We start from the raw sequence: 56,362 nt of genomic DNA, 5'->3' as shown, positions 1-56,362 counted from the left end.
ACAGCGAAGTGGATGAAGACTCCCCAAGAGAATAAAGGGATTTCAAGACGTATGTAGAAGAGGTACAAATAGAATAAACATTACTTCATAAGAGGCTATCAACTAAAAGGAGTGAATTGAAGTGGGCTACATTTTCTTAGCAATTTTAATCGGTGTCATCATTTGGACACTTTGGAGACTAGGGACGAAACGTAGATTGCCCCTAAATCATTACCAACCGTTTGACGACGCAATGGAAGGAACTAAAGATGATATGAAATCGTCACCACTTCATGATACAAAACATGAAACAGAGTATGAAGAAACAACCTCGAAAAAAGAGAATCAATAGTTGACTCTTGTCTAGATTTTTCATTTCAAAAGAATATCCACTCAAATGAAAGAAGGTATAGCATGCTGTTCAGAAGAAAAATGTACACCATCAAACCAGAAATGCTTGAGACGTTCAATCACTTTTTCCACACCTACTTATTGCCGAATCAATTAACGCATGGTGCACGTTTAATCGGTCGTTGGGTAAACACGGATAAAACGGAAATTATGGCAATGTGGGGTTATCAAGACATGGAAGACTTTGAGCGTGTGGATCAAGCGATTCGCGCTTCTGAACTTCATGTAACGGCACAAACTTTCCGAAAAACCTTACCACCATTGTTTGAGACAAGCTCAGAAGATTTTATGGAATGGACAGGTGACTATTCAATTTCGCGATATGTTGTAGCTGTCTCTGGATTTATTCAAAATGAAGCGGGAGAAGTACTATTGGTTCGAAATGAACACAGATCCGATACATATGAAATGCCAGGTGGACGTGTAGAACCGGGTGAGAGTTTGCAACAAGCGGTGGCACGGGAAGTGTTTGAAGAAACGGGAATTCGTGCGGAAATAGGAAACATAATAGGTGTTTATCAAAATGTCACAAGCGGAGTCTTTTGTATCGTTTATGGAGGAAAGGCGATAGAAGGAAAACCTACACCTCAACCCGGTGAAACGCTAGACGTACAGTTTGTTGAATTGAATGAAACGAATGTCAGCGAATGGGTGACAAGAGAGCAATTTGCTACACGTGTCCATAATGCTATGAAACCTGGAAATCTCGCCTACGAATCGTTCGAAACAAAACCATATCGATTGCTCGAAAGAGTGGAAATTTAACGGATGAAAATAAATCATCTTCTGTTTTCCGTGACTGACTTGGAAAGTTCCATCAGCTTTTATAAGAAAGTGTTCGGAGCCAAGTTATTATTAAAAGGCCGAAAGACAGCCTACTTCGACTTGGATGGATTGTGGTTAGCTCTAAATGAGGAAACCGACATTCCACGAAATGAAATAAAGGAATCCTACACACATATGGCTTTCACAATTGCCGAAGATGAATATGAAGCAACGTTGGTCAGGCTAAACCAATTGAACGTTCCGATCTTGCCTGGCAGGGAACGGAATGAGCGAGATAAAAAGTCCATTTACTTTGAAGACTTGGATGGCCATAAATTTGAATTTCACACCGGCACGATGCAGGATAGACTGGAATATTACAAAGATGAGAAAGAACATGTAGAGTTTTTTGGCTAAGTAAATAAAATAAAAAACAGACGTACTTCTTAATAAAGAAGACGTCTGTTTTTGCTTATGATTCAAGAGGATTTCACTCCATTAACGGAATTAATTCTCTTGATAGTACGGAGGCAAGTTGCCTTCTTCACTATACGCAGACAAACTCCCTCGTTCAACTGTATAGGAAATAGAATAAATACCTTCTCCAATGCTTTGATTCCAACTCCAACGTTCAGTAAAGGTAACCAGGTAAATTTCCTTTCCGATTTCCTTGGCATTACTTTCTCGGGTCACTTGATAACCATTAATCTTACCTTCCCACTGCCCAATGTCTCTAGGAAAATGATCGATAACCGTTCCTTCTCCAGAAGTTGCAAATTCTATGGCATCTTCTTTTGTAAAAGGGGGCATAGGTGGAGAAACAACATGAAAATATCCCCAGAATATCAGAAGAGAAGTAATGGGAATGAAGAAAAAGAGTTTAAGGCTTTTACTTTCTGTCATTCTTCTATAGAGCATTTTGTCTATCATCCCATATAACAAAGCAGCTAGCACGCCGACGATAGCCATCTGAAAGTCTGGGAAAATTATTTGGTTAGCTAAACCGAAAAAACCGAGAATCACCACATAAAGCCAATCGTGTCGCTTAAACCATTTTCGTTGTAAATACTCGATACCGACAGAAACCAAATTCCCGTATATGAGAATGATGGCCCCTATATACATAAAGAAAATAAGAAACCACCCAATGAATTGTTCTCCTTGGTTATAAGTGATTTCTTCTCTTCCTATTAGGTTAAGAAAAGAGAGCAATAAAGAGAAAATAGTCGTTGTGACAAACGTCGTAACCAACTTTCTATAAATAAGGCTTATTATTTCATGTTGCATTGGTTCCTCCTAACCGTCATTTCAAATTTATTGCCCATATAAATAACTAATAACAGCAGCCACACGCTTTCGGAAAAAGGAATAGCTGTGCTCTCCATCTTCAAGAATCTCAAATCTAATATCCGGAATCTTTTCTTTTAAAATTTCATAAACACGTTGATTGGATTCCAAGAAACCGTTGCTAATTCGTTCATCTCCAGGCACTTCTTTCGTTCCGGCATCCATGTAAAACTTCTCTATGGAAGACAGATCCGCATGGTTCAATAACTTTTCTATTTCCTCCTGGTTGCGCCAAAAAGCAGAAGAAATGCTCGCTACTTTTGTGAATACTTGAGGATAACGAGCAGCGGAGTACGTGGAAATCAAGCCTCCGAGCGATATCCCGGCAATACTTGTCGAGTCTTCTAAAGTTCGATACGTACGGTCAATATAAGGCTTAAGTTCATGCACAATAAAGTCAACATAAGCGGCACCTTTGCCTCCAGTTGTACTGACCTGGCCACTTAACTTCATGCTATATTCACCATCTACCCAAGGACAATACTCGTTTTTGCGTTCGTCCCCAACAATATTGGTATCTATTCCAACCACGATGATTTCAAATTTACGTTCATCCAAATAGTTTTTCAACTCTAATGAAATACCTTTAATCGCCTCTTCATCCTGAAAGACATTTTGTCCATCATGCATATAAAGGACGGGGTAACGCTTATTTTCTTCACCGTAATTAAAAGGCGTGTAGACGCGAATCGTCCGATCATGGTTGAATGCGGAAATAGGGAAGTTGAAGTTTTCTAACATGATTATTCTCTACCTTTCTTTTTAAAGCTTCTTAATTAGTTCATTTAAATTCATGTGACAACGCTCTACTCAGAATGTCTGTATAAACTTCATGCCAATCTTCACAATGCAGAGGTACTTCAAAAGGCTGGATAAAAATCCTTTGAGCAGATTCGAAAATGGCATCAAACGGGAGTATACGAGTAATATCCATTCGATACATGGCTTGATATCCGATTAATGGATAGGGACTATCGCTATTCCAAGCTTGGTTTTCACTGTGGTTGACTTCGACATATCCAAGGTACGTGCAATCTCCCTCAACACACGCTTCCTCCATGACTTCACGTTTCACACATTCAAGTGGAGATTCATTTTGTTCAATATGTCCACCGGGAAAATTCCATCCGCGGTTTTTTATATCCACTAACAGCAATTTTTCTTGATGAAAGCAAAAAGCATGAACGCTTGTTATTAATTCAGGTTGAGGCAGTATGTAAGATGATGTCCAGGTTAATTTTATTCGAGACTTCCCCCAGTTAACATAGGTTGTTGTCATGTGAAAATCCGCCTTTACTAGAGAATGTATAAAAACATTTAATCATTATGTTATTCGCCATTTTAAAACCAAATGCCTTCTTTTTCCATATTAAAGGGAATTAAGATCTTAAAAGAGAATAGTATGAGTGGTCATGAAAATTACTAACAATTGTGAAGGAGGAAGGTTATTATGGGTTCAAGAATTATGCATAGTATTATAGCCTATAAAATTGCTGAATCTGTTTCAATATCAGATAAGACGTCATTTTTATTAGGAGGGATAGCACCAGATGCAGTGTCTCCTAAAGATGTATCACATTTCTTTACGGGCGACGTCGATGATTATTCAAGAGAAGTGGATTATGAAAATTTTATTGAAAAATATAGTTCTGTTAAAAACAGTTCATTTATTTTAGGTTATTATTCACATCTAATCGCAGATGACTTGTGGTTAAAGGGCTTTTATTTACCGTGGTTAAAAAACAGACTGGAAAACGATCAGAAAATCCTCAATTTATATCATGGCGACTTTCAAATGTTAAATGGGTTGTTATTAGATTACTATGGAGTCACAGATGAACTGAAAGAGACTTTAGAAAGTACTGGCTCAGTTATTGAGATTGATGAAGTACCCTCAGAAGACATTTATGACTTTGTTCCATATGTTTTAGATGATATGAAATATGATATTGCACATAGCAAACAACAATTAAACGTTTTTACTTTTGAACAAATCATTGGATACATAGAAACATCCGTCCAAAAAGGAATCATGCATATCAAACCAATATTAAGTTAACGCAAAAACCCCACGAATCTGGACAATATCCAGGTTCGTGGGGTTTCGCAATATCATTTTATATGCTGAGCGATCGCTCAGTTGTAATAATTGACCTTCACGTAGGAAAAAACGTAGGTGACGTAGGAATTATCACTGTCCACGTAGGAAAAATCGGCATCCACGTAGGAATTACATTAAAATTCACTTCGCATAATACTCTCTGCGTGTTTGATTCATGACGGCGAGAGTGACGATTTCCGAAACATCTTGCAGTTTTTCTTTACTGATTTTGTCGATTGAATCTTCAGGCTTGTGATACCAAGGCTCCGCTGGGTTATGGATGAATAATGCAGCTGGAATTCCAGCTTTTGCAAAGGGAACATGGTCGCTATTTTCACCTTGATTATAGGGTGTTGGTTCTCCGTTAAGATCTGTACTGGCTTCCTGTGCAAGTTCAGTCACAAGGTTCGGTTTATTATCAACCGTTTGCAAAATCAAATCCCCGGCATCTTTACTTCCGACCATATCCAGATTGAAGTTGGCCACAATTCTGCTGATTTCACCTTTCGATAACTGTTCGACATAGTGAGTGGAACCCAGCAATCCCAGTTCTTCTGCACCAAACGTGATAAACCGGATTTCTGTGTGTGTTGGAATGGCTTTCATGACCCGTGCAAGTTCAAGTGTCATGGCAGTCCCGGATGCATCGTCATTAGCACCAGGCGCTCCTGCAACAGAATCGTGATGCGCACTGATGACCACAATGTCATGAGTTTCTTTTGCTTTTTGAGAAACGTTGGGCTTTTTGGTCGCAATGACATTGTGCGATGTATTTTTTTCTGACTTAGCCCCTTCAATTTTTAAAGATGCAACAGCTCGAGGATACTTCTTAATATGACTGATCATCGTTTCACCTTCTGTTTGGGTCAACAGCACGGATGGAACAAATCCTTCATGAGGTTCACCTAAGCTTCCCATAATGTTTCCAGGTTCATTGTTGAAAAAGATGACTCCTATAGCACCTTTCGCAGCCACATTTAACATTTTCTCTTTGAAGCTAATGACGCCACGTTGCAGAAGTGCAATTTTTCCGGTCAAGTCCATTTGTTCCAAGTCTTTTTTCTGACCAAGTCCAGCATCGATGACTTCCCCGGTAACTTTTCCACTAACCGAATATTCCAAAGCCTGCGGATCCAGTTTTACTGAAAAACGCTCGACCTCTAAACCAATGGTGTGAGGTGCAGTATAGTCATTAAAAGTGAAAGCCTGTACCTTGGCCTTATAACCGTAGGAATCAAATTGTTTTTTAATGAAAGCAACCGCTGCATCTTCTTGTTGTGTCCCCGCCACTCGAGGTGTTTTGGCTAGAGATTTAATATTGTTATACATACTATCAGCATTTAGTGACTGCAGTATTTTGGTTTCAATCTTAGCTTCTACTTCTTCTTGTTTAGAAGTGTAATGGGTCGCGAAAGTGGCAATCGGAGCAATAACACTCAGCCCAAGGATTGCTGCAATCGCAAATTTAATTATCGTATTTTTCATATTGTTCCTCCATCATGTTGATTCCATTAGGATGAACAAAAATGAGAATTTTACTAATAAAATTTATTAATCTTCTTCAACTGGATTTTCTTTTAACCATTTCGCGCCAAAATCGACCAGTGGTTTCATCTGAATGATGCGGCAATCTGCTTGGCCTAATTTTCCTACATGAAATGCTTCGGGATGTACTTTTTCAAATGCTTCTCCGAGGTCAGGGAATCGATCTGAATCCACATCAACAGTTTGGTACTCAATCCATTGACGTTGGCCGTCAACAAGCATCGCTGCTCCTTGATTTGTGTAAGTCTTCTTTTCTAGTAAGTTCTCTGAAAGATGCAAAGCTGTGCAGGAATCATAACCCACGCCAATTAAAACGATTTTAACGTTTTCATTCAAAAAAGCACCGAGTGGGGAAGTCATCCCAAAAGAATCTTCAAGTGGATGTTCCATCATCCATTGTTCAGCATGCTTGCCCCAGGCCATGAAGCTGTGAACAGGGTGATAGCTACGAATGGTTTTCGGATGACGATGAAAGCATTCTGCAATTTTACCCATTCCTCGCAATGGGGTCAGATGTGGGTCGTAAGCAGGTGTATGTTCGCGAATTGCAGCATGCCATTCTTTCGGAACAGGCGGTAGCATCCAATAAGAAGGCTCCGAGTTTTCTGCAGATTGGGCAGGCATGATAATGGTGCCTTCTTCCGTAATGATTTCCATCAATGCATCGATAACTGCTTTAGCTCCGCCGGCAATCCAACCCATTGATTTGATGGATGAATGAACCATAATAGCATCTCCAGCTTGAATGCCAAGCGTCTGCAATTGTTGTTTTAACGTTTCAACTGACTGAAACGAGGTAGTTTCTTGTACAAGATCAAATTCACTCATGTAGGTGGCCTCCGAAATCTTTAATAGTTCAATTGTAAAGGAGAAAGGATGCCTTTAACACGCATTGTTTTATAAAAAAGCCGTTCTGGTTTTACTCCAGAACGACCCTTACTTTCATTATTCAATATCCGCTACTTTCACAATCGCCTTTCCAAGGTTTGCACCGTTGAAAAGATCGAGAAATGCATCGATGGTATGATCGAACCCTTCCGTAATCGTTTCCTCATATTTCAGTTTGCCTTCTTTTAACCAAGTGGCCAATTCTTTTGCGCCTTCTCCAAAACGAGCCGAGTAATTGCCAACAGTAAAGCCTTGCATCAATGAACTAGTCTTGATTAAATACCCTTGCACACGAGGTCCAACGTCTGCTTGTTCGTTATTATAAGAAGAAATCGCTCCACATACGGGAATACGTGCAAAATTATTTAAAAGAGGGAAGATGGCATCTGAGATTTCTCCGCCAACGTTTTCAAAATATACATCGATTCCGTTTGGACAGGCTTCACGCAACGCTTGAGCAACATTCTGCGTTTTATAATTAATTGCCGCATCAAAGCGCAGTTCGTCGATCAGGTACTTCACTTTCTCCTCAGAACCAGCAATTCCGACTACATGTGCGCCTTTTAGTTTTGCAATTTGACCTACGATAGACCCTACAGCTCCTGCCGCTCCTGAAACAACAACGGTTTCACCTTCTTTTGGTTTCCCAATATCCAGTAACCCAAAATAAGCTGTCAAACCGGTCATACCCAGAACGCTCAAATAAGCTGATGCGGGTGCCATTTGATGATCAATTTTTCGAACCGCGTTTTCTTTTACTACACTATATTCCTGCCAAGGAAGAGCTCCTAACACAACATCGCCTTTATCGAAAAGAGATGAATTCGATTGAATAACTTGTCCTATGACTCCGCTTGTTATCATTTCATTCAATGCAAACGGAGGAATATACGATTTTGTATCGTTCATCCGACCACGTAAATAAGGATCTACTGATATGTAAACTGTTTTTACTACAACCTCACCATCAGACGCACTTTCGATTGGTCCACTGATCATTTTGAAATCATCTTTCGTGGGTGTACCTTTAGGTCGGTTAATCAATTTAATTTGTTTCTGCATAATCCTCATCCCTCCGTAAAATAATTAACTATATGAAGTAATGTACCTTAACTTAAGGGTTTTTACATGAAAAGAGTCCTCAACAATATGCCAAGGACGCTCCATTTGCTATTTAACTACTTCGATTTCTTTTTTCTCATCATTCAACCAAATTATTTCTATTTCGATTTTTTTGTACGTATCTTCAATCCCAAATGCTTTCAATACCCGTTCGGTAATTACTTCATCCGACATTTCTGGTTCAAACTTCAATTTATGAAGAAGGGGTTCTAACTGAGCCATTGCCTCATCACCTGTAAGATTTAGGTTTTCGGGAGTATTGGTATATTCAGCATCAGTGGAATCTTTTTCTTCCTCGTAGTTGACCGTAATGGCATCTTCTTGTTCGGGTGTATCGACTTCTAATTCAAACTTCCTAAAACCGAATGAATCACCGGTGTCAGCTGGATTTTCTCCTGGAGCAGTATCTTCAATATCATTTGAAGTATTATTATTGGTCACATCTTTCGTAATCTCGTCCTTATCTCCACATGCTCCAAGTACTATTGCAGATGAAAGCATTAAACTCGCAACAATCAACTTCTTTTTCGATTTCATTTGAATCATCCTTTCGATATCATTCTTTGTAGTTGGTATATCCAAAAATTCTCTAAATATCCGTTATAAAAAATATCTAAGAAGGGGAAGTAAACGTGATTAATTGTGAAAAAATATTATCCAGCTTAGCGAAATTGACCAATAAGGAAATTACAAACGTAAAACGTTTATCAGGCGGATTCCAGAACTTTGTAGTTCAATTTCAAATGAACAGCATTCTTTATGTTGCTCGTTTGACTCCTATACATAAAAGATCGAAAGCGTTAATTGAAGGTGAACTAAAATTTATAGACACAATAAAAATAAATCAAATTCAGACACCGGAAGTCATCTCTATAAATGACAAAAACATTTCTCTAGTAACAATCGATAATAAAAGCTATTGGCTGACTGTATTTCAATATATGGAAGACAAACAAATAGATGTTTCGGACCTCTCTCAATGGAACGTTGCGTTTTTTTATGAATGGGGAAAATCCATTGGCGAGTTGCATCGTATCAGTGAAAACATAGGAGAAAAAATTAATCGTCCAATTTGGTTGGAAGATGAAGAAGTAAACTCAATTTCATCTTTGTTGATGGAGAGTGAACCATGGCTAAGTGAAATTTACGATGAATACAAATCAATTTTAGATACTTATCCAAAAACCAAACAACGCTTTGGTCTGATTCACAACGATTTGCATCAAGGGAATTTTTTCGTGAAAGCACAACAACTCATTATTTTTGATTTCGATGATTGTGCTTACAATTGGTTTGTCCAAGATTTGTCAACTTCCATCTATCATGCCATGTGGACTGGAAGTGCATACCATCCCGAATGGATCACTTTCCAACAAGAATTCTTGAATCATTTTCTCGATGGATATCTTCAAATTCGGTCACTCAATGAAACCGACTTAATCCAACTCCAGTTGTTTCTCCAGGTGAGGGAATTGTTTTTGTACCTGCTATTTCAGAAAACATGGAACAAAAATACATTGGAACAATGGCAGTCGGATAAGTTGAAGGAACTTGAAGTGAACTTACGGGATAGAAAAAAGCCGTATGAAAAAGAATTCACCACGTGGACGAACGAAACTTTTAATCGCCACTTTTCGTAAATACATAAAAAGGAGTGGGTGATATGAAAATGGTTCAGGTGAAAGAAGATTTGTTAGCAACATTTGAACAAGTGAAAAATGCAGTTGGTTGGACTGTTGATAAACGAATTGCGTTATCGATAGCAAGTTACTATGTCACGACAGGTAAAACATTCGATGGCAAGCGTTTCTTGGCAACTTCAGATGTGATCAAGCAAAAATCTAGCTGGACATCACCACTTCGATCACATATTCACTATATGATGGCGGCATTCTTGACGAAGGAAGATGAAGATCCGTCCGTTTCAATTGATAACTTACGAGCGAAAAAGGAATCATTAAAATCTGCAGGCTTTAAAACAAATGTCTACAGTTACTTAGCTGCTATTTTAATGAGTGACGAAAAGTCTTTACAAGATGTCGAAGCGACGCAAGCTAAACTCTTATATGATGCGATGAAAGCACATCATCCATTCCTAACACAACCGGATGATGTGCCGTATGCAGTCATGCTTGGCAGACTGCCAGGTGAAGCGAAAGAACGAGCGGCAACAATGAATCGATATTACACGGAACTTCGACCACAAGGTTTTTATATGGGGAATGAACTTCAATGGATGTCGCAAATTCTTACCTATACAAGCCCGAGTTATCAAGCCAATATAGTTGGTCAGGCTGTGCATATACGGGACCAACTGAAAAGTGCGGGTATAAAAATAAAATCCATGCATTATGTCATGGTAGGTTTTTTGGCAGCCTTAGAAATAAAAGATGAGGAATTGCAACATGTCATTGAGACGTACCGTCAATTGGAAACAATGAAGTTTTTCACTTGGTATAAAGATATGATTTTACCTATCGCGGTCCAACTCGAAACGAAACACATTATCGATAATGAAGAAACAGCTTCTGTAAGCTTCGCCACTACGATTGAAATGATGATGCAAGCACAACAAGCCGCCATCATTGCGTCGATGGCAGCAACAAATGCGGCAGTCGCGTCAAGTGGTGGAGGAGAATGATAGAATAGAGACGAATGTATAGATAACGACTTCAGGAGGTGTTTCTTTTGAAAGAAACCGGACTTTGGATTAATGGAGATTGGCGTGAAGCAAGTGGAACGTATGAATTGAAAGCTCCTTATGATGGAAAACTGCTTGCTAAAGTGGCAAAAGGATCACCGGAAGATGTGAAAGTAGCGATTGCTGGCGCGGAACAAGCTTTTCATTCCTTCAAAAAATGGACGGCATATGACCGGGCAGAAATTTTATATAAAGTGGTCAACATTATGCGGGAACGTAAAGAAGAGCTCGCCATGACATTGGCGCAAGAAGCGGGTAAACCGTTGAAAACGTCCCGTAGTGAAGTGGATCGCACGATTGCGACGTATCAATTTGCTGCAGAGGAAGCGAAGCAGTACCGAGGTGAAACCATTCCGATGGACGCTGCCCCAGGCGGTGCGAACCGAATTGGCTGGACAAAAAAAGAAGCGATCGGCGTTGTGGCGGCCATAACGCCGTTCAATTTCCCGTTCAATTTAGTGGCGCATAAACTGGGACCTGCTTTCGCAGTAGGGAATACAGTTGTTTTGAAGCCGGCAACACAAACACCGTTGAGTGCACTGGTCATGGCCGATATTTTCAAGGAAGCTGGTTTACCGGATGGTGCACTTCAAATTGTAACAGGAAGCGGGAGTGAGTTAAGTGACGCTCTCATTACACATCCAGCCGTTAAAAAAGTGACGTTTACTGGCAGTGTTCCTGTCGGATTGAAAATTAAAGAAAAAGTGGGTCTACGCAAAATTACGCTTGAACTAGGATCAAACGCAGCCTTGATTGTGGAGCCAAGTGTGCCTATTGAAAAAATCGTCAAACGTTGTGCAGAAGGGGCATTCAGCTTTTCGGGACAAGTATGTATTTCACTGCAACGCATCTACGTAAACCGCAAAGTATATGATGAATTCGTGCAAGGATTTGTGGAAGAAACGAAAAAATTAATAGTTGGCGATCCACTAGATGAACAAACCGATGTCGGTTCAATGATCCATCCAGACGAAGTCGAACGCATTGTCAGTTGGATTGAAGAAGCGAAATCGCAAGGGGCAAAAGTTGCGACAGGAGGCGAATTTACAGAACGCCAGTTACATCCTACTGTACTGATAGGTGCTAAAGAAGACATGAAAGTCGTCTGCGAAGAAGTCTTTGCGCCAATCGTATCTGTCATTCCTTATGACACATTAGATGAAGCGATCGAGTCGGTAAATGCTTCTCAGTTTGGATTGAATGCAGCCATTTACACGAATGTCTTAACGGATGCAATGAAAGCGGCCGATGAGATTGAAGCGGGAGCTGTCATCATCAATGACATTCCAACTTTTCGTGTCGACAACATGCCTTACGGGGGCGTGAAAATGAGTGGCTATGGCCGCGAAGGCGTCAAATTTGCCGTCGATGAAATGACCGAGTTGAAGTTTATTACGATGAAAACTGTGTTTTAAAAATGAAGAAGCATCGCAATTGATAAATTCAATTGCGGTGCTTCTTTTTGTCCGTTCAAGTTGGTTTTATGACCACTCAGACACAGTTTTCGTCCATTCGCTGGGGAAAGAACATGATTCTTCTTCAGAAAGATTCTAGAAAAGGAGAAGGAGTAACGGGAATAAAAGAGAATTAGTTAAATAAACTTGAATGATTGGTTGTTGTTATTTATGGGCGTGAGGATTACTAATTAGAGCGAGGTGGAAGAAAGATGAAAAATCTAATAGCGACACTATTTTTATTATTCGGTTGTCTCATATTGACGTTGACGTATTTTAATACATTTACGGAACCAGATGGTATTCGATGGTTGGCTGGAGGACTAATTACCATAGGACTTTCAATATTTACAAATGAGTTACTCAAAATAAGCAAAGAACAAGATGCACAAATAACAGCTGAAAAGTAGGCAATTAACAATTGTCGTAACACGACATTGGATGGAAAAGTTGTTTTTTCCTTCAAAAAAACCTCAGACGTCTTCGCGTCTGAGGTCCATATTAGTCTTTATAGTGTTAACCGATCTCCACTGCTTTCGAAGCAGCAATCAACTCTCTGATACAATCAAGATTCCCGTCATGCAATGCATCAACTATACTGCTTCCCACAATAACCCCGTCCGCAAGTTTGCCCATTTCGCGTACCTGTTCAGGCGTGGAGATCCCGAAGCCTGCCATCACTGGTACCAGGCTCACTTTTTTCAGCTTCGCCAAATGTTCGCCAACATTCGCCGCAAACTCTGCGCGCGCACCCGTTATGCCAGTCACCGTAACAGCATACAGAAATCCTTCTGAAGCTTTCGCAATCCGCTCGATTCGTTCTTGAGGGCTAGTCAGACTGACCAATTGAACGAGAGCCAAATCGTGTTTGGAGAACTCATCCTTCACCATCGCACTTTCTTCTAACGGTAAATCAGGAACAATTAAGCCGCTGACTCCAGCCTCAGCACAGTCTTGTGCAATCTTTTCGATTCCATAGCGGAACACAGGATTCAGATACGTCATTAAAACAATTGGAATTGTAATTTCATGACGAATACGTCCGATTTCTTCCAAAACGCCACGCAATGTTACGCCCGAAGTTAAGGCACGTTTCCCGGCTTCTTGGATGGTTGGTCCATCTGCAACAGGATCAGAGAAAGGGATGCCGAGTTCGACTGCAGTGGCACCGGATTCTTGAAGAAACAGTAATTGTTCCCGGAGGTTCTGTAACCCGCCGTCTCCGGCCATGATATAAGGGATGAACGCTTTTCCACCTGTGGCGACTTGTTGTTCAATGACCGTTTGTAATTTCATTTTAGTCATTTGTTCCACCTCCAAGTGCATCCCGAACAGTGACCACATCTTTGTCTCCGCGTCCCGATAAACAAATCACAACAATCTCTTCTTTACTCATCCGAGCTGCCAGTTCACCGGCAAAATGAATGGCATGAGCAGACTCCAATGCGGGGAGGATGCCTTCCGTTCGAGCTAACAATTGAACACCCGTCAATGCCTGCTCATCCGTTACGGACGTATATTCAACACGGCCATTTTCGTGTAAGAAGCTATGTTCAGGGCCGATTCCTGGATAATCGAGTCCAGCTGAAATGGAGTGTGCTTCCTGAATTTGACCTGCATCATCTTGCAGTAAATACATAAGCGCACCGTGCAAAACGCCTACAGAACCTTTCGTCAATGTAGCTGCGTGTTGATTGGTATCCAGACCAGCACCAGCTGCTTCCACGCCGAATAGTTTCACTTCTTTATCTTCAATAAAAGGATAGAACATTCCCATGGCATTACTGCCGCCACCAATGCAGGCAACGATTGCATCCGGCAGGCGACCTTCTTTTTCAACGATTTGTTTTCGTGTTTCGTCACCAATGACGCGTTGGAAATCACGAACAATTTTAGGGAAGGGGTGTGGTCCTAAAACAGAGCCCATAATGTAGTGAGTGTCGCCAACATTCGTCACCCAGTAACGCAGCGCTTCGTTCACTGCGTCTTTCAACGTTCGACTGCCCTGTGTGACGGAAACGACTTTTGCACCCAGCAACTCCATACGGAATACATTCAGTTGCTGACGACGGACGTCTTCTTCGCCCATGAAAATCACACATTCCAAGTCTAGCAACGCACAAACCGTCGCAGTTGCAACACCATGCTGACCAGCACCGGTTTCTGCAACAACTTTACGTTTGCCCATACGTACAGCAAGAAGTGCCTGACCTATCGTGTTATTAATTTTATGTGCGCCTGTATGATTAAGATCTTCACGTTTCAAGTAAATCTTGGCGCCACCCATTTTCTTCGTTAAGCGTTCAGCATAGTAAAGGGGATTTTCACGACCAACATAATCCTTTAAGTAGTAGCGGAATTCCTCAAGAAACGCTTCGTCTTGAATGGCTAAATCGTAAGCTTCCTCTAATTCAATCACAGCTTGCATCAATGTCTCAGGAACAAATCTTCCGCCGAATCTGCCATAATGTCCGGTTGCGTTTGGTTGGTTGTAGGTAGTTTGCATGCTCATCTCTCCTCATCTCGAACTGCACGTATAAACGTGCGGATTTTTTCTGCATCTTTCTTTTGCTCTGTCTCAACTCCGCTGGATACATCCACCATGAAAGGGTGGACGGTGTTTATGGCTTCTCTTACATTACTTTCATTCAGGCCGCCAGCTAGTATGACTTTCTCAAGCGGAATATTGGCTTTTGCAAGAAGTGTCCAGTCAAATGACTGACCCGAACCTCCACGAAATTCTACGCCTGGCGCATCAAATAAGAAATAATCAACTTCATATTGAGTAGCCTTTTGCACATCTTCGAGATTGTTTATCGATAACGCTTTAATGGTTGGAAGGTTGACTTGTCTAACGTATTCCGGAGTTTCATCTCCATGAAGCTGAACGACATCCAGTGGCACTTCTTTTGCAATTCGTTCCACTTCTTCTAATGCTTCATTGACGAATACACCAATTTTCATTACTTCACTCGGAACTGCACAGGCGAGTTCTTTCGCTATTTCAACAGTTAGTTGCCGGCGACTCGGCGCGAACACAAATCCAACCGCATCAGCTCCTGAGTTAACTGCTGTTTGCACATCTTCCGGTTCCATCAATCCACAAATTTTGACTTTAGTCATCTACATTCACCACGTTTCACGTGAAACGTATGCAATATTTCGTCAATATTTTCAGTACGCATTAACGTTTCTCCAACGAGAACTGCATGTGCTCCGACTTGGGCAACTGAAATGGCGTCAGAAACTTCTGCAATTCCACTTTCACTGATTAGCACGCGTTGTTCATGAAAAGGAAAATGTGCTGCGATTTGTGCAGTGTTCGCTAAATCCACTTCGAACGTTTTGAGATTGCGATTATTTACACCGATCATTTTGGCATTTATCACCAAAGCTCTTTGCAATTCTTCTACGTCATGAACTTCAACTAAAACTTCCAGATTCAACTTGCTTGCATAGTCAAATAGCTCTTGTAGAAGCGGTTGTTCAAGTGCCGCAACAATCAATAGAATGACGGATGCGCCAGCACGTTTTGCCTGATCAATCTGCAATGGGTGGATAATGAAGTCCTTGCAGAGAACGGGTAGGTTGACTGCAGAAGAAACAGCTTGTAAATCATCCATCGATCCCTTGAAAAATTGTTGATCAGTCAATACAGAAATCGCTACTGCGCCAGCCTTTTCATAAGCGAGTGCCTGTTGAACGGGATTAACATGGCCATTAATCAAACCTTTTGAAGGGGAAGCGCGTTTAATTTCTGAGATGACCTGTAAATGCTGCGTGTTATATAAAGTCTCAAATAGTGAAGGTGGCTCAGAAGGTGTTTTTGTAAATTTGGAAAGGGCTTCTTGCTTCAATAAATCTGCTACTTCTAATTTCTTCACTTCTAAAATCTGCTCTAAAATTGTCATGCGTTCACCTCCAAATAATTTCGGTTCTGGCTGTAGGCGATCACTGATTTCATGACACTAAATGCCCGACCGTTTGAAATGGTCTTCCGTGCTTTATGAACGCCTTCCTGAATGGTTGAAACGGTGCCAGCTGCGAACAAACCAATGCCTGCATTTAACAACACAGTATCTAAATAAGGAGAGGCTTCTCCGCGCAACACGCTTGTTAAAATAGCTGCGTTTTCTTTCGCGTCTCCACCACGAATCGCTTCGAGTGAAGCATATGGCAACCCAACTTCCTGGGCATTCAAAGTAAACGGGATACAATCGCCGTCTTTCATGAGCACGAGATGGTTATCTCCCGCCAAAGATGCTTCATCCATTCCGCCAGCACCACTCAAGACAATGGCGCTTTTTCGGCCAAGTCGATGAAGGGCAGCGGCAATATCCATCAATTTATCCGGGCGGTATACACCAACCAATTGGGAAGTCAATTCCACTGGATTGGTTAAGGGACCAATCATATTGAAAATTGTTGGTTTTCCGATAGATTTTCGGATGGATTGAATTCGTTTCATTTTTGGATGAACATGTGGAGCGAATAAAAAGGCGATGTTCGTTTGATTCAATAATTCATCCACTTCGCGTGGTAGAAAATCCAAAGCAATGCCGAGTTCTTCAAGTACATCGGCGCTACCGGTTCTGCTCGAAATACTGCGGTTTCCGTGCTTGGCGATTTTCAGTCCTGCCCCTGCTAAAACGAATGAAGAAGTGGTACTGATATTAAAGCTTTGGGAACCATCGCCTCCCGTTCCACAGTTATCAAACACAAAGGGGGAGGTCACAGGAATCTGTGTCGCATTTTCCCGTAACACTTCAACAAGTGCTGCAATTTCTTCGGTAGTTTCACTTTTTATGGATAGGGCATTTAAAAAATTCGCGATATCCACGCCAGCTGTTTCTTCTGAAAACATGGCGTTCGTAGCTTCTCTCATCTCACTGTACGTCAGTGAATTCCCACCACGTACACTCTCTGTAAATCTTCTCATCTCAATCTCTCCTCTGGCTAAATCTCTTCTGGCTAAATCTCAACTGGTTGAGCAATATCCGTTAAAAAGGCTTGAAGAATCTTCTCTCCATCACGCGTCCCAATGGATTCAGGATGGAACTGCAAGCCGTAAAGGGGGTATTCCACATGTTGTATGGCCATGATACTTTGATCATCCATCGAAATGGCGGTTGTTTTGAAACAAGGAGGCAACCCCTCGAGGACGAGCGAATGGTAGCGCATGACCGATAATGGTTGCGGCAAATAAGCAAACATACCTGAATGTGAATGCCGAATGGCAGATGTTTTTCCATGCATGACCTGCGTTGCCCGTTTAACTGTCCCGCCAAACGCCACTCCAAGAAGTTGATGACCCAAGCACACCCCGAGCATCGGAATGGTTTGGTGAAACTCCTGGATAATCGCTAAAGAATGCAACTTATCATTTGGTGAACCTGGACCGGGTGACAGTACAATCGCTTTTGGGTTCATGTGACGAATTTCATTAATCGAAATCTCATCATAGCGGGCAACTGTTACTTCTTCGCCGAGCATCGATAGGCTTTGATACAAGTTGTACGTAAACGAATCGTAGTGATCGAGTAGCAGAATCATGCCAGCACCTCCAGTAACGACTTCGCTTTGTGCAACGTTTCTTCAAATTCCTCTTGGGGATCGGAATCATATACAATGCCAGCACCCGCTTGGACATAGGCGGTTTGGTCTTTGATAACCAGTGTTCGAATCGCTAACGCTATATCAATATTTCCATTAAATCCAATGTAGCCGACTGCGCCTGCATACACGCCTCGTTTCACGTTTTCCATGTCTTGAATGATTTGCATGGCACGAATTTTAGGTGCTCCCGTTACAGTTCCTGCAGGTAAACAGGCGACTAGTGCATCAAGAGGATGCTGGTCATTTCGCAAAGTGCCAGCCACTTCGGAAACGATGTGCATGACATGTTGGTATTTTTCAATGTTCATATATTTCGTTAAATGGATGCTGCCTACTTCGCTGATTCGTCCCAGATCATTTCTTCCCAAGTCCACGAGCATCCGGTGTTCAGCAAGTTCTTTTGGGTCGGCGAGCAATTCTTTTGCAAGTTGTGCATCTTCTTCTGGTGTTTGACCTCGTCTTCTCGTTCCTGCAATCGGATTCGTCGTCACGCGGTTTCCTTGAATACTCAGCAAACTTTCAGGAGAAGCACCCAGTACTACGTGTTCGTCAAAATCGACGTAAAACATGTAGGGCGAAGGATTGTCTTTTCTTAGTTTCCGGTACAGCGTTAAAGGGTCTCCAGTGTACGTTGCTTGCAATCGTTGAGATAGAACGATTTGAAACACTTCCCCGGCGCGAATACATTCTTTTGCGCGTTCAATCTGATCGATAAACGATTGTTTAGTGACATTCGATGTGAAGGGAAGACAAGATTGTTCACTTTCTTCTACTTCAAGTTCCTTCATGGTCAATTGACGTTCGATTTCTTCGATAGGAGAAGGGGTTGCGCCATTATGCAAAATGGTGACATCTTGTTTTTGATGGTCATAGACAACGACCGTTTCATAAATGAGCAGATGAATATCAGGCATGTCACGTTCGTCAGGAAGTGCCGGACCAATGTCTTCATAGTGTGCAATGACGTCGTAGCCGATATAACCAACTGCTCCTCCTGTGAAAGGAAACTCCAGATTATCGTCATCAAAAGGAAGCAATGTTTTCAAAGATTCAATAGGCTTTCCGCTATGCACGGTGATTTCCCCCGTCAGCAGTGAACGTTCTATTAATTCGTTGGCGGAACCACGTAATTCTCGCACTGGATCTGCACCAATGAAGGAATAACGACCTGATGCCTCATGTTTCAAAGAACTTTCAAGCAGGAATTTCCGAGTTCCCTGTAACCTTTTGAAAATCGCGATGGGCGATAATGTGTCTCCGTTGATCGTGAGACGCGTTGTTTTTACTGCATGTGTTTGCATGCTAATCTCTCCTCTGCTCAGCTCGTTTGCACTCCGGAAAACAAAAAAGTCCCCTGTACATGAACAGAAAAGTTCACGTACAGAGGACGGAATGACCGTGGTGCCACCTCAAATTAAAAGCCACTAAAACTGGCTTTCACTCTAGAATCTGTAACGTAGATTACACGTTTTCCCATACTAATATTCTGGGAAACTCTCCAAAGACCATTCACACGAAGTTGCCTATCAGCTTCCACCAGCCGCTGACTCTCTATGAAGACGCACTTGCGCTACTATTCTTTGTCATCGATTTTTCTCAACTCAACTCATCTCAACTTGGTGTTCTCACCGGCGATGTCGCTCCCGACACCTTCTGCCTAAATCCCGAACAAAAAAGTTGTTCCTATCGTAGTACGCATGAAAGCGGATGTCAACTGAAATCCTTTTAAAGGAATAAGTTGGCGGGAAATGCATATTCGTAGTAAATGGCACTTTATTTGGTGTTGGGCAGTGTTTAATTGGGGTACTGCCACGTTTAATTGGGGTAACGACCCTGTTATTTGGTGTACGAACCCTTTTAAATGGTGTACGGCCCTTTATGATTGTCCCAGAACGATTCTATAGGGGGGGTTCCCATAAACTCGGTGCCACAACCTTCCTAAAATCCTCATGAATTCATTTCGTAAGACGAAAAAAAACCTTAAATTATATTGAAATATTCTAATAATTTTGGTACCTTTTAATAATAACAATCAGCAAAAATTCATAAAAATAAAAATATGTATCAATGGTATGAGGGGGACATCACGAATATGAAATTTTTTATCTCGATCGATATGGAAGGGATTACAGGTTTACCTGATCACACTTTCGTAGATTCGAAGAAACACAACTATGAACGCGCCCGTCGTATCATGACAAACGAAGCAAATGCCATTATTGAAGGCTTACTGAAAAAAGGGGCTACTGATATTTTAGTAAACGACAGCCATTCACAAATGAACAACTTACTCGTCGAAGATTTGCATCCGGAAGCGATGTTGATTACAGGTGGAGTGAAACCTTATTCCATGGTGCAAGCACTCGATGAAACCTATGATGGAGCGATTTTTGCCGGTTACCACTCGCGTGCAGGGCAACCCGGTGTCATGAGTCACTCTATGATTTTTGGTGTGCGGAATATGTACATCAATGATGTGGAAATTGGGGAGCTTGGATTCAATGCCTATGTGGCGGGTCATTTTGGCGTGCCGGTCATCATGGTTGCAGGAGATGACGGAGCTTGCCGTGAAGCGGCAGCACTCATTCCAAACATCACAACGGTGGCAGTGAAAGAATCCATCACACGCCAGGCAGTCAAAACGATGCATCCAAAGAAATCACATGCATTATTGACGGAACAAATTCAAAAGGCGGTAGACAATCGCCATTTGGTAAAACCACTGATTCCACCTGAAAACCCAACGCTACGCATTGAATTTGCGAACTACGGACAAGCAGAATGGGCAGCAATCATGCCTGGCTGTGAAATCGAACCTGGTACAACGATTGTGAAATTTGAAGCAAAAGATATTTTGGAAGCGTATCGTGCAATGTTAGTTCAAGTGGAACTAGCGATGCAAACGACGTTCTGTTAAGGGGGACGCGACATGTTCTCATATACAATCAAACGCTTCTTGATGATGATTATGACCATTCTGATCATCGCGACACTGACATTCATTCTGATGCACTCAATTCCAGGCTCGCCGTTCAATGAAGAACGGACGACAAATGAAACGATTCAAGCCAATCTAGAACGTTTTTACAAGCTGGATGAACCACTTCCGGTCCAATATATGTACTACTTGAAATCAATCGTTACATTAGATTTCGGACCATCGATTAAGAAACCGAATGAGACAGTCAATGAACTGCTCGCCAGGGGCTTCCCGATATCCTTTGAGCTTGGGATGGTCACCATTTTGGTTGCAGTCATTTCCGGTGTATTACTCGGAACGTTCGCGGCACTGCGCCACAACGGGATTATTGATTACTTTGCAATGACGTTTGCGGTAATCGGAATTTCCGTACCGAGCTTCGTGCTTGCTACATTACTGATTCAAAAACTAGCAGTAGATTATAATATTTTCCCGCCAGCCACCTGGTCGAGCCCGATGCATATGGTGCTTCCGGTACTCGCACTAGCCACTGGTCCAATGGCCATCATTGCACGTTTGACTCGTTCATCGATGCTTGAAGTATTGACGCAGGACTACATAAAGATGGCGAGAGCAAAAGGGTTGTCACCGTTTCGCATCGTTGCACGACATGCGTTGCGTAATGCATTGATGCCTGTTGTCACAATTATGGGGACGATGCTTGCCGGGATTCTGACAGGAACGTTTGTAATCGAGAAAATTTTCGCGATTCCTGGGATGGGGAAATATTTCGTTGAAAGTATCAACAACCGGGATTATCCGGTCATTATGGGAACGACCGTATTCTATAGCACGATTCTTGTGTTCATGTTATTCGTCGTAGATTTGGTTTATGGGTTCCTGGATCCACGTATTAAATTGCATAAGAAAGAGGGGGATGCGTGATGACTACCAACCACGAATCAACACCCGTATCACCCAACCAAGTACCTGATGAATGGTTCCGTAAGAAAGAAAAAGATTTAGTCGAGGCGGAAGCCGTCGTTCGTCCTTCCTTATCCTACTGGAAAGATGCATGGCGCCGTCTTCGCACAAATAAATTGGCGATGACCGGTTTAGTTTTCCTGGTTTTGCTTGCCATACTCGCGATTTTTGGTCCAATGTTCTCACCACATGCCGTAGATGGCATGGACTTGCCGAACCAAAACAAAGCACCTTCAAGTGAACACTGGTTTGGGACGGACGAAATGGGACGAGATGTATTTACCCGCACCTGGTATGGCGCACGGATTTCATTATTTGTTGGTCTTGCCGCAGCATTGATTGATTTCTTCATCGGTGTCATATACGGCGGTTTCAGTGGCTACAAAGGTGGACGTACAGATGCAGTCATGATGCGCATTATTGAAGTTCTTTACGGCTTGCCGCATTTATTAGTCGTTATTTTATTGTTAGTCGTTATGGGTCCGAGTTTAACAACAATTATCGTCGCTCTGACCGTTACCGGATGGGTCGGAATGGCCCGGATTGTCCGGGGACAAGTATTGCAGATCAAAAACTATGAATTCGTGACGGCATCCAAATCATTTGGAGCAAAGACCCCACGAATCATTCGACGTAATTTATTGCCGAATACCATGGGTCCGATTATTGTCCAAATGACTTTGACAGTTCCGAGTGCCATTTTCGCTGAAGCCTTTCTGAGTTTCCTTGGACTAGGTATTCAAGCTCCATTTGCAAGTTGGGGTGTTATGGCGAATGATGCCTTGCCTGTTATTTTATCGGGTCACTGGTGGAGACTATTCTTCCCGGCATTCTTTATTTCATTGACGATGTTTGCATTTAACGTCCTTGGTGACGGACTACAAGACGCACTTGATCCGAAGTTAAGGGGGTGACACATATGAACGAACAGCAACTAGAAAACGCCCGTGAATTGGCGAAAGAAAGACGTGCGGAAGTCGGACGCAGCCAACAAGCCGTTGTGACAGCGCACACGCAAAAAACGAAACGTAAAAAAGTCATTACGGATGACATCATCTTGTCGGTAGATAATTTACATGTGTCATTCAAAACATATGGTGGAAATGTACATGCCGTCCGTGGAGTATCCTTTGATCTTCGAAAAGGAGAAACACTGGCAATTGTAGGCGAATCGGGTTGTGGGAAATCCGTAACTTCTAATGCCATTATGGGGCTCATTCCACAGCCACCAGGTCGCATTTCAGATGGCAAAGTAATGTTCAAAGATGTTAATTTAACGAATATGACGAAAAAGGAACTTCGTAAAGTACAGGGTGTCGACATCTCGATGATTTTCCAAGATCCGATGACGGCACTCAACCCGACCCTTACCATTGGCGAGCAGCTGATGGAAGGTGTGCTCACTCATACGAAAGCAAGCAAAGCAGAAGCGAAAGAGAAAGCGCTGGCTATGCTTCGTCTGGTGGGCATCCCAAACCCACAGGAACGTCTGAAACAGTATCCTCACCAGTTTTCAGGGGGGATGCGTCAACGGATTGTTATTGCGATTGCGCTCATTTGCGAACCGGAATTATTAATCGCGGACGAACCGACAACTGCACTGGACGTAACGATTCAAGCACAAATCCTCGAATTGTTTGAAGAAATTCAAGCGAAGACAGGGGTATCCATTGTCTTGATTACTCATGACCTAGGCGTTGTGGCAAAAATAGCGGATCGTATCGCGGTAATGTACGCTGGGAAAATTATAGAGCTTGGCACGAAACGTGAAATTTTCTATACACCTCAGCATCCGTATACGCAAGGCTTACTCAATTCGGTGCCGCGTCTCGATTTGATTGCAGAAGAACTGCAACCGATTGAAGGCACACCACCTGACTTGTTTGCGCCACCAAAAGGGTGTGCATTTACAGCAAGATGTCCGTTTGCAATGGAAGTTTGTGAACATGTACATCCGGACACAACCATAAAATCAGCGACACATCGCGTTGACTGCTGGTTACAGGACAAACGTGCACAAGCGTTTTTGGCAACAGCACAAAAATAGGATGAACGCACCCAGGTGCATAATCATAAAGCATGAAAACTATTCCAAGGGGGAAAACACACATGAAGAAATGGCTCTTGTTACTACTTACAGCCGTATTCGCTCTTGTACTAACAGCATGTACAGCGAATAATGACGCAGGCGAAAAGCCAGCAGACAAAGACGGAGAAGACAAAGAAACAGAAACAGCTGAAGAAAAAGTGCTTTACTTGAACAACGGCAGCGAGCCTACATCATTTGATCCATCGGTTGGCTTTGATGCTGTTTCTTGGAATGCATTGAACAACTTAATGGAAGGGTTGACTCGTTTAGGAGAAGACCATCAGCCAGTAGAAGCAACGGCTGAAAAGATTGATGTATCTGAAGATGGTTTGACATACACATTCCACATTCGTGAAGATGCAAAATGGTCGAACGGAGACGCAGTAACTGCTAAAGACTTCGTTTATGGCTGGACGCGCATGTTAGATCCAAACACAGCTTCACCAGCAGCATTCCTTGGATACTTCATCGAAGGTGCAGAAGCATTCAACACAGGTGAAGGCAAGATTGAAGATGTAGCAATGAAGGCAGTAGATGAAAAAACATTCGAAGTAAAATTGACTGCACCAACTGATGCATTCTTGAATATTATTACTAACCCAAGCTTTTTCCCAATCAATGAAAAAGTGGCAACAGAAAACGCAGAGTGGTTCACTGAAGCTGAATCATTCGTAGGAAATGGACCATTCCAATTAACGTCATGGGAACATGATGCAAAAATGGTATTCGAGAAAAACCCAGAGTATTGGGATGCTGACACTGTGAAGCTCGATAAAGTCGAGTGGGCAATGGTCAACGACACGAATACTGAGTACCAAATGTACCAAGCAAATGAACTTGATGTATCTGACGTTCCATCTGAATTGGCTGCTGAATTAATGGACAGCGAAGAAGTGTCAATTCAAGACCAAGCAGGTACTTATTTCTACCGTTTCAATACGACAATGGAGCCTTTCACGAACGAAAAAATTCGTAAAGCTTTCGCAACAGCAGTTAACCAACAAGAGATTGTTGAATTCGTAACGAAAAACGGTGAAAAACCAGCACATGGTTTCGTTTCATACGGCTTCCAAGGTCCGGATGGTAAAGAATTCCGCGACACAGTAGGCAATTTAGTAGAATTCAACGCTGAAGAAGCGAAGAAATTATTAGAAGAAGGTATGAAAGAAGAAGGCTACGACACATTGCCGACTGTCACTTTAACTTACTCAACTTCAGATACACACCAAAACATTGCGGTTGCTTTGCAAGCGCAGTTCAAAGAAGCTTTAGGCGTGGATGTTGAATTAGCTAACGTTGAAGGAAGTGTATTTGCTTCTGAACAAAAAGAATTGAAATACCAATTGTCACGTTCTTCGTTCTTACATGACTATGCAGATCCAGTGAATGCGATCGAAAGCTTTATCACAGGTTCTTCAATGAACCGTACTGGCTGGTCAAATGCAGAATTCGATAAGTTGATTGCTGACGCTAAAGCAGAAACAGATGCAGCAGCTCGCTGGCAGTTATTGATGGATGCAGAGAAAGTATTAATGGATGAAATGCCGATTTTCCCAATCCACTTCTATAACCAAGTGGCATTGCAAAAACCAAACGTTTCAGGAATCGTTCGTCACCCAGTGGGTTACTTAGACCTTAAATGGGTAGACAAAACTAACGAGTAAACAATAGAAGTTGCGGCGTCTAAATAGGGCGCCGCACCCTTCTGTTTTCAAAAGAAGTTATACTAAAGGAAATAACTTTTTTTGAAAATAGAAGAGAGGAGCAATACACGCATGCGCATACGACCATCACGATTACAAAAAGGGGATACGATCGGCATTATTGCCCCGTCAAGTCCTCCCAACTTAGAAAGCTTGCAACGCTCGCTCGCATTTTTAGAACAACTGGGATTAAACGTCAAGATGGGCAAACACGTTGAGAACGTGCACGGCTACTTGGCAGGTACAGATGATGAACGTCTGGAAGACTTACAAGAAATGCTTGCGGACCCAAATATTAAAGGAATCATTTGTGCTGGAGGCGGTTACGGGGCAGGACGTTACGCTGACCGGATTGACTTTCAGTTAATGGCGGAACAACCGAAAATTTTATGGGGCTATAGTGATATCACATTCCTACATACAACCATCGGGCAATTCGCCAATGTGGTGACTTTCCATGGACCGATGCTGGCATCTGATGTAGGAAAAGATACATTCCATGATTTGTCCGCACGTATGTTCAATCAATTATTCGAACCTATTGAACTGCATTATACAGAAGCTATTTCTCCGTTAACTACATTGAGTGGAGGGAATGCGCAAGGGGAATTAGTCGGCGGAAATCTTTCATTACTGGTGAGTGCACTGGGCTCTAAATATGAAATCGATACTCGCGGGAAGTTACTGTTGATTGAAGATGTAGATGAAGAACCATATAAAGTAGACAGCATGCTAAATCAATTACGTCTAGCTGGCAAACTTCAAGATGCAGCTGGCATCGTAGTGGGTGACTTTGCTCGAGCAGAGCCGAAAAAACGCAAAACGACTTTAACGCTCGGCGAAGTACTGGAACATTACCTAGGCGACTTAGGAAAACCAGTTGTATCTGGATTTAAAATCGGACATTGCGAGCCGCATTTTGCTGTGCCACTGGGAGTGGAAGCAAGATTGGATGGCGATGCCAAAACATTGACGATCTTACCTGGCGTCCAATAAACGGGAGGGGAAACGACCATGATTCTACATTCAATTGAAACCTTTTCGGTTGCGGTACCGCTCACAAAACCGTTTAAAACTGCGCTTCGTACCGTGACGATTGCTGACTCCATTTTTGTGAAAATCACAACGGAAGATGGATATGTAGGGTGGGGAGAAGCCCCACCTACCCATGTAATTACGGGTGATTCCCTTGGGAGTATACAGTTTGCGATCGATCATGTAATGGGTCCACAATTAATTGGGCTTGATTTACATCATTCGGAGCGGGTATTCCAAAAACTGCATCGTTCCATGGTGGGTAATTCAAGTGCAAAAGCCGCCATTGATATGGCGATCCATGACTTACTTGGGCAGCTTGCAGGTCTCCCGCTAGTAACAATACTCGGTGGATACCGCGATACACTGGAAACGGATTTCACAGTCAGTGTAAACGATGCGGAAGAAATGGCGGAAGACGCAGCTCGGTATGTGAAAAGCGGATTTAATGTATTGAAGATAAAAGTAGGCATCGATGATATCGAGAAAGACGTGGAACGCATTCAAGCCATTCGTGAAAAAATCGGCTATGAAACGAAACTTAGACTGGACGCCAACCAGGGCTGGGAAGCGAAAGAAGCGGTCCGTGCGATTGGGCAGATGGAAGATGCCGGACTTGAAATCGAATTGATCGAACAGCCTGTAAAAGCGCATGATATCGAAGGTTTACAGCATGTGACCTTGCACACACATACGCCGATCATGGCGGATGAAAGTATTTTCTCACCAAAAGACGCATTACGCGTTCTGCAGCTCCGTGCAGCGGACTTAATCAACATTAAACTGATGAAAGCTGGCGGCATTTATCAAGCGTTGAAAATCAATGCCTTGGCTGAAAGTTATGGAGTGGAATGCATGACGGGCAGCATGATTGAGACGAAACTTGGCATATCGGCAGCCGCTCATTTTGCTGCAAGTCAGCCGAATGTGACCCGCTTTGATTTTGATGCGCCGTTAATGCTAGCAGAAGATATCGTTGAAGGCGGCATTGTTTACGACGGCAGACATATTCGATTTACGCGCAAGCCGGGGCTTGGATTACATACAGATTTAATGAATAAACGATTTCATCGTAAAGGGTAAGGGGGAAATTCATATGTTATTTCAATCATCTACTACTTGGGTTTGTTCGGTCGCTGTTGCGACAGTATGGACTTCGCCTGAGTCTGCAAGAGAACAGGATGCCCCTGGACTTGAAAACCCAGTCCGTTTTACAAAGTGGCTGGAGGCAATGAAGTATGAGGATTTGCTTGATTTGTGTGATGGCAACCGAGTCCAAACACAAATCCTTTACGGGGAACATGTATTGATCGAGGGAATTGATGGTGACTGGGCGAAAATCATCTGTACATGGCAACCTTCAAAAAAGGATGGCCGTGGCTATCCGGGGTGGATACCCGTTGCCCAATTAAAAGAAATGGAACGCATCTCAGACTTTGGCTTTGCCAAAGTGACAGTGCCGAAAGCGCAGCTTTGGACGAAAGATCTAAAGCCTTTACTGGTAGTTCCATTTAATACAATTCTTCCAGTTATCGATAATAATGAACAATTTACTTTAGTTTCAACACCACATGGTGAAGCGCTCATTTCGAGCGAAGAAATAGAACATGGGCCAGGAATTGAAGCTTTTATTGAACGCTCAGGGGATTATGTCGTATCGAGTGCCATGCAATTTTTAGAACTTCCGTACTTCTGGGGCGGGATGTCTCCTTATGGCTATGACTGTTCAGGGTTTAGTTACAATATGTTTAAAGGTCATGGTTATTTCATCCCTCGGGATGCAGACGATCAAGCAAGAAATGGTGAAGAAGTAGATATGGCCGACATGAGTCAGTGGGAAATTGGTGATTTATTGTTCTTCGCAAACGTTGGATCAAGCAATGTTCGGCACGTCGGCATTTATATAGGCAACGGCCAAATGATTCATTCACCATCGACAGGACAACATATTGAAGTAATAGAACTTGAGGGAACAAAGTTTGTAAACGAATTGTGCGCGGTAAGACGCTACGCAAGAGTTGAGGGGGAAGCGTCATGACCGGTCAAGTATTGCTTGAAGTAAAAGATCTGAAACGTCATTTTGATTTAGGTAAAAACCAAACATTGAAAGCCGTGGACGGTATCAGTTTTGACATTTACCAAGGAGAAACATTCGGACTCGTCGGGGAATCAGGCTGTGGTAAATCAACAGCGGGACGTACGATTATGGGGTTATATAATCGAACGGAAGGCGAAGTAACGTACGCTGGGAAAAATGTGCATACAATGGGCGAAAACGACCGTTATGCATTTTTACGCAACATGCAAATGATTTTCCAAGATCCATATGCATCACTTAACCCACGTTCAACGGTATTTGAAATCATCGCTGAACCGATGGAAGTTCACGGGTTACATAAGAAAAAAGAAGATATGCAACGCCGGGTTTATCAGTTACTCGAGGATGTGGGTCTCAATCGTGACCATGCCAACAGGTATCCGCATGAATTCTCTGGCGGTCAACGTCAACGTATCGGAATTGCACGTGCCTTGGCACTAGACCCAGACTTTATCATTGCGGATGAACCAATTTCAGCGCTGGATGTATCTGTTCAAGCTTCAGTGGTGAAGCTGCTGCAGAAACTGCAAAGCGAAAAAGGCTTAACTTATTTATTCATTGCCCATGATCTTTCAATGGTTAAATACATTTCAGACCGTATCGGCGTAATGTATTTAGGTCATATGGTGGAATTGACGACAAGTGATCAACTGTATGCAAATCCACTTCATCCGTACACACAAGCGTTATTATCGGCGATTCCGATTCCTGATCCGGACATCGAAGAATCACGCGAACGTATTTTACTTGAAGGAGAATTACCGAGTCCAATCAATCCACCTTCAGGATGTGTGTTTAGAACGCGTTGTCCGATGGCGATGGAAGTTTGTGCAAACGTCAAACCTGCATGGCAAGAACAGGAACCAGGTCATTTTGTGGCGTGTCACTTGTACGAGTAACAACAATTGTAAAACCGTGAAACTTTTCATTCACTATATCGTTTTGTATGATGAATCTATTCAGCAATGAAGGGAAGATCATCATGACAAATTCAGTACCCATGAGCCAGTCGCGAACAATTCAAACACATTTGGTCTTACCGCCGGACACGAATCATCATGAAACAATTTTTGGTGGTAGGGTTTTATCGTATATCGATGAAATCGGTGCAATAACGGCAATGAAACATTGCAATATGCCGGTTGTTACCGCATCAATCGATTCAGTGGATTTTCTTTCTTCCGCAAGAGTTGGAGATGTGCTGGAGATGGAAGCTATCGTGAGCTCGACAGGCCGCACTTCAATGGAAGTGTATGTGCGTGTTCAATCGAAGAACTTGTTAACCGGGGAAACGAAGTTAACAACGGAATCTTTCCTGACATTTGTAGCAGTTGAAGATGGAAAACCTATGCCGGTTCCTGGTATACGACCTGAAACAGAAAACGAACATCGACTTTTTGATTCAGGTCCTGCTAGAAGAGAGCATCGGAAACAAAGAATCCAAATGAAACTTTAGAGTGTGTGTGATTTAACGGGTTCTACTGAGATGCAAAAATTCAAAAACACACAAAAGGGCTATCAATTCATGAGTGAATTGGTAGCCCTTTTGTGTTGATATACCTATATTTTTACAATTAAATAACAATTTTTTGTTCGTACTTAGATCATCATTCGATCAACTGGAATCGAGCTTTCGTTATGATGGACGATTGGGTGGAGTCTATGAACCAAATAACTAGGTTGCGACATGAAAATTTTCGCCAAATGGGTAAATGAAGGTCTTCCAATTACATTTGTCAGATAGGCAGTTTGATTTGACTCTGGCTTTCTCCTAAGATTCAGCTCATCTATAATTTTCTCAGCTGTCATGATTCCTAACCCATGACCAAAATACGTACCATCACCTAATTCAACGGCATTTTCCCCTCTCCACTGAGGGGTTTGCGGGTCGAATTCCGGGTTTTTAAAATAGATGACATCCCCAGGCAAAGATTGATATGAATAATACGGTCTTATTTGAAGTTCAGAATCATATTGCCAGCTGTATAAATAAATGTTGTTTTGAAACAATTGATTAAATAACCATTCGCCTATAGATTTTAGGACCGCATCGTAAAAAATTATGACCATTGCCGTAGCACATTCAAAAGCATATTGTTCACTGTTCAAGTAGATATCTTGAATGGCGTCCGATGGCTTTACGCCATTTTTCAACAGGAGTCCGCCGTTGCTTGTCATTTGCCAGTATTGAGGATTTGCACGGGAATTTGCAAACGTTTCAAACAGCGGATTACTTTTATGCATGGCTCTTGCACTTGCTATGATATTTTTACGTACCTTTAACTCAAACGATAATTCATCTATGGATTGATATGAGTAAACGACGGTGTGTTCGATCATTCGTTGAACAATCAATCTTTCAATACTACCAGCCGTCCACATGTCACTTTGCTGAAAGGGCATCCCCGATACTTGAATCATATTATTCCTCTTTCCAAGTTCGATTAATAATTGACATTATTCTTAGCATATTCAGGAATCATTTTTATGTGTAGCTGCCCCTACCCAACTGATATGACATTCGCACCTCTCACTTTCTTCATCGATACTTTGACAAAAGCAGCTCCTCTTTCCACGGGCTTGCGACGAGTAACCGCAGGAGTACAGCAAAGGCTACGAAGCAAAGCGATCAGCACCCGAAATCTATTGTTTTATCGGGTGAGCGGACGCTCAGTCTGACTTTTAGCGATTCACGTCTGAAAAAATGGAGACGACGTCTGAAAAAAGAGGCATCACGTCTGAAAAAACGCCAATGACGTCTGAAAAACACCAATGCTCAAGTCTCGTTAAAAGTTTCCGCACCATGCACTTTTCTTGATTCCATGAAAACAAGCACGGAGAAAAACATTTCTACTATCGTCTAGACTCTAATTTAAAACGTAAACGTAATTTCAGGTAAGTTATTTGTTCTGTTCAATATTAACGACAACAAAGCACTGCTAAATGATGCTAACTTTTGAGTGTTAATCGTCAAGGGAGAAGGAATATCCTGTATTTGTATAGAATTTACAAATGACGGTTATTAAAGGGGACAAATGATGAAGAATCGAAAAAAAGCTACACCAAAATTTCTACTAACTATGTGCTTGGTCTATGGCCTATTTGTCATTGGCCAAAGTGTACAGGTCATTTACACGCCATCTACAGTGGTCAAAGTCGTAAATTTGATTGCGATTATTTTTTTATCTGGCGCAATTGGTGCCTTTATCAGGGAAGTTTTTGTTTTGAAAAATAAATGAGAGAGGAGTTTTTTCGTGCTGAATGTGGAAATTAGAAGGCCGAATTATGGAGACATTCAAGAATTAGATCATTTTTTCAAACTCATGATTATGGATACATTTAACAAAGAAGGTATTGGGCACTTGGTGAATGAGATGAAAGAAGAAATTGAAACCAAGAAACAATTTCTTGCAGCTGATTTAGATAGTGGTGGTGAAGACAGATATTTCTTGATTGCTTTGGATGGCAATCAAATCGTTGGTTCAATTGCTTATGGTCCGGCAAATGAACTTATTTGCAAGTGCACGGATAATGCTTATGAAAATTTAACTGAGATTGGTACAGTCTTTGTCCATCCTCAATACCAAAACAATGGGATAGGGAACTTGTTGTTGAGTGAAATGTATCGTGCTTTGCAAAATAAGGGAACAGAAGAGTTTTGTTTGGACAGTGGCTATAAAACGGCACAAAAGATTTGGCAAAAGAAATATGGATCTCCTGCATATTTAATGAGTGATTTTTGGGGAGCAGGGTCTGATCATATGATTTGGAAAGTAAAACTCTCGAAAGTAGCAAGTAACGTATAAAAATTTCCTTGAAGGGATAAAAACATGCGGACACAATCAATTGAAGCACCAATCAAAGACATTGAACTCAAACAAATATTAAAAGAATACCTGAATGGTGAAATGCCTTGGGATGATAAGAGCGAATCGCATATTATCGAGGCCATGATGGAACATATCGGCTCTACAGATCCAGAACTAAGAGACAAATTAATCTATAGTTCATTCTTTCGATTAATTAATATACTGAATCACGAAAAGTTAATTGAGCTATTAGAATTAAGTTTAAGCAATTCATTTTTATATAAGGGAATCGGTGAAAATGGAACCGATACCGTTTTTACGAGAACATTTACCTCACTGTTAATTGCTCTTATTTTATATCGAGATAACCAAGATGATTTTCTTCCACAGCGTACGATTCTGAAGGTAAAAGATGCATTGATTAATTACCTGAACGAAGAGAATGATTTAAGAGGATATGTCCCGGATAAAGGATGGGCGCACAGTGTAGCCCATGTAGCAGACGCGATAGATGAATTAGTAGTGAACAAAAAATGCCCGTCGGAACTCTATCAGGAAATTTTGGAGGCGTTATGCAGAAAGATGTTCAGTTCTGCCAGTGTTTACATTCACGATGAAGACGAGCGATTGATTACCCCTCTGCAGGCCATGATCGAGCATGGACTGCCTGTGGAAGCAGTGAAATCAATCATTGATCGTCTCCCATTGAAACTAAAAGAACAAAAAGAACAGATGAATTTTGAGAATTACATGTTTTTATTAGCCAATACGAAGTCGTTTTTAAAGAGTTTTTACATCAAAAGCATCGGAAAAACGAAAATGCTTCCTCTACAAGAAAGCATTGTTACTGTATTGAATAAGATATAAGCAATTTATGATTAACGATGAAAGAAGAGCATAATATAGTCAAGAACTGTGATTTTAAGGGGAGTGACACATGGAGACCAATGAAAAGTATGTAAGGGCGAAGAAAAGAGTCGAAAATCTAAAGGCATTCTACATTCATTTAATGGTTTACGTTTTAGTGAACATCATGTTATTTACCATTAACATCATTTCGGATCCAGATAATCTATGGTTTTTCTATCCACTTGCTGGTTGGGGAATAGGTTTAACTGTACATGGTATTTCCACTCTGGCTTATGGCAAATTCGGCGCGGATTGGGAAGAACGAAAAATTAAGGAATACATGGAAGAAGGAAAGTGAATATGTAAGAAGGCATTGCTGGAACTCCGGTAATGCTTTTTGTTTGGTTATTAAATTCGTCGGAGTGGCTATGAGCATAGAACTAATTGGCTCTGTTAAAGGAAAAGGTTGATTATTAATCGATAATGAATGTGGAGAATGGATTTCCCTATAATTTCTTACTGGATATTTATGTTAAAATATATGTAATAATGTGAAAGTGTTCACTTAAACTAACGGAGCAGTTTAGTTGAACAAGGAATGATTTGTAACATATAAATTGTCTTCACGTCTAATAATTCAAGGAGGAGATTGTTTGAAAAAATTAGCTTTCATTTTTATATCACTGTTCTTCTTATTAACGGCTTGCCAAGCAAATGACCCAAGTGCAAGTACACTGGAAGATGTGCTATCTTCATTTGAAGAACAGCAATTGTCACTAATAAAAAGCAAAGTTAATAAGGACGACAATATTTTTGGAATGAAACTTAATGGGGTTAGACCTTCTGCTTATGAATTAGATGGAAAAATGTTATTAGTTTATATCTATGATTCAAATAAAGAACGAGAAGAGGGTTTGGAAGATTGGCGTGAAAAAACAGCAAGTATGGATACGGTCTCATATAAAGTGTATGAGGTTAAAAATGTGTTGCTGTTTTATGTTTATGAAGAAGAAAAACTCAATAGTGAAATAGATAGTAAAATACAAAATGTTGTGAATGGATTAAGTGAAAGTTAATTATCGTTAATTGGTATTCAACTAACGGCTGCTTTAGTGAAAAAGACATGAAAAAATGAGCTTAGAAATGCTTTTCTAGGCTCATTTTTCTATACAATATCAACCAATAACTTTAACATAGTCAATTATCTAGAAAAAAGGCTGCATCTGCAGCCAATCAACTTTTTAAAAATTTGGTAGCTCTTTTTTCATCAAGGTAAACTCTTCATTTGAGTTTTTTATAACAATATCGAAATTTGTATGGGTAGGATGCATAAATAAATCATATTGAATTCTACGCTCTTCATGAGACTGGATTAAGGAATTAATATTTGTTCCTCTTTCAGTAACATCTCGTATCCCTCTTCTACTTAACTCGGTATCACCATCAGTATATAAGTAAATTTTCAAATCGAATAAGTTTGGATTTATAAATGCCACACTCATACCTTCAACAATATTCACTTTGTTTTGTGAAGAAAGTACCGTGCTACTCATATGATTCAGACCTAATGAATAAAAATCTAAACCATCTCTTATCATATGGATGTCTCTCTCAAGAGCTGATAAATTATGAGCATCTGGATGACATGCCGTCATTTTATAATGATGATTTTCATTCTTATATTCATAATCTAAAAAGGTGTACTTCCGAATAGTAGACCCAATAATATATGGATCTGTATTTATAGTATTTACATTATTATCTCCAAGAAGTTTCCCCAGGTTATTCGCAAACGTTGTCTTTCCTGAAGCCCCATGACCTGAAATCCCGATGATTATTTTTTTATCTATATTGTTAATTAAATGAACGATTTCTTGTAATATTTTCTCCATAATTACTCCCATTATTGAACTTTTACAGGTCCTTTCGCTTCTTCCGCATGCGACATATCACCAATCATGGTCAGTTCACGTCGATCCGTATCAATTTCTAGCATGGTCAAGCTCGTTCCATGAATGAATGGGGGTTCCCACAATAAATCCAAATCGGCCACACTGAAGTGATTGATTAGGCACTTCTTAACGACCCCGTGCGTGACAATCAACACGTGACCGTCAGGATGTGCGGTTGCAATTTCTTCTACTGCGCGCAGCACACGTTCTTTCAACATATGAAAACTTTCACCAGAAGCCGATTGGTATTCACTAGGACGTTCATAGTACGTTTTGACTTGCTCTGCATAATCCCGTTCAATATCAGAAGACAGCATGCCTTGCCATTCGCCGACATTGATTTCACGTAGATTTTCTTTTTGAATAAGAGGTATATCCCGTTCCCCAATAATGAGTTGTGCGGTATGGATGGTACGTCCACTCGTGCTGCTATACACAGCATCAAGCGGAACATCTTTAAGTCGCTCACCTAACTGAGAAGCGGCAGCCATTCCGGTAGCAGTTAACGGGGAGTCTGCCCATCCTTGCATTCGGGATTGAACATTCCATTCTGTTTGACCATGTCGTGTAATATATAGAGTCAGCATCATATTCCTCATTTCTCTTATTTCGCCTAAATTGAAACTTTTCGTGAGGTTTTGCGTAGTACTTATAAAGGAGCGATACAAACATGCTAGCAATTATCGATAAATACCAAAGCATCATTATCAGCATTATTTTAGTTTTCTACATCGTCAATTCCATCTACATAGGGTCTGCGGAACTATCCTCTATATTGTTCATCCTGGTAATCCTCTTGCAAATCGTGCGTTTGCGAAAACATATAAAGCGATTATCTTTTGTCCAATTACTTGCGCTTTTTGGCATAATGGTCGCTTCACTCGTAGCACTAGTTCTGATTTTCATGAGTCTGAATCATTTAATTGGAGCGGGTATCCTGTCATTTCCTGATTGGATGATCATGGTCATTCAAATTACGTTGATCATTTTGTTTATCCTAAGCGTGAGTGGCATCATCCGAAACTTATATCAACGTTTTACTAAATCAAAAGTACAATAAAAGAGGCTGTCCTCAAAGTGAGGACCAGCTTCTTTTTTAAATTGCTTTTTAACTTACTTCATTTCAGAAACGAGCAGCCCATATAAGTGCATGTCTTGACGCTTTCCGTCGCGTTGCAAAAACTCTCGGAATGTTCCTTCGTGCTTGAAACCGAGAGATTCATAAAGTTTGATGGCACCATTGTTATAGCCGAAGACCGTCAGTTGTAAACGATGAAGGTTTAGTTCATTGAAACCATATTTCATTAACAATTGCATAGCTTCTGTGCCATATCCTTTGCCGTGAAATTGAGGTCCAAGAGCAATGGACAGCCAGCCTACGCGATGCGGCCATAAAATATCTTCGATGGCACAAACACCTAGAAATTCCTCTGAATCAATTGGTCGGACGGCAAAGCGAAAACTACGATCAGAATGCTCCATTAATTGTTCAGCATTTTTTTCTGATTCTTCACGAATAGGAGATGCGTTATAATAACGTCCAAATGATTCCAAACTGTTCCATTGTCGATAAGTTGGTAAATCTTCTTTTCTCATGGCAGTTAAACGAATTTTAGTTCCAGTAAACATCCGAATATTCCCCTTGTCATAAGTTTTTCTTATTGTACTCTATTATATCATCGTCATTTTCTTATTTCGAGACGCGAAGTACAATAAAGTTAATAAGAAAGACAGGTGATCAGGATGGATTATTTTCTACTGTATTTTATAGGAGTTACAGCTACAACAATCGGTACACTGGCAGGGGGAGGTGGACTCATCAGTTTGCCTACCATGTTACTGCTTGGAATGCCGATTCATTCAGCCATTGGGGCAAATAAAGTATCCAACACGGTAAGTTCATTCTCCAGTTTCTTTACATTGTATAAACGCAAACAAATCACGTTGAAAGACTCCCTGTGGCTGATTCCAATCAGTTTGGGTGGAGGGTTGACCGGAGGATATATTGCTTCCCAGCTCTCAGCGAGCAATTTGTATGTATTGGCGATTGTTCTCCTCGGGTTTGCGTTTGTCACATCCTTTATTGGCAAAGGTAATTTCACTGGCGAAGAACCATTGAAACTGAGTAAGGTGAGTGGACCGGGTTTATTTGGGATTGGTATTTATGATGGACTCTTTGGTCCCGGACAAGGCACGCTGATGCTTTATTTGTTCAGCTATTTGAACATTGCGTATGTAAAATCTGTAGGATTAGTTAGGTTGGCTACTTTTTCAAGTTGTTTTGGGGCAGCAATCAGCTATATTTCATCTGGTGCCATTATATGGCCGTTGACCCTTGCTTTGATGGCGGGTTCCATAACGGGTGCTCAACTAGGAGTGCGTATTGCGGAAAAATTAAAACCTCAATACGTCAAACCCATATTACGTGTCGTCACCGCTTTACTCATTTTGCAATTAGTCGTTGAAAACATCCTATAGTATCATTGAAAACTGGCTTTCGAACCGACATAATAATAAAAAGGAGTGAGAAAATGAACAAGCAAGATATTCAAGAAAACTTACTAAAAAAAGTCGATCCACAAGAGCAAATCGAGAGCTCACATGAGCATTATGATGAAGAAAAATTTTGGAATAAAATTGTGAAGTATGGTAAAAAAGCAGGAGAAAAAACAGTATACACAAGCTTGTTGCTTTATTTCACTGCTCAAAACCCAGCCGTACCGACATCTGCAAAGCTTACGATTGCAGGAGCACTTGGCTACCTAATTTTTCCGGCAGACATTCTTCCGGATTTCATTCCAGTCGTCGGATTAGCAGATGATGCAAGCGTAATTGCATATGCTTTGTATCAAGTAATTTCTCATATCGATGAACCAACGAAAAAACTAGCATACGAGAAAATGAAATCCTGGTTTGGACCAACTGACAATAATATAGATGATCTTATGCTACCGAAAAAATAAAAGAGCGGACGGGTAACGTTCAATATTGAAAAGTCTATCCGTATACAACTAAAAGAGGCACCCAGCTATACAATTGGGTACCTCTTTTTATTTTTGTTTGGCTTTGTTAAAGCTAATGTTTGATATTGTATAGAAAAATGAGCCTGGAAAAGCAATTCCAAGCTCATTTATTCTGTCTTTTTCACTAAAGTACCTGTTAGTTATACATAAAGACTTACATAATAATTACATGTTATATAAATGAAGTGACAATAAGTAATTATTTCTTACTTTTTAGTTCTAAAAGTATAGGTGTTATATTTAGTAAGATAGAAACAATTGTCAAAAACCATAATGCCCTTTCCATACCGGGTACTACATCTAATAAAGCTGACCAATCTTCTCCCTTTACCCATCCAGATACAAGACTGTATTCTGAACAAAGTGTTAAGGCTGTAAAAGATAATCCTAGCGCCATAGCAAGCTTATAATCCTTTCCTGCTATATACATATAAATATTTATAAAAGTTATTACTATTGCAATAACCCCAAATATGATCCACAAAACTATACCTCCATATTTATGTCGTGTAGTAATACTAATGTGCATCATCTCAATTTTTTGCATTACTTTTTTATTACATTAATACGTTATATATGGAAAACTATTCTCCACATTCATTAACGGTTTATAATCAAGCTTTTCCTTTAACAAAGCCTTTTGTTTCATAATTTGCATCTAATTTACGGGTCATTGCTTTTAGGGGGTATCTGGCAGAGTTGAATAGATTAACTCTCCTGATTTAGAAAACGCTTTAATGTTTCTAGGCAATTGCAATAAAGACTCACCTTTTACCTTTTTAAAGAAAAATCGATTTCCATGTGAAGTAATTATGGGCACATCCTCATCAAAAACTGTGATTTGTTGTATCTGTGGATTTATTATTTGTCCGAAATAATACACGATTTCTTTTTCTGTCGCGCCATGTGCACCCCAAGTAATATCATCATCCTCTACAGGAGGATAGTAAGTTGAAGCTAACGAACTTTCTCCGCCCATCTCATCTCGGATTTGCCATAATCCAAACCAATTCTGTTTTAATTCCCCTACAAGTACGGAATGCTGGTTTCTAAAAATCGTTAACCATTCTCCATCAATTTTTCTGAGTAGATAAACCTCCTCCGTTGCCGGAGACCATTTCTTTGTAGTTTCAAAGACATCATCGATCGTTGGTTGTTGCTGATGATTGTAGATGAGAACAGAAATAAAAAATAATGAAATTACTAATAACCCAATTATAATTCTTCTAATTGTCCGTACACCTCATTCTGTATTAAAGTCGTATTTTCCACATTCCATTCGCAATTAATGCAAGTGCAACAGCTTATGCTTGTTATCAAGTAATTACCCCTATTTTAATTGGTAATTTATGTATTCTTCATCCAGTAACGATTATCCTTCTTTACAAATGCAACCGTAAGTAGAATTCACTCTTTTACATTACAAGTCTTCCAACATATGTCCGAATTCGTGCAGCAAATCTTTCCCTGAAGAGTTACTTCCTTCAGTCAGTCCGACAAATAATCCGACTTGGCCTTTATACATAAATAACCCGACATCATGATCTACTTCATCCAGTTCGCCTGTTTTATTGAAGAAGACAAACTGGTCACTTTTGACTCCAGCAGGAACTTTGTTTTGAAACTGCTGTTTCTCCAGGATTTGAAGCATATCGCGAAAAACGGGTAAACTCACCATATGTCGCAAGCAAGCGACCATATCTCGTCCACAAGTGAAATTGTCACGACCTTCTGAGATGGCAACAAGGTCCCGCATTTCGCGACCCAATACCGTTTTCGTCATGCCAAGATGTTGAATATAGGAATTCAATCGATTCATCCCGTAACGCTTTATCAAAAGGTTGGTTGCGGTATTATCTGAAACGACCATCATAAGTACAAGCAAGTCTCGAACTGAAAAAGTTCTTGGTTGTGTAACAATGGTTTGCAGTATGCCTGATCCATCCACGATGTGTTCTGGGGAGACTTCCATCTCTTCATTTAAATCTTTTGCATAATGCATGCCGTAGATAAAAATGGGGAGCTTGATGACACTGGCAGACTTGAATAATTCATCTATATTTTTCGAATAACGAACGACTCCAACTGGATACTCCATATGTAAACAATATTTCCCGGGAAATAATCCTAACCCCATTTGAACCCACTCCTTTTCCTTAGTTTAATTCAAAAACTTTTCCAAATAAATCCTAGTGATGAAATAAAATGAAACTTACGCTAGTGTATTTCGTATTAGTTAACATGAACATTTATCTGGTTACTTCGTCTTAGTAAGTAGGTGAATGACGTCTCGTTTTAAGGAAGGTGAAAAGAGTGGAACAACAACCGATTGTTGAATTAAAGAACTTATCAAAAACAATAGGTAAAAAGAAGATTATTGATAACTTGAATCTGCAATTATTCCCCGGTCAAATTACCGGGTTTCTAGGACCCAATGGTGCTGGTAAAACAACGACCATACGTATGATGGCAGGATTGATGAAGCCAACAGGTGGAGAAGTAGTGGTGGAAGGTCAATCACTGAGTGACCACTTTGAAGAAACAATGAGCAAGGTCGGGGTTATCGTAGAAAACCCTGAAATGTACAAATACATGTCGGGGTGGAAAAACTTAGTTCATTTTGCACGTATGAACAAAAGCATCTCGAAAGAACGCATCACAGAAGTCGTCGAACAAGTGGGCATGCAAAATCGTATTCATGAAAAAGTTTCTACTTATTCACTAGGTATGCGTCAGCGTCTGGGCCTTGCACAAGCATTGTTGCATCGTCCGAAATTTTTGATTTTGGATGAGCCAACGAATGGTTTGGATCCTGCCGGTATACGTGAATTCCGTACATACTTACGTAAAATCGCTGTTGAAGATGGTGTGTCCGTATTCGTATCGAGTCACTTGCTATCCGAAATTGAATTGATGTGTGACAGGATTGCCATCATTCAAAATGGTCAACTCATTAATATACGTGAAATGAACCAAGTAGAAGAAGCGCATTATTATATCGAGGCGCAACCAGCTGAGAAGGCTAGTGAGCTATTGATAGCGCAAGGTTTATTCATTGAAGCGAGTGGTACAGGGTTCATTGCTAAAGTGGAACAAAATCAAATTCCAGCCATCATAGAGGCGATGGTATCAGCAAATCTTCAAGTGTTCGCAGTGCAACCGTTCCGCAAAACATTAGAAGATCAATTCCTCGAAATGACTGGAGGTGGCCAAATTGCTGAATCTCATAAGAAATGAATGGATGAAACTGTGGCATAAAAAAGCCACATGGATTATGGCAGGACTATTAGTCATCATTTTAATTGGAATTACAGGCATTTCAAAGTGGGCGGATGATCATACGGTTCAACCGCCAGACCAACCCACTTGGAAAGAAAACGCAGCTGAAAGGAAAGCATATTTAACAGCTGAACTTGCAAACCCAAACATTAGTGACGATACCAAAAAACAGCTTGAAGAGGAACTGACGATTACAGAATACCGTTTAACTGAAAATGTAGCGCCTTTTGAATTTAGTGATCGTGAACAAAACTTGATGGATTCCTATCAATTACTGGCCTTGGTACTTATGTTTGCAGTCATTGCGGCAGCGAGTATTGTGGCATCCGAATTTTCTCAAGGAACAATCAAAATGTTATTGAGCAGACCGGTGAAACGGTGGAAAATTTTGACGTCAAAATACGTCACATCATTGCTCTATGCATTAGCATTAACGATTATTGCCCTTATTGCGAATGTGATTGCTGGATATATATTCTTTGATGCCGCAGGAACTGGTGCATTACTGGAAGTTCGCGGTGGTGAAGTAGTGGAAATATCTTATTGGAGTCGAGTTTTAGCTTTATATGGTTTGCAATTAATGGGAATCGTGGTATTCACGACATTCGCGTTTATGATCGGAAGTGTTTTCCGTACAAGTTCACTTGCCATCGGATTATCGATTTTTCTAATGTTCATGGGTCCGAATATTGTCTATTTCCTAAGAAATTACGAATTTACAAAGTACATCATGTTTACTCATACTGATTTGACAGGGTACCTAACGGGCAATATGTTCATTCCGGGCATTACTTGGCCATTATCAGCTGCCGTGTTGACTGTATATGTTGTCTTATTCCTAGTGATCAGCTATTGGTCGTTTACAAAACGAGACGTGACAGCTTAATAATGAAAGAGTCGTTCCTTTGCGGGAGCGACTTTTTTATTCAATTACCCATTGATCAGTTTGAATCATTGAAAGCGCTGGAGAATTTACGTAAGATGAAAAGCAGTGTGGGGAAAGGAGAAGTTCGTATGAAACGATTATGGACCGTATTGAATATTGTATTGTGGCTCGTTATCGGCGGATTCTTCTTTGTTTGGGTCCACAATGAGCTTGAATTTAGAGAAGAACTTCAGGAACGTCCTTTACCTGAAGGCTTACATCCGATTGTGGGAGAAAAGAGCAATCAATTAATTGATAAAGCGGAAGAAATCGGTATATCAATTATCATCACTGATAGCTTCCGGTCCGTTGAATCCCAAGATGTTCTATACGAAAAAGGAAGAACGTACGAAGGTGACATCGTTACATACGCTCGTGGTGGTGAGAGCTACCATAACTATGGACTCGCCATCGACTTCGTCTTGAAAAACAATGACGGTACCATCAGTTACGATCTGCAACGAGATTCGAATGGCAACGGGGAAGCTGATTGGTTTGAAGTGATACGCATTGGAAAGGATCTCGGATTTTTATCAGGAGCTGACTGGCCTGGCTTCAAAGACTACCCCCATTTAGAATATACATTCGACTTATCAATCAGCGACTTACAGAATGGCTGGCGGCCAGAGGATAAACTTCAAGATAAAAAATCTATACCAAATCTAAGGTAATTCATCTTTTATCTACTTAAATAGCCTTACAGAAAAAAATATTTTTAAATGTTTAAGACTGCAAAGGCAGTCTTTTTTTCTGTTTATTGTTTGATTATAAAAGATAATGATAAATAGTTTTTAGGCTGATTCATCTGGATTTATTGTCATTAAAAAGGCGGGATAGTAAAATTATTATTATTAAATACATTTATTAGATTGAAGGTGTGAGGTTGTTAAACTATCCACAAAAAGTAAATGTTTTTTGGAGGAATAACACTAGAGCATGGTATGAATCTAAGGGGTATAAATGGACAAAACAAGGAGAATTATTTGAGGTTGATATATTGGATTTGCATGAAGGTAGCACGCAAGTCGTTACATTTACTTGTGATAGTGTAAATTGTAATAATCAATTTACTCTCCAATGGAGATTTTATAAACAAAGAAAGAAATCAATAAGTCTAAGTTTTTGTTCAAATTGTAAAAGAAGAAGTGGAGAAGACCCACAAGTCATGAGACTAAAAATTGAGAGTGAATTTGATAAATACGGGCATTATTTATTAAATGCGAAAGAATACTCTAATAACAATTCTAGATTGCTATATATTTGCAAAATACACAAAGAAAAAGGGGTTCAGTTTACAACTTGGAGAACATTTAATAGATACAAAAATGCTTGTTTTTTTTGTAAATATGAAAAGATTAGTAAAGCAAATAAAGGAAAAATTTTTAGTAATAATTCTCTGCATAAAAACTCGGATTTCGAGACTGTATACGAAAACTTTAGAAAACTATTTGAGGACAGAGAATATATCCTTTTACCTGATCAAGTTATTAGAAATAAGAAAACAAAACTCAATTATATTTGTCTTAAACATAAGTCCTCAGGAATAAAAAAAATTCGCATAGATCATTTTCTGAATGGGACAGGATGTAGAGAATGTTCAACAGACGCAGTAAGAAAACAATATAATGAAAATGATTTAATTGAAATTTTTAATGAAGCGAATGCTAAATTAGTAACGAATGAACCTTATAAGGAATTAAAGCAGAGTTTTAAATATATATGCAATATACATCCTGAAATCGGAGTGCAACATGTAAGATTAGATCATTTAATTGATCGAAATCGTATCCCATGCAAGGCTTGCTTAAAAGAAATAAAATCTGCTGTAAGGGGAGAACTTCATCCGGGGTGGAAAGGCGGAATCACTAAAATATCTGCACATTTCAGAAATGAAATAGAATCTTGGAAAAGAGAAAGTATAATAAATGGTAATAATAAATGTATCTTAACTGGTGGAAATAATATAGTTGTTCATCATTTATATCCTTTTCACAAAATTCTATATGAGGCTCTAGAGATTAATAGTTTAGAAATTAGAGGACAGGTAGGTATGTATTCTAAGAATGAACTTACAAAAATAACTAATGCGCTTATTAGATTGCATAATATATATGGACTTGGTGTTTGCTTAGATAAAGAAATACATGTTTTGTTCCATCGAATATATGGATTTGAAACAAACAGTAAAGATTTTGATGATTTTATGCAAAGGTTCAATAAAGGGGAATTTAATTAATTATAAATGGACCATTTAGGGCTGCGGAAGCAGCCCTTTTCTTATGGAATGCGGAGAGGGTTCAATAAATTCTAAAACTATATATCAAATTGCAGATATTCTAAGACATTCCCGAATGGATCCCGGAAGCTAATAAATCTTCCTGGAGGGCATTGTGTTGGCTCATCAACAATGAAATCAACTTTATGTTCTTTTAAAACGTTAACTGTATGGTTAATGTCTTCAGTCTTTAAAGCTAAAACCACTCCTGAAGGATTGCTATTTGCATTGAATGATGATTTTTCCGATTCCTCTAAAACGATTGGTAATTCTCCGTGAAGGAGAGTTACAATTTTGGGTCCATATTGTTTATTTACTTCAAAACCTAAGACTGTAGTATAAAAATCAATTGCCTTCTGAATATCAGGTACATAAATTCCAATCACACAAACTTGGGTCATATTTTATCCTCCTTTAATCTCTATTAACATACAAATTCCTTTAATACTTCGACGGCCTTCAAATATTTCCTTCTTCTGCCAATTAGAATAGAAAAAAGAGTTGAAATCAATATGGATTTCAACTCTTTTTTGGCAGCATTTTAAGACATTATTAAGATGAATTTTTCTCCTTATCCTCAAACCACTGCAGTGCGTTCTGTTCCATTTCAGTTACAAATTCTTTTTTTGCTGCACTATATTCACGAGTGTTCTCATACTGATTAGCCAGCTCTTCTTTAAAGCGACTATATTTCGTTGCTTCTTCTGGATGCGTACGCAAGTAGTCGCGGAAAATTAGGTGGCGCGCTATTTGTGGGTTATCGTGTTGATAGATATGAATGTGATGTGTTCTGTTTTCCCCACCTTTTCGGAAGAATCTTCTTCCTTCAATGCCGTATTCTCCAACCACGTCGTATCCGAGTGATTCCATTTGCTCGTTAAAGAAATCGATTTTTTGGATGTCTTTTACGATTCCCATCATATCAATGACGGGTTTTGCTTTTAAACCATGAACTGATGTACTGCCGAAATGTTCAAATCGAATGATTTCATCTCCAAAAATTCCACTTAAAATATGAACCTCTTTTTGAAACATAAGTGCCCATTCTTCACTGAAGCTAGTCAGCCGAACTTTCATTTCATTTCCCCCAGCCTAAAATATGTTTAACGTTTACTCAAATACACTCAAGTCCACTCGTCCATCACTTAAGAACTCAACGTCTTCTCCCTGTAGCAACATGCGCTGCAACTCTTTTAATTCTTCATCGGGCACGGCTATTTCCCCGCGTGCATTGACGACACGATGCCAAGGCAAGCCGTGTTTTTCACTCATCGTATGTAAAATTCGTACCACTTGTCTTGCTGCACGTGGACTCCCCGCCATACGTGCGACTTGTCCATAAGTAACGACGTAACCTTCAGGTATTTCCTTTAATATCCGAACGACTTCTGCTGTGAATGGTTGCATGAAGTTGTTACCTCCTTGAAAAAAGCGTCTAGTTCATATTGGAATTGATCCTGCTCTTCCAGGAAGGGATAATGATTGCTGGCATGAAACTGTATGAACTTACTTCCACTCATCAATTCATGAATTTCTTTTGAAAACTCGATAGGACATTGAACGTCATGAGTTCCGCAAGCAATCCATACCGGACAAGTGATTTTGTCCAATCTTCTTGTCACGTCATAGATTGCATACTCTCTGGCAAACATATTCATGCGATCAGTAGACATCGATTTTTTCGGTGTATTGGCAAAATAATCATCATATTGTTCAGGTAGATGTAGAGATAATTTTGCTCGTTCTTTTGAAAGCATTAATCGTTTATCCTTTGCCAATCCTGAATCTTTCAACTGCTCTATCAAATCTTGCATGTACTGGAACTGAGGGTGAGCGGGATTGTAAATACACGACTTTGCTTCGCCGTAATAACGTCCTGCTGTACCTACTAAAAGAAGTGCATTTAACCGTTCCGTAAAATGAATGCCGTATAACAAACCAATCATTCCGCCAGTTGAATGCCCAGCAAATGTCCACTTTTCAAAGCCTAATTTTTTTCGAATGGACTCTAAATCCATCACAGCATCTATCATGCTCAATTCTACATCTGAAGAAGCAACGACTGATGAGCCGGCTCCTCGTAAATTTACTAAATACACTTGATGACTCTCTACAAAGCTTTCTGCAAATAAGTCACCTTCAGAAGTAAACACCGAATAATGATGTGTGACAAAAAGAGGGGCTCCAGAACCTTTTGTAAAAACCTCGAAAATCCCTTTTTCAGTTTCAATCAATTGCTGTTTCCATGACATTTCTCGCTCACCCCTAACTACTTTCATTGTAATCAAACCGCGTTCATCATGTCGACTGAATATGGTATATTACGGGTATCTAAGTATTTAATGTAAAGGAGTGTCCCATATGTTTGATTGTCGTGAAGAAGTACTGGCGTTAACAAAACAGTTGGTTCGAATAGAAAGTATCGTGAATGAGGGCGGGGAGAAGGTTCTATCCCAAGCGTTACATACATTAATTTCGTCATATCCTTATTTTCAGCAGCAAGTGGATCATGTCATCTACCAGCAGACGGAAAACGATGACCAGGAGCGCTACAATGTCATTGCTTTTGTGAAAGGGACAAAGAATCCTTCGAATAAAACCGTTCTGTTGATGGGCCATATCGATACAGTAGGCATTGATGATTTTAATTTAAAAGAACTGGCATTGGACCCAGATGCTTTGGCGGAAGCCTTGCATCATGAAGACTTAACAGAAGAAGTGCGAAGCCATCTCGAATCAGGAGAGTTTGAGTTTGGAAGAGGCATGCTGGACATGAAATCAGGCGTGGCAAGCCATCTTTACTTGTTGAAGTATTATTCGGAACACCCTGAGGAGCTTGAAGGGAATTTAATGGTGGTATTTGAATGTGATGAAGAAGATGGGTCACATGGCATTATCTCTGCCTTGAGTGAATTAAAACGTCTTCGTGAGGTCCATGGATTTGATTATGTAGCAGCAATCAATGCGGATTTTGTATCACCTCGCTACACAGGGGATCCGAATCGTTACATTTACAAAGGAACGGTCGGAAAGTTATTGCCATCGTTCTTCATAACAGGTTCGGAAACGCATGTAGGCTCTTGTTTTGAAGGCATCGATCCCAATTTCATTGCTGCGCATTTAACAAGACAAATCAGTTACAATCCAGCGCTTTGCAATGAAGCTTTCGGGGAAATAACCGTGCCTCCGGTTTCATTGAAACAGATGGATTTGAAACCCACGTACACGGTGCAAACAGCACTCTCTGCGTATGTGTACTTCAATTTCTTTATTCACTCGTGGTCACCGAAAGAAGTGCTCGATCGCTTGAAAGTAGAAGCGGAAACGGCATTCACCACCGCATTAACGGAGTTCAAAGAAAACTATTTGGCGTTCAGTAAAGTAAGCGGGGAACCGATGAATGACATCCATTGGGAACCACGTGTGATGACATATGAGGACATGCATTCCTTATTGCAAAAAGAGTATGGAGAAGTATACGAGACACATATGAATGCGTTTAATGAACAATTATTGCAGCAAACGGAACTGGATACCCGCATGTTCGCAGCCCGTGTCGTCGAAGAAGCATGGAAATGGATGCCAGATAAAAATCCGGCTATCATTATGTTCTACTCATCCCTTTATTCACCTCGAATCGAAGTGACTGGTAAAAATGACAAAGAACAGAACTTGCTTGATGCGCTGGAAGTGGCGGTCGAAACTGTACAACCTGAGTATCCGCATCCAATCGTGACAAAAAACTTCTTCCCGTACATTTCAGACATGAGTTTTGTGGCATTGAGTGATGATGCTGCAGGAATTTCGGCTGTTTCATCGAATAACCCAGGATGGGGAACGAAACATTTTGTGGATTACGAAGCCGTTCGGGCCATCAACGTGCCAGTCATTAACATCGGACCTTACGGATATGACGCACACAAACAATACGAACGAATGGAAAAGAGCTTTTCACTGAACATCGTGCCAAACTTAACGAATGAAGTGATCCAACAATTAATCGGTGGTAAATGAACAGGAGGCGCTAGGATGAATTACAGAATGTCGAAGAACATCGGGTTCCAAGTGAATGACGTAGAAAAAGCGAAACACTTTTACGAAAATGTTTTAGGTTTAAAAGAGCCTGAAAAAAGTGAAGTGGAGGAATTAGAATTCCAAACGAATCACAACTCCATCTTCCTAATGCAAGGAAACGAAAATCTGGGTCCAATCATGGAATTCGTTGTAAAAGATTTGAATGAAGCAAAGCAACACTTAATGGAAAATGGCTGTGAAATTGTTCGCTGGGAAGGAAAAGGACGAGATTGTTATGTCCGCGATCCATTCGGAATGGTCTTTAATGTATGGGAAGAATAGGAAAGAGCACCGATAGAGTTGTTTAGTGGCTACAGGTCAGTATACAATGAATGGAGTTCAAAGAACTGACAAAGGAGAATGCCACATGGAAATTACAAATCACATGGTTGAAAAAATGAACGACCCTACGGGCATTATTGTTGGAGATCGTTTTGAGTTTCTGCTTGCCGTTGAAGTTGATGAAGATGATGAGTTATATACAGAAGGCGGATTGGAATTGCGTGTTATTCTAGCCGTAGAAGAAGATACACATCGCATCGTGCAGTACCATTTTACCGATAAAGCTTCGAATGAAGTTTTGGATTTTGCATTAGAAGATGATGAAGAGGCAGAAATTCTCGCGTATTGCAAAAATACATTAGCATAAAATAAAACCCTTTTTCAAAGCTTTGGTCTTATCAGAAGATAAGATGAGCGATGAAAGAGGGTTTTTTTACTGTCATTAAGATTATCGATAACGTAGTAAAGAGATTGTTGATAAAAGTGGAGTGAATTGAATTGTATTTGGCAATTAAAAAAATGTAGTTAACGGCAGTATCTTTTAAGAATGTAAATTCTAAATTAGTGTATAAAAAATGCATAATTGGGCTTTTTTATTTAATCCCGTTATTGTGTTAAAGCACTCGTTAAAACGTTAGGGTGGCTAGTTGATGCAGGCGGATGGTTTGACTTAAACCGATTACAGTTGTAAACTAAAAACAATCGATTACAAATGTAAACGAAATGGAGGGAAATGAAATGGCGATTAAAGAGAAAGTGGAAATGACCACATCGGAGCGTGAAATCATGCGCGTCGTTTGGACGCTCGGAAATGCGACGAGCAAAGATATCGTCGATATGCTGGAGGCTAAAAAGGAATGGAAGCCGGCGACGGCCAAGACGTTTATCGGGAGGCTAGTGAAGAAAGGCTTTCTGCTCGCGGAATCGGAAGGCAATAAATATATTTATTCAGCTGCAATCAGCGAAGAGGACAGCGTGAGAACGGCAGCGCATCGGCTTTTTGAGCAGATTTGTCACAAGCAGGCGGGCAAGACGATTGCCGACATGCTGGCGGATGCCCCGTTGAGCCATAGGGATATTGAATTGATTCAACAAGTATTAGACGGCAAAAAGAAACACGCGGTCGATGAAGTGGCATGCAATTGCGTTCCGGGCCAGTGCAAGTGCAAGTGCAGTACGCACTGATCATAAATAAAAAGAGGTGAAACACAATGGAGAAATTACTGACAATCGAAGGGATGACATGCGCATCGTGCGCACAGTCTATCGAGAAATCCGCCGGGAAATTAACCGGTGTGGAAGAAGCGAGCGTCAATCTCGCGACCGAGAAACTGAAAGTCCGCTTTGATGAACAATTGGTTTCAATAGAAGACATCTATAGCGCGGTGGAACAAGCCGGCTATAAAGCGCTCGCCGAGACCGAAACGAAAACCTTCACAATTGAAGGGATGACCTGTGCATCCTGTGTGCAATCAGTCGAGAAAGCGACGAGAAAGCTGGCCGGAGTCGCTGAATCGAACGTCAATATGGCTACCGAGAAAATGGTCATTCGCTATGAACCACAGCAAGTCACGGTAAAAGAAATCAAAGCCGCGGTAGCGGATGCCGGCTACGCAGCGGTCGATGATGTGGACGGCGAGTCAACTGCCGACCAGGAACGTGAGAAAAAACAGCAGCATATCCACTCGATGTGGCGGCGCTTCTGGATGTCAGGAGCTTTAACGATTCCGCTGCTGTTGATTTCGATGGGACATATGATCGGCATGCCACTGCCCGCAGTGATCGACCCGATGCTGAATCCAGTGAATTTTGTGCTGGTGCAGCTGGGTCTGGCGGCGCCAGTGATGATTCTCGGCAAGAGCTTCTTCACGGTCGGCTTCAAGACATTGTCCAAAGGCCATCCGAATATGGATTCGCTGATTGCGCTTGGGACCAGTGCGGCATTCATGTATAGTGTTATCGCGACCGTTTTCGTCCTGATGGGCAATACGGGATATACGATGAACCTGTATTACGAATCTTCAGCGGTCATTTTGACTTTGATTACCTTAGGGAAATATTTTGAAGCTTTATCGAAAGGAAAAACATCTGAAGCGATAAAAAAATTGATGGGTATGGCACCGAAGACGGCGATTGTCGTCCGGGACGGCGTGGAAATGGAGATTTCTGTCGACGCTGTGGAAACGGGCGATATCGTCATCGTCAAGCCTGGCGAGAAATTGCCGGTCGACGGTATGGTTGTGGAAGGTGCGACAGCAATCGATGAATCGATGCTGACCGGTGAAAGCATGCCTGTCGAAAAAGCTACCGGCGACCGCGTCATCGGGGCGAGCATCAACAAAAACGGCGCGATCCGCTACGAAGCGACCAAGGTCGGCAAAGACACCGCCTTGGCGCAAATCATCAAATTAGTAGAAGACGCGCAAGGATCGAAAGCGCCGATCGCCAAAATGGCAGACATCATCTCGGGCTATTTCGTGCCGATCGTCATCGCGATCTCCATCCTTTCCGGCTTGGCCTGGTATATGGGCGGGCAGACAGGCTTATTCGCCTTCACGATTGCGATTTCCGTCCTGGTCATCGCTTGCCCATGTGCGCTTGGGCTTGCGACACCGACTGCCATCATGGTCGGCACCGGCAAAGGCGCGGAACATGGCGTCTTGATCAAAAGCGGCGGCGCACTTGAGACGACACACGACATCGATACGATTGTTTTCGATAAAACTGGGACGATCACCGAAGGAAAACTGACCGTGACCGATGTGCTGATTTCAAAAGACGGTTTGTCTGAAGAAGAATTATTAAGCCTTGCTGCATCGGCTGAAAAAGGCTCGGAACATCCGCTTGGCGAAGCGATTGTCAAAAGCGCGGAGCAGCAACAGCTGAAGTTGAAACCTGTGGAGCGCTTCAAAGCGATACCGGGCCACGGCATCGAAGTGTTAATCGACGGCAAAGAAATCCGGCTCGGCAACCGTAAACTGATGGATGATTACGGGATTGTGCTGGGCAATTTTGCAGAAGCGTCCGACCGCATCGCGAATCAAGGGAAGACGCCGATGTTTGTTTCAGTGGATGGCGAGTTTGCCGGAATCATCGCGGTGTCCGATACCGTGAAGCCATCGAGCGTCCATGCCATCCGCAAGCTCCAAGACATGGGCATCAAAGTGGTCATGCTGACGGGCGACAATAAATTGACCGCCGCAGCTATCGCCAAGCAAGTGGGCATCGATGAAGTGTTGAGCGAAGTGCTGCCGGAAGAAAAAGCGAACGAAGTGAAGAAATTGCAGTCGCAAGGCAATAAAGTGGCGATGGCGGGAGACGGCATCAACGACGCCCCGGCGCTCGCCCAAGCCGATATCGGTATCGCAATCGGCTCAGGAACGGATGTCGCCATGGAATCCGCGGACATCGTCTTGATGCGCAGCGATCTGATGGACGTGCCGACTGCAATTCAATTGAGTAAATCGACCATCAAGAACATCAAACAGAACCTATTCTGGGCATTCGCCTATAACGTACTCGGCATCCCGATTGCGATGGGCCTCCTTTATCTATTCGGCGGCCCGTTGTTGAACCCGATGATCGCGGCTGCGGCGATGAGCTTCAGTTCTGTCTCGGTGCTGCTCAACGCCTTACGCTTGAAAAACTTCAAGCCCGCAACGGTTTAATGGACGTACTTTGTGGAAAAAGCTAAATATATAGAAGGAGTGTGAAGAACGATGGACGCTAAAATGGAACTGGTCCTCTATACGCGCCCGACTTGTTCAGATTGCCAGGATGCCAAAGCATATCTTGCAGAGAAGGACCTTCCGTACGAACACAAAGACGTCGGTGCAGACCCGTCACTTGAAGAGGACATGAAGAAAATATCCGGTGCCAAGATCGTGCCGGTGTTCGCTTTCTATAAAAAGGGCTTGTTCGGCAAGAAGCTGACGCATCATTTCATCGGCTTTGAACGGAATAAAGGTGAAATTCTGAACCTGTTGCACGGATAATAAGGAAATGCCCCTCCAATTGATGGAGGGGCATTTTTTGTACGGAAACCCACTTACTATATTAAAAGGTTGCCGGTAAGAAACTCATAAATACCTCAAAGGGCGTATTGTAGAAATTTTCGGGGTGCCTGATTGAATAACAGGAGATAGTCCATGATCATTTTGGATAGGTTCGATGAATACAGCGGTTAATGCTCTCATTGGCTCCGAGCTGGCCCCGCACTCCCGGAATTCGAGAAGTAAAAATGAACTTCGAGTCCTTTCGACTTCTCGCCATAGATGAAATTCCTTGTCCTGGTCAGCGGTAATGGACTTCAGCATTATTTTTTTGGCAGACTCTTCAACACATGGATGATTGCCTGCGCGGTTGGACTGGCTGTTTTCGCACCTAGCTTGAACTGACTGGTTCGTTCATTTAACTTCAGAATTTGGCTTTTATGCGACTTGCCGATGACTGTATCGGCTTCCCAGTATCCCAATTGGTTTCGAGTCGAGGCATTTTGTTCCGGGTCTCCACTTTATTGTTCTCAGTTTTCTTCCTTTGCGGGTCAACAGCTTTTGGGATAGCTTTAACAGGCCGAGTGCAGCGTAGCGGCAAGCAGGGGGGATGTGGATGTACTATGGGGGAGACATTATTGATCTTGCGTTAATAATTATTATTTGTTACCAGTGGTATAAAGCAACAGCTCCACGCTCTGTTATACCAACAAATGAACTTAACTAGATTTCTCTGATTCATTATTTCGCTACACATATGAAGAAGTCAGGAATTTCATTAAGCTGGACCCTCAAAAGGAGTCGAATAAACGACTCCCTTTGAGGGTCCATGTAGTTTAAAATAGTTCGTTCTATACGCTAACTATATCTGCACTTTTCTTTGATTTATAAGGACCATTTTCTTGCAGGAACGATTGAATGACATCGATTGCGTGAATATTTCGATACTGCTTCTTGTCCTCATGTTTTTTAAAGGACTGGCTTCCCCCGGCCGCGACCCGGTATGTTTTCTCTGGCTGGATGGGCTCGCCTGCAATTTGGAGAGTCTGGATGCGATGACTTTTCGGATTATAGGGTTTGAATGTCATTTTCACACCGCTCGAACGGAGAACATATCCGCCTTTTTGTTCGAAAGGATCCGATGAATACACTTGCTCCAAATTATGCTCTAAAGCATTCCATAATTCTTCCCCCGTCAATTCCAGTAGGAACAATTCAGGATTGGTCGGAATGATCGTATGCAGATCGAAAAGCGTCACAGGGCCAGGCACGATGGGATGTCCGTACCGCCAGCCATGGGAAAAGGCGGCGTCGCTTTCAAAGGCTGACAAATACGCATCCGTGATCAGTTTGTCCATCGGCGCTTCCTCCAAGGTCATCCGGTGAAGCAATGTCTGGGTTTCTCCAACCACAGCAAGCCTCTCCTTTTCATAAGCGGACAATAATTCATCGACTAGCGCCTTGATTTCTTCATCTTCTTCGAATTGTTCCCCCATCACAATCAGGTCATACCGGATATCCGTGATGGCGCCGTTTTCAAATTCCACATCGAGGCGCCCTAAAAAAGAACTGCTGGAACCGGCCTGGACAATATAAGTGCCGTTTTGGACGATCGGCTTTTGCACGCGGTCATGGCTATGCCCCGAAAGGACGATATCGATGCCGTCCACTAAAGAAACCAGCTTGGCATCGAGCGGAAGGCCCATATGGCTTAACAGCACAATGACATCGGCTTGACCTTCCAGCGCTTTGACGGACTCCCTGACTTCTTCCACCCCTTTTGTAAAATTCAATCCCTCTGAAAAATCTGGTGGCATTGTGATGTCGACATAAGGATAGGTCACCCCGATGACGCCGACTGTGATTCCGTTCAACTTTTTGAGCGCATAGGGCTTGAAGAAGTTTTCGCCGGTCTCTCCATCATACACATTGCAGGCGAGCCCCGAAAACCCGAGCTTTTCTGTCAACTCACACAGCCTTTTTTTGCCGTACGCGTAATCCCAGTTTCCGGGTACGAAACCATCGAGTTCCATCTTTTGGAGAATGGGCACAATGGCGTCTCCTTTACTCGCCACAAGCGGCAATGTCCCGTGGAACAAATCCCCGCCATCGAAGAACAGCACATTTTCCTTTTCATTTTTAAGCTTCTTCACATACTGGCGGATTCTCGAAAATCCACCAGCCTTTTCCAAAAAAGGTCCCTCCGTTCCCCAAAAAAGTTCATTATGCGCTTCAACGCATCCGTGGGTATCGTTTTGCTGAATCAAAGTGAATTGCATCGTTCTCCCTCTTTTCCGAATTTTTAGAAACTACCTTTACTGTAAAGGAAGATGGCCATTTCTACGAATGTTTTTAACTTACCCGGGAAATCACGAAGATATCGATCAAATCTTCATATTCCGCACGTAAGCTTGATACGTAACAGTGCAATAAAAATATTCAATAAAATAAAGGTTCTTATATAAGATTAGAGAAAAAAACAAGTAGTTAATTTTCTAAGGGAGGTACAAAATGAGTAATTCTCTATTTAATGGTATCCACTATTTTAGAATTCCTGTAGTCGATCTCAGGGAATCAGTGTCATGGTATTCAGACTGTCTGAAGTTCAAATTAAGATTTAAGAGGGATGGTTTAGCTGTTTATGAGCTTGAAACTGGCCCATTATTAGTATTAGTAGAAGCCGATAAGAACTCTCGAGGTCACTTTCTAAAAGGTGGTCAAGCAGAGTTTTCTGTTGGTTTCACAACTACAAATATTAATGAACTCTACGAATATTTAGTGAGTCAAGATGTAAAAGTAGAATCCATTCAAGAAGATGAAGGTCACCAATTTTTTCACTTTTATGACCCGAATGGAAACAAACTTCAAGTACATAACTAATATTGTTAATTAATAAATTTGGTTTTTCATTTTGGCTGCTCATCTTAGAGCAGCTATTTTTAAGGTACATAATTTATTTCATGTCATTGGACAAAGGAACTTAAAAACTCCCCTTCTATTAATGAACTAACCTGCTGCGTTCGTATTATAAGGTCAGCCAGATATTTCTGGTTGACCATTTTTTATATAGTTTTATTATATCAGTAGCCAGGGTAGAACGTATCTGCCCGTGGGGCTAGACCCCGTCAACTAAACCGTTCGCCC

63 protein-coding genes and 1 other annotated feature are annotated in these 56,362 nt (G+C 41.2%); of the genes, 37 read left to right on the top strand and 26 right to left on the bottom strand.

Translation table 11 applies throughout. The features are described from left to right. Positions 1-121: 121 nt before the first annotated feature. From M9R32_RS11305 to fosB, 3 genes are all read left to right on the top strand, one after another. Positions 122-331, top strand: coding sequence for a hypothetical protein (locus tag M9R32_RS11305; RefSeq protein WP_269926835.1), 210 nt, complete (start codon positions 122-124; stop codon positions 329-331). 62 nt (positions 332-393) lie between these two features. Continuing rightward, positions 394-1,155, top strand: coding sequence for an NUDIX domain-containing protein (locus M9R32_RS11300; protein WP_269926834.1), 762 nt, complete (start codon positions 394-396; stop codon positions 1,153-1,155). Positions 1,156-1,158: 3 nt separating this feature from the next. Beyond that, complete coding sequence (gene fosB, locus M9R32_RS11295) at positions 1,159-1,572, top strand: metallothiol transferase FosB (RefSeq protein WP_269926833.1); 414 nt, start codon at positions 1,159-1,161, stop codon at positions 1,570-1,572. A 90-nt stretch (positions 1,573-1,662) separates the two neighbouring features. On the opposite strand, the gene M9R32_RS11290 is transcribed toward fosB, so the two are convergent. Genes M9R32_RS11290 through M9R32_RS11280 form a run of 3 tightly spaced genes read right to left on the bottom strand, consistent with a single transcriptional unit; the run spans position 1,663 to position 3,781 of the window. Beyond that, complete coding sequence (locus M9R32_RS11290; RefSeq protein WP_269926832.1) at positions 1,663-2,442, bottom strand: hypothetical protein; 780 nt, start codon at positions 2,440-2,442, stop codon at positions 1,663-1,665. Between the two features lie 27 nt (positions 2,443-2,469). Then, the gene (locus M9R32_RS11285; RefSeq protein ID WP_269926831.1) at positions 2,470-3,243 is read right to left on the bottom strand and encodes an alpha/beta hydrolase; all 774 of its coding nucleotides are present in this window, start codon (positions 3,241-3,243) and stop codon (positions 2,470-2,472) included. A 40-nt stretch (positions 3,244-3,283) separates the two neighbouring features. Beyond that, entirely contained in the window at positions 3,284-3,781 is a 498-nt protein-coding gene (locus M9R32_RS11280) for an NUDIX domain-containing protein (protein ID WP_269926830.1), read from the bottom strand. A gap of 171 nt (positions 3,782-3,952) precedes the next feature. Here M9R32_RS11280 and M9R32_RS11275 point away from each other — a divergent pair, with 171 nt between their 5' ends. Continuing rightward, positions 3,953-4,561, top strand: a complete 609-nt coding sequence (locus M9R32_RS11275; protein WP_269926829.1) for a hydrolase — start codon at positions 3,953-3,955, stop codon at positions 4,559-4,561. Between the two features lie 183 nt (positions 4,562-4,744). Here the strand turns inward: M9R32_RS11275 and M9R32_RS11270 are convergent, their stop codons facing one another. The 4 genes from M9R32_RS11270 to M9R32_RS11255 form a co-directional block, all read right to left on the bottom strand. Continuing rightward, on the bottom strand, positions 4,745-6,088 hold the full coding sequence (locus M9R32_RS11270; protein ID WP_269926828.1) for a M28 family peptidase: 1,344 nt from the start codon (positions 6,086-6,088) through the stop codon (positions 4,745-4,747). A 66-nt stretch (positions 6,089-6,154) separates the two neighbouring features. After that, positions 6,155-6,976 (bottom strand): AAC(3) family N-acetyltransferase, encoded by an 822-nt coding sequence (locus M9R32_RS11265; RefSeq protein WP_269926827.1) that lies wholly within the window; start codon positions 6,974-6,976, stop codon positions 6,155-6,157. A 117-nt stretch (positions 6,977-7,093) separates the two neighbouring features. Then, complete coding sequence (locus M9R32_RS11260; RefSeq protein ID WP_418936244.1) at positions 7,094-8,098, bottom strand: NADP-dependent oxidoreductase; 1,005 nt, start codon at positions 8,096-8,098, stop codon at positions 7,094-7,096. Between the two features lie 108 nt (positions 8,099-8,206). Further along, positions 8,207-8,695: a YusW family protein gene (locus M9R32_RS11255; RefSeq protein ID WP_269926825.1), complete on the bottom strand. Its 489-nt coding sequence runs from the start codon at positions 8,693-8,695 to the stop codon at positions 8,207-8,209. 95 nt (positions 8,696-8,790) lie between these two features. Here M9R32_RS11255 and M9R32_RS11250 point away from each other — a divergent pair, with 95 nt between their 5' ends. The 4 genes from M9R32_RS11250 to M9R32_RS11235 all read left to right on the top strand — a co-directional run bounded on the left by M9R32_RS11250 (position 8,791) and on the right by M9R32_RS11235 (position 12,723). Beyond that, on the top strand, positions 8,791-9,798 hold the full coding sequence (locus M9R32_RS11250) for a phosphotransferase enzyme family protein (protein ID WP_269926824.1): 1,008 nt from the start codon (positions 8,791-8,793) through the stop codon (positions 9,796-9,798). Positions 9,799-9,821: 23 nt separating this feature from the next. Continuing rightward, positions 9,822-10,799, top strand: a complete 978-nt coding sequence (locus M9R32_RS11245; protein WP_269926823.1) for a DUF4003 family protein — start codon at positions 9,822-9,824, stop codon at positions 10,797-10,799. 47 nt (positions 10,800-10,846) lie between these two features. Next, positions 10,847-12,274 (top strand): aldehyde dehydrogenase family protein, encoded by a 1,428-nt coding sequence (locus M9R32_RS11240; RefSeq protein ID WP_269926822.1) that lies wholly within the window; start codon positions 10,847-10,849, stop codon positions 12,272-12,274. A gap of 251 nt (positions 12,275-12,525) precedes the next feature. Further along, entirely contained in the window at positions 12,526-12,723 is a 198-nt protein-coding gene (locus M9R32_RS11235; RefSeq protein WP_269926821.1) for a hypothetical protein, read from the top strand. 106 nt (positions 12,724-12,829) lie between these two features. Here the strand turns inward: M9R32_RS11235 and trpA are convergent, their stop codons facing one another. From trpA to trpE, 7 genes are read right to left on the bottom strand one after another with little or no spacing between them, the layout of a single operon-like run. Beyond that, complete coding sequence (gene trpA / locus M9R32_RS11230) at positions 12,830-13,618, bottom strand: tryptophan synthase subunit alpha (protein ID WP_269926820.1); 789 nt, start codon at positions 13,616-13,618, stop codon at positions 12,830-12,832. After that, positions 13,611-14,819 (bottom strand): tryptophan synthase subunit beta, encoded by a 1,209-nt coding sequence (gene trpB / locus M9R32_RS11225; RefSeq protein ID WP_269926819.1) that lies wholly within the window; start codon positions 14,817-14,819, stop codon positions 13,611-13,613. The genes trpA and trpB overlap by 8 nt, the downstream gene beginning before the upstream one ends. Positions 14,820-14,821: 2 nt before the next feature. Continuing rightward, the gene (locus M9R32_RS11220; protein ID WP_269926818.1) at positions 14,822-15,436 is read right to left on the bottom strand and encodes a phosphoribosylanthranilate isomerase; all 615 of its coding nucleotides are present in this window, start codon (positions 15,434-15,436) and stop codon (positions 14,822-14,824) included. Further along, the gene (gene trpC / locus M9R32_RS11215) at positions 15,433-16,224 is read right to left on the bottom strand and encodes an indole-3-glycerol phosphate synthase TrpC (protein WP_269926817.1); all 792 of its coding nucleotides are present in this window, start codon (positions 16,222-16,224) and stop codon (positions 15,433-15,435) included. The genes M9R32_RS11220 and trpC overlap by 4 nt, the downstream gene beginning before the upstream one ends. Beyond that, a complete protein-coding gene (gene trpD, locus M9R32_RS11210; protein WP_269926816.1) occupies positions 16,221-17,252 on the bottom strand; it encodes an anthranilate phosphoribosyltransferase in 1,032 nt (343 codons plus the stop codon). Before trpD ends, trpC begins: the two co-directional genes overlap by 4 nt. 32 nt (positions 17,253-17,284) lie before the next feature. Beyond that, positions 17,285-17,866: an anthranilate synthase component II gene (locus tag M9R32_RS11205; RefSeq protein ID WP_269926815.1), complete on the bottom strand. Its 582-nt coding sequence runs from the start codon at positions 17,864-17,866 to the stop codon at positions 17,285-17,287. Next, a complete protein-coding gene (gene trpE, locus M9R32_RS11200) occupies positions 17,863-19,230 on the bottom strand; it encodes an anthranilate synthase component I (RefSeq protein ID WP_269926814.1) in 1,368 nt (455 codons plus the stop codon). Before trpE ends, M9R32_RS11205 begins: the two co-directional genes overlap by 4 nt. Positions 19,231-19,309: 79 nt before the next feature. Further along, positions 19,310-19,525, bottom strand: a binding site (T-box leader). A 496-nt stretch (positions 19,526-20,021) separates the two neighbouring features. On the opposite strand from trpE, the gene M9R32_RS11195 reads away from it, so the two are divergent. The 10 genes from M9R32_RS11195 (at position 20,022) to M9R32_RS11150 (ending at position 30,214) form a co-directional block, all read left to right on the top strand. Continuing rightward, positions 20,022-20,846: a M55 family metallopeptidase gene (locus tag M9R32_RS11195; RefSeq protein WP_269926813.1), complete on the top strand. Its 825-nt coding sequence runs from the start codon at positions 20,022-20,024 to the stop codon at positions 20,844-20,846. 12 nt (positions 20,847-20,858) lie between these two features. Beyond that, entirely contained in the window at positions 20,859-21,794 is a 936-nt protein-coding gene (locus M9R32_RS11190; RefSeq protein WP_269926812.1) for an ABC transporter permease, read from the top strand. Continuing rightward, positions 21,794-22,747 (top strand): ABC transporter permease, encoded by a 954-nt coding sequence (locus M9R32_RS11185; protein ID WP_269926811.1) that lies wholly within the window; start codon positions 21,794-21,796, stop codon positions 22,745-22,747. The genes M9R32_RS11190 and M9R32_RS11185 overlap by 1 nt, the downstream gene beginning before the upstream one ends. A 5-nt stretch (positions 22,748-22,752) precedes the next feature. After that, complete coding sequence (locus M9R32_RS11180; RefSeq protein WP_269926810.1) at positions 22,753-23,880, top strand: ABC transporter ATP-binding protein; 1,128 nt, start codon at positions 22,753-22,755, stop codon at positions 23,878-23,880. A gap of 62 nt (positions 23,881-23,942) precedes the next feature. Continuing rightward, positions 23,943-25,586 (top strand): peptide ABC transporter substrate-binding protein, encoded by a 1,644-nt coding sequence (locus M9R32_RS11175; protein ID WP_269926809.1) that lies wholly within the window; start codon positions 23,943-23,945, stop codon positions 25,584-25,586. 111 nt (positions 25,587-25,697) lie between these two features. Next, positions 25,698-26,621, top strand: coding sequence for a S66 peptidase family protein (locus tag M9R32_RS11170; protein ID WP_269926808.1), 924 nt, complete (start codon positions 25,698-25,700; stop codon positions 26,619-26,621). Between the two features lie 18 nt (positions 26,622-26,639). After that, positions 26,640-27,743: a mandelate racemase/muconate lactonizing enzyme family protein gene (locus tag M9R32_RS11165; protein ID WP_269926807.1), complete on the top strand. Its 1,104-nt coding sequence runs from the start codon at positions 26,640-26,642 to the stop codon at positions 27,741-27,743. Between the two features lie 13 nt (positions 27,744-27,756). Next, a complete protein-coding gene (locus M9R32_RS11160) occupies positions 27,757-28,698 on the top strand; it encodes a C40 family peptidase (protein WP_269926806.1) in 942 nt (313 codons plus the stop codon). Continuing rightward, positions 28,695-29,657, top strand: a complete 963-nt coding sequence (locus tag M9R32_RS11155; protein ID WP_269926805.1) for an ABC transporter ATP-binding protein — start codon at positions 28,695-28,697, stop codon at positions 29,655-29,657. Before M9R32_RS11160 ends, M9R32_RS11155 begins: the two co-directional genes overlap by 4 nt. Before the next feature lie 83 nt (positions 29,658-29,740). After that, positions 29,741-30,214 carry an acyl-CoA thioesterase gene (locus tag M9R32_RS11150; RefSeq protein WP_269926804.1) on the top strand — a complete coding sequence of 158 codons (474 nt, stop codon included), beginning with the start codon at positions 29,741-29,743 and terminating at the stop codon, positions 30,212-30,214. A 143-nt stretch (positions 30,215-30,357) separates the two neighbouring features. Here M9R32_RS11150 and M9R32_RS11145 read toward each other — a convergent pair whose 3' ends face one another. Continuing rightward, positions 30,358-31,179, bottom strand: a complete 822-nt coding sequence (locus M9R32_RS11145; RefSeq protein ID WP_269926803.1) for a protein-glutamine gamma-glutamyltransferase — start codon at positions 31,177-31,179, stop codon at positions 30,358-30,360. A 617-nt stretch (positions 31,180-31,796) separates the two neighbouring features. On the opposite strand from M9R32_RS11145, the gene M9R32_RS11140 reads away from it, so the two are divergent. From M9R32_RS11140 to M9R32_RS11120, 5 genes are all read left to right on the top strand, one after another. After that, positions 31,797-31,997, top strand: a complete 201-nt coding sequence (locus tag M9R32_RS11140; protein WP_269926802.1) for a hypothetical protein — start codon at positions 31,797-31,799, stop codon at positions 31,995-31,997. A gap of 15 nt (positions 31,998-32,012) precedes the next feature. Then, complete coding sequence (locus M9R32_RS11135) at positions 32,013-32,564, top strand: GNAT family N-acetyltransferase (RefSeq protein ID WP_269926801.1); 552 nt, start codon at positions 32,013-32,015, stop codon at positions 32,562-32,564. A gap of 24 nt (positions 32,565-32,588) precedes the next feature. After that, complete coding sequence (locus tag M9R32_RS11130; protein WP_269926800.1) at positions 32,589-33,434, top strand: DUF2785 domain-containing protein; 846 nt, start codon at positions 32,589-32,591, stop codon at positions 33,432-33,434. Positions 33,435-33,504: 70 nt separating this feature from the next. After that, positions 33,505-33,774 carry a 2TM domain-containing protein gene (locus tag M9R32_RS11125; RefSeq protein ID WP_269926799.1) on the top strand — a complete coding sequence of 90 codons (270 nt, stop codon included), beginning with the start codon at positions 33,505-33,507 and terminating at the stop codon, positions 33,772-33,774. Positions 33,775-34,069: 295 nt separating this feature from the next. After that, entirely contained in the window at positions 34,070-34,492 is a 423-nt protein-coding gene (locus M9R32_RS11120; protein ID WP_269926798.1) for a hypothetical protein, read from the top strand. A gap of 165 nt (positions 34,493-34,657) precedes the next feature. On the opposite strand, the gene M9R32_RS11115 is transcribed toward M9R32_RS11120, so the two are convergent. Beyond that, positions 34,658-35,308, bottom strand: coding sequence for a uridine kinase family protein (locus tag M9R32_RS11115; protein WP_269926797.1), 651 nt, complete (start codon positions 35,306-35,308; stop codon positions 34,658-34,660). Positions 35,309-35,319: 11 nt separating this feature from the next. Then, the gene (locus M9R32_RS11110) at positions 35,320-35,955 is read right to left on the bottom strand and encodes a histidine phosphatase family protein (protein WP_269926796.1); all 636 of its coding nucleotides are present in this window, start codon (positions 35,953-35,955) and stop codon (positions 35,320-35,322) included. A gap of 83 nt (positions 35,956-36,038) precedes the next feature. Between M9R32_RS11110 and M9R32_RS11105 the strand changes: the two genes are divergently transcribed. After that, positions 36,039-36,428, top strand: a complete 390-nt coding sequence (locus M9R32_RS11105) for a hypothetical protein (RefSeq protein WP_269926795.1) — start codon at positions 36,039-36,041, stop codon at positions 36,426-36,428. 53 nt (positions 36,429-36,481) lie between these two features. Here M9R32_RS11105 and M9R32_RS11100 read toward each other — a convergent pair whose 3' ends face one another. Then, positions 36,482-36,997, bottom strand: a complete 516-nt coding sequence (locus M9R32_RS11100) for a GNAT family N-acetyltransferase (protein WP_269926794.1) — start codon at positions 36,995-36,997, stop codon at positions 36,482-36,484. A gap of 114 nt (positions 36,998-37,111) precedes the next feature. On the opposite strand from M9R32_RS11100, the gene M9R32_RS11095 reads away from it, so the two are divergent. Then, a complete protein-coding gene (locus M9R32_RS11095) occupies positions 37,112-37,846 on the top strand; it encodes a sulfite exporter TauE/SafE family protein (RefSeq protein ID WP_269926793.1) in 735 nt (244 codons plus the stop codon). A 53-nt stretch (positions 37,847-37,899) separates the two neighbouring features. Beyond that, a complete protein-coding gene (locus tag M9R32_RS11090; protein WP_269926792.1) occupies positions 37,900-38,331 on the top strand; it encodes a YkvA family protein in 432 nt (143 codons plus the stop codon). Positions 38,332-38,590: 259 nt separating this feature from the next. Here M9R32_RS11090 and M9R32_RS11085 read toward each other — a convergent pair whose 3' ends face one another. The 3 genes from M9R32_RS11085 to M9R32_RS11075 all read right to left on the bottom strand — a co-directional run bounded on the left by M9R32_RS11085 (position 38,591) and on the right by M9R32_RS11075 (position 40,528). After that, complete coding sequence (locus M9R32_RS11085; RefSeq protein ID WP_269926791.1) at positions 38,591-38,875, bottom strand: hypothetical protein; 285 nt, start codon at positions 38,873-38,875, stop codon at positions 38,591-38,593. A 195-nt stretch (positions 38,876-39,070) separates the two neighbouring features. Continuing rightward, positions 39,071-39,370: a hypothetical protein gene (locus M9R32_RS11080; RefSeq protein WP_269926790.1), complete on the bottom strand. Its 300-nt coding sequence runs from the start codon at positions 39,368-39,370 to the stop codon at positions 39,071-39,073. Positions 39,371-39,811: 441 nt separating this feature from the next. Then, entirely contained in the window at positions 39,812-40,528 is a 717-nt protein-coding gene (locus M9R32_RS11075; protein ID WP_269926789.1) for a serine hydrolase, read from the bottom strand. Between the two features lie 176 nt (positions 40,529-40,704). Between M9R32_RS11075 and M9R32_RS11070 the strand changes: the two genes are divergently transcribed. The 4 genes from M9R32_RS11070 to M9R32_RS11055 all read left to right on the top strand — a co-directional run bounded on the left by M9R32_RS11070 (position 40,705) and on the right by M9R32_RS11055 (position 44,831). Further along, entirely contained in the window at positions 40,705-41,628 is a 924-nt protein-coding gene (locus M9R32_RS11070; RefSeq protein ID WP_269926788.1) for an ABC transporter ATP-binding protein, read from the top strand. Continuing rightward, positions 41,606-42,556: an ABC transporter permease gene (locus tag M9R32_RS11065; protein WP_269926787.1), complete on the top strand. Its 951-nt coding sequence runs from the start codon at positions 41,606-41,608 to the stop codon at positions 42,554-42,556. Before M9R32_RS11070 ends, M9R32_RS11065 begins: the two co-directional genes overlap by 23 nt. A gap of 128 nt (positions 42,557-42,684) precedes the next feature. Continuing rightward, on the top strand, positions 42,685-43,266 hold the full coding sequence (locus tag M9R32_RS11060) for a M15 family metallopeptidase (protein ID WP_269926786.1): 582 nt from the start codon (positions 42,685-42,687) through the stop codon (positions 43,264-43,266). A 212-nt stretch (positions 43,267-43,478) separates the two neighbouring features. Next, positions 43,479-44,831 (top strand): hypothetical protein, encoded by a 1,353-nt coding sequence (locus tag M9R32_RS11055; protein ID WP_269926785.1) that lies wholly within the window; start codon positions 43,479-43,481, stop codon positions 44,829-44,831. Positions 44,832-44,908: 77 nt separating this feature from the next. Here M9R32_RS11055 and M9R32_RS11050 read toward each other — a convergent pair whose 3' ends face one another. The 4 genes from M9R32_RS11050 to M9R32_RS11035 form a co-directional block, all read right to left on the bottom strand. Then, the gene (locus tag M9R32_RS11050; RefSeq protein ID WP_269926784.1) at positions 44,909-45,271 is read right to left on the bottom strand and encodes a VOC family protein; all 363 of its coding nucleotides are present in this window, start codon (positions 45,269-45,271) and stop codon (positions 44,909-44,911) included. A 151-nt stretch (positions 45,272-45,422) separates the two neighbouring features. Further along, on the bottom strand, positions 45,423-45,947 hold the full coding sequence (locus tag M9R32_RS11045; protein ID WP_269926783.1) for a GrpB family protein: 525 nt from the start codon (positions 45,945-45,947) through the stop codon (positions 45,423-45,425). Positions 45,948-45,980: 33 nt separating this feature from the next. Then, on the bottom strand, positions 45,981-46,277 hold the full coding sequence (locus M9R32_RS11040) for an MGMT family protein (protein ID WP_269926782.1): 297 nt from the start codon (positions 46,275-46,277) through the stop codon (positions 45,981-45,983). Beyond that, positions 46,241-47,122, bottom strand: coding sequence for an alpha/beta fold hydrolase (locus M9R32_RS11035; protein WP_269926781.1), 882 nt, complete (start codon positions 47,120-47,122; stop codon positions 46,241-46,243). The genes M9R32_RS11040 and M9R32_RS11035 overlap by 37 nt, the downstream gene beginning before the upstream one ends. A 109-nt stretch (positions 47,123-47,231) precedes the next feature. Here M9R32_RS11035 and M9R32_RS11030 point away from each other — a divergent pair, with 109 nt between their 5' ends. The 6 genes from M9R32_RS11030 (at position 47,232) to M9R32_RS11005 (ending at position 53,221) form a co-directional block, all read left to right on the top strand. Beyond that, positions 47,232-48,884, top strand: coding sequence for a M20/M25/M40 family metallo-hydrolase (locus M9R32_RS11030; RefSeq protein ID WP_269926780.1), 1,653 nt, complete (start codon positions 47,232-47,234; stop codon positions 48,882-48,884). A gap of 15 nt (positions 48,885-48,899) precedes the next feature. After that, on the top strand, positions 48,900-49,226 hold the full coding sequence (locus M9R32_RS11025; protein WP_269926779.1) for a VOC family protein: 327 nt from the start codon (positions 48,900-48,902) through the stop codon (positions 49,224-49,226). 85 nt (positions 49,227-49,311) lie between these two features. Then, positions 49,312-49,593, top strand: coding sequence for a DUF6509 family protein (locus tag M9R32_RS11020; RefSeq protein WP_269926778.1), 282 nt, complete (start codon positions 49,312-49,314; stop codon positions 49,591-49,593). Positions 49,594-49,964: 371 nt separating this feature from the next. After that, positions 49,965-50,411 carry a CopY/TcrY family copper transport repressor gene (locus M9R32_RS11015; RefSeq protein WP_269926777.1) on the top strand — a complete coding sequence of 149 codons (447 nt, stop codon included), beginning with the start codon at positions 49,965-49,967 and terminating at the stop codon, positions 50,409-50,411. Positions 50,412-50,437: 26 nt separating this feature from the next. Beyond that, complete coding sequence (locus tag M9R32_RS11010; protein ID WP_269926776.1) at positions 50,438-52,894, top strand: heavy metal translocating P-type ATPase; 2,457 nt, start codon at positions 50,438-50,440, stop codon at positions 52,892-52,894. Between the two features lie 51 nt (positions 52,895-52,945). Then, positions 52,946-53,221: a glutaredoxin family protein gene (locus M9R32_RS11005; RefSeq protein ID WP_269926775.1), complete on the top strand. Its 276-nt coding sequence runs from the start codon at positions 52,946-52,948 to the stop codon at positions 53,219-53,221. An 848-nt stretch (positions 53,222-54,069) separates the two neighbouring features. Here M9R32_RS11005 and M9R32_RS10995 read toward each other — a convergent pair. Further along, entirely contained in the window at positions 54,070-55,497 is a 1,428-nt protein-coding gene (locus M9R32_RS10995) for a bifunctional metallophosphatase/5'-nucleotidase (protein WP_269926774.1), read from the bottom strand. Positions 55,498-55,729: 232 nt separating this feature from the next. Here M9R32_RS10995 and M9R32_RS10990 point away from each other — a divergent pair, with 232 nt between their 5' ends. Further along, the gene (locus M9R32_RS10990) at positions 55,730-56,098 is read left to right on the top strand and encodes a VOC family protein (protein ID WP_269926773.1); all 369 of its coding nucleotides are present in this window, start codon (positions 55,730-55,732) and stop codon (positions 56,096-56,098) included. The last annotated feature ends 264 nt before the right edge of the window (positions 56,099-56,362 follow it).

The organism is Paenisporosarcina quisquiliarum (genome assembly GCF_027563315.1).
Taxonomy (GTDB): domain Bacteria; phylum Bacillota; class Bacilli; order Bacillales_A; family Planococcaceae; genus Paenisporosarcina; species Paenisporosarcina quisquiliarum.
Note: the sequence above shows the minus strand (reverse complement) of the source record. Positions and strands in the feature narration are given on the sequence as shown.

What these genes read in the sequence shown, in the direction of transcription:
- M9R32_RS11300 (WP_269926834.1), top strand. Translation starts at nt 394, where the DNA reads ATGCTGTTCAGAAGAAAAATGTACACCATCAAACCAGAAATGCTTGAG.
- fosB (WP_269926833.1), top strand. Translation starts at nt 1,159, where the DNA reads ATGAAAATAAATCATCTTCTGTTTTCCGTGACTGACTTGGAAAGTTCC.
- M9R32_RS11290 (WP_269926832.1), bottom strand. Translation starts at nt 2,442, where the DNA reads ATGCAACATGAAATAATAAGCCTTATTTATAGAAAGTTGGTTACGACG.
- M9R32_RS11285 (WP_269926831.1), bottom strand. Translation starts at nt 3,243, where the DNA reads ATGTTAGAAAACTTCAACTTCCCTATTTCCGCATTCAACCATGATCGG.
- M9R32_RS11280 (WP_269926830.1), bottom strand. Translation starts at nt 3,781, where the DNA reads ATGACAACAACCTATGTTAACTGGGGGAAGTCTCGAATAAAATTAACC.
- M9R32_RS11275 (WP_269926829.1), top strand. Translation starts at nt 3,953, where the DNA reads ATGGGTTCAAGAATTATGCATAGTATTATAGCCTATAAAATTGCTGAA.
- M9R32_RS11270 (WP_269926828.1), bottom strand. Translation starts at nt 6,088, where the DNA reads ATGAAAAATACGATAATTAAATTTGCGATTGCAGCAATCCTTGGGCTG.
- M9R32_RS11265 (WP_269926827.1), bottom strand. Translation starts at nt 6,976, where the DNA reads ATGAGTGAATTTGATCTTGTACAAGAAACTACCTCGTTTCAGTCAGTT.
- M9R32_RS11260 (WP_418936244.1), bottom strand. Translation starts at nt 8,098, where the DNA reads ATGCAGAAACAAATTAAATTGATTAACCGACCTAAAGGTACACCCACG.
- M9R32_RS11255 (WP_269926825.1), bottom strand. Translation starts at nt 8,695, where the DNA reads ATGAAATCGAAAAAGAAGTTGATTGTTGCGAGTTTAATGCTTTCATCT.
- M9R32_RS11245 (WP_269926823.1), top strand. Translation starts at nt 9,822, where the DNA reads ATGAAAATGGTTCAGGTGAAAGAAGATTTGTTAGCAACATTTGAACAA.
- M9R32_RS11235 (WP_269926821.1), top strand. Translation starts at nt 12,526, where the DNA reads ATGAAAAATCTAATAGCGACACTATTTTTATTATTCGGTTGTCTCATA.
- trpA (WP_269926820.1), bottom strand. Translation starts at nt 13,618, where the DNA reads ATGACTAAAATGAAATTACAAACGGTCATTGAACAACAAGTCGCCACA.
- trpB (WP_269926819.1), bottom strand. Translation starts at nt 14,819, where the DNA reads ATGCAAACTACCTACAACCAACCAAACGCAACCGGACATTATGGCAGA.
- M9R32_RS11220 (WP_269926818.1), bottom strand. Translation starts at nt 15,436, where the DNA reads ATGACTAAAGTCAAAATTTGTGGATTGATGGAACCGGAAGATGTGCAA.
- trpC (WP_269926817.1), bottom strand. Translation starts at nt 16,224, where the DNA reads ATGACAATTTTAGAGCAGATTTTAGAAGTGAAGAAATTAGAAGTAGCA.
- trpD (WP_269926816.1), bottom strand. Translation starts at nt 17,252, where the DNA reads ATGAGAAGATTTACAGAGAGTGTACGTGGTGGGAATTCACTGACGTAC.
- M9R32_RS11205 (WP_269926815.1), bottom strand. Translation starts at nt 17,866, where the DNA reads ATGATTCTGCTACTCGATCACTACGATTCGTTTACGTACAACTTGTAT.
- trpE (WP_269926814.1), bottom strand. Translation starts at nt 19,230, where the DNA reads ATGCAAACACATGCAGTAAAAACAACGCGTCTCACGATCAACGGAGAC.
- M9R32_RS11195 (WP_269926813.1), top strand. Translation starts at nt 20,022, where the DNA reads ATGAAATTTTTTATCTCGATCGATATGGAAGGGATTACAGGTTTACCT.
- M9R32_RS11190 (WP_269926812.1), top strand. Translation starts at nt 20,859, where the DNA reads ATGTTCTCATATACAATCAAACGCTTCTTGATGATGATTATGACCATT.
- M9R32_RS11185 (WP_269926811.1), top strand. Translation starts at nt 21,794, where the DNA reads ATGACTACCAACCACGAATCAACACCCGTATCACCCAACCAAGTACCT.
- M9R32_RS11180 (WP_269926810.1), top strand. Translation starts at nt 22,753, where the DNA reads ATGAACGAACAGCAACTAGAAAACGCCCGTGAATTGGCGAAAGAAAGA.
- M9R32_RS11175 (WP_269926809.1), top strand. Translation starts at nt 23,943, where the DNA reads ATGAAGAAATGGCTCTTGTTACTACTTACAGCCGTATTCGCTCTTGTA.
- M9R32_RS11170 (WP_269926808.1), top strand. Translation starts at nt 25,698, where the DNA reads ATGCGCATACGACCATCACGATTACAAAAAGGGGATACGATCGGCATT.
- M9R32_RS11165 (WP_269926807.1), top strand. Translation starts at nt 26,640, where the DNA reads ATGATTCTACATTCAATTGAAACCTTTTCGGTTGCGGTACCGCTCACA.
- M9R32_RS11160 (WP_269926806.1), top strand. Translation starts at nt 27,757, where the DNA reads ATGTTATTTCAATCATCTACTACTTGGGTTTGTTCGGTCGCTGTTGCG.
- M9R32_RS11155 (WP_269926805.1), top strand. Translation starts at nt 28,695, where the DNA reads ATGACCGGTCAAGTATTGCTTGAAGTAAAAGATCTGAAACGTCATTTT.
- M9R32_RS11150 (WP_269926804.1), top strand. Translation starts at nt 29,741, where the DNA reads ATGACAAATTCAGTACCCATGAGCCAGTCGCGAACAATTCAAACACAT.
- M9R32_RS11145 (WP_269926803.1), bottom strand. Translation starts at nt 31,179, where the DNA reads ATGATTCAAGTATCGGGGATGCCCTTTCAGCAAAGTGACATGTGGACG.
- M9R32_RS11140 (WP_269926802.1), top strand. Translation starts at nt 31,797, where the DNA reads ATGAAGAATCGAAAAAAAGCTACACCAAAATTTCTACTAACTATGTGC.
- M9R32_RS11130 (WP_269926800.1), top strand. Translation starts at nt 32,589, where the DNA reads ATGCGGACACAATCAATTGAAGCACCAATCAAAGACATTGAACTCAAA.
- M9R32_RS11125 (WP_269926799.1), top strand. Translation starts at nt 33,505, where the DNA reads ATGGAGACCAATGAAAAGTATGTAAGGGCGAAGAAAAGAGTCGAAAAT.
- M9R32_RS11115 (WP_269926797.1), bottom strand. Translation starts at nt 35,308, where the DNA reads ATGGAGAAAATATTACAAGAAATCGTTCATTTAATTAACAATATAGAT.
- M9R32_RS11110 (WP_269926796.1), bottom strand. Translation starts at nt 35,955, where the DNA reads ATGCTGACTCTATATATTACACGACATGGTCAAACAGAATGGAATGTT.
- M9R32_RS11105 (WP_269926795.1), top strand. Translation starts at nt 36,039, where the DNA reads ATGCTAGCAATTATCGATAAATACCAAAGCATCATTATCAGCATTATT.
- M9R32_RS11100 (WP_269926794.1), bottom strand. Translation starts at nt 36,997, where the DNA reads ATGTTTACTGGAACTAAAATTCGTTTAACTGCCATGAGAAAAGAAGAT.
- M9R32_RS11095 (WP_269926793.1), top strand. Translation starts at nt 37,112, where the DNA reads ATGGATTATTTTCTACTGTATTTTATAGGAGTTACAGCTACAACAATC.
- M9R32_RS11090 (WP_269926792.1), top strand. Translation starts at nt 37,900, where the DNA reads ATGAACAAGCAAGATATTCAAGAAAACTTACTAAAAAAAGTCGATCCA.
- M9R32_RS11080 (WP_269926790.1), bottom strand. Translation starts at nt 39,370, where the DNA reads ATGGGCGGAGAAAGTTCGTTAGCTTCAACTTACTATCCTCCTGTAGAG.
- M9R32_RS11075 (WP_269926789.1), bottom strand. Translation starts at nt 40,528, where the DNA reads ATGGGGTTAGGATTATTTCCCGGGAAATATTGTTTACATATGGAGTAT.
- M9R32_RS11060 (WP_269926786.1), top strand. Translation starts at nt 42,685, where the DNA reads ATGAAACGATTATGGACCGTATTGAATATTGTATTGTGGCTCGTTATC.
- M9R32_RS11050 (WP_269926784.1), bottom strand. Translation starts at nt 45,271, where the DNA reads ATGACCCAAGTTTGTGTGATTGGAATTTATGTACCTGATATTCAGAAG.
- M9R32_RS11045 (WP_269926783.1), bottom strand. Translation starts at nt 45,947, where the DNA reads ATGAAAGTTCGGCTGACTAGCTTCAGTGAAGAATGGGCACTTATGTTT.
- M9R32_RS11040 (WP_269926782.1), bottom strand. Translation starts at nt 46,277, where the DNA reads ATGCAACCATTCACAGCAGAAGTCGTTCGGATATTAAAGGAAATACCT.
- M9R32_RS11035 (WP_269926781.1), bottom strand. Translation starts at nt 47,122, where the DNA reads ATGTCATGGAAACAGCAATTGATTGAAACTGAAAAAGGGATTTTCGAG.
- M9R32_RS11030 (WP_269926780.1), top strand. Translation starts at nt 47,232, where the DNA reads ATGTTTGATTGTCGTGAAGAAGTACTGGCGTTAACAAAACAGTTGGTT.
- M9R32_RS11025 (WP_269926779.1), top strand. Translation starts at nt 48,900, where the DNA reads ATGAATTACAGAATGTCGAAGAACATCGGGTTCCAAGTGAATGACGTA.
- M9R32_RS11020 (WP_269926778.1), top strand. Translation starts at nt 49,312, where the DNA reads ATGGAAATTACAAATCACATGGTTGAAAAAATGAACGACCCTACGGGC.
- M9R32_RS11015 (WP_269926777.1), top strand. Translation starts at nt 49,965, where the DNA reads ATGGCGATTAAAGAGAAAGTGGAAATGACCACATCGGAGCGTGAAATC.
- M9R32_RS11010 (WP_269926776.1), top strand. Translation starts at nt 50,438, where the DNA reads ATGGAGAAATTACTGACAATCGAAGGGATGACATGCGCATCGTGCGCA.
- M9R32_RS11005 (WP_269926775.1), top strand. Translation starts at nt 52,946, where the DNA reads ATGGACGCTAAAATGGAACTGGTCCTCTATACGCGCCCGACTTGTTCA.
- M9R32_RS10995 (WP_269926774.1), bottom strand. Translation starts at nt 55,497, where the DNA reads ATGCAATTCACTTTGATTCAGCAAAACGATACCCACGGATGCGTTGAA.
- M9R32_RS10990 (WP_269926773.1), top strand. Translation starts at nt 55,730, where the DNA reads ATGAGTAATTCTCTATTTAATGGTATCCACTATTTTAGAATTCCTGTA.